Annotated in this window: 29 protein-coding genes, 1 tRNA gene and 1 pseudogene; 14 read left to right on the top strand and 17 right to left on the bottom strand. The window is 68.1% G+C overall.

What is annotated here, in order from left to right:
- The first annotated feature begins 162 nt into the window (after window positions 1-162).
- The 3 genes from zwf (at window position 163) to K2Z83_RS15000 (ending at window position 3,365) form a co-directional block, all read left to right on the top strand.
- Window positions 163-1,704: a glucose-6-phosphate dehydrogenase gene (zwf, locus tag K2Z83_RS15010; RefSeq protein WP_255604012.1), complete on the top strand. Its 1,542-nt coding sequence runs from the start codon at window positions 163-165 to the stop codon at window positions 1,702-1,704.
- A gap of 93 nt (window positions 1,705-1,797) precedes the next feature.
- Window positions 1,798-2,958: a glucose-6-phosphate dehydrogenase assembly protein OpcA gene (locus tag K2Z83_RS15005; RefSeq protein WP_220596002.1), complete on the top strand. Its 1,161-nt coding sequence runs from the start codon at window positions 1,798-1,800 to the stop codon at window positions 2,956-2,958.
- A gap of 38 nt (window positions 2,959-2,996) precedes the next feature.
- Window positions 2,997-3,365: a hypothetical protein gene (locus K2Z83_RS15000; protein ID WP_220596001.1), complete on the top strand. Its 369-nt coding sequence runs from the start codon at window positions 2,997-2,999 to the stop codon at window positions 3,363-3,365.
- 136 nt (window positions 3,366-3,501) lie between these two features.
- On the opposite strand, the gene K2Z83_RS14995 is transcribed toward K2Z83_RS15000, so the two are convergent.
- From K2Z83_RS14995 to K2Z83_RS14975, 5 genes are all read right to left on the bottom strand, one after another.
- A complete protein-coding gene (locus K2Z83_RS14995) occupies window positions 3,502-6,105 on the bottom strand; it encodes a TIM-barrel domain-containing protein (RefSeq protein WP_220596000.1) in 2,604 nt (867 codons plus the stop codon).
- Window positions 6,106-6,165: 60 nt separating this feature from the next.
- Complete coding sequence (gene secA / locus K2Z83_RS14990) at window positions 6,166-9,174, bottom strand: preprotein translocase subunit SecA (protein WP_220596047.1); 3,009 nt, start codon at window positions 9,172-9,174, stop codon at window positions 6,166-6,168.
- A 390-nt stretch (window positions 9,175-9,564) separates the two neighbouring features.
- Window positions 9,565-10,218, bottom strand: coding sequence for a response regulator transcription factor (locus K2Z83_RS14985; RefSeq protein WP_255604009.1), 654 nt, complete (start codon window positions 10,216-10,218; stop codon window positions 9,565-9,567).
- Window positions 10,187-13,006: a CheR family methyltransferase gene (locus tag K2Z83_RS14980; protein WP_220595999.1), complete on the bottom strand. Its 2,820-nt coding sequence runs from the start codon at window positions 13,004-13,006 to the stop codon at window positions 10,187-10,189. The genes K2Z83_RS14985 and K2Z83_RS14980 overlap by 32 nt, the downstream gene beginning before the upstream one ends.
- A gap of 466 nt (window positions 13,007-13,472) precedes the next feature.
- Window positions 13,473-14,183, bottom strand: coding sequence for a slipin family protein (locus K2Z83_RS14975; RefSeq protein ID WP_220596045.1), 711 nt, complete (start codon window positions 14,181-14,183; stop codon window positions 13,473-13,475).
- Window positions 14,184-14,466: 283 nt separating this feature from the next.
- Between K2Z83_RS14975 and K2Z83_RS14970 the strand changes: the two genes are divergently transcribed.
- Entirely contained in the window at window positions 14,467-15,300 is an 834-nt protein-coding gene (locus tag K2Z83_RS14970; RefSeq protein ID WP_220595998.1) for an alpha/beta fold hydrolase, read from the top strand.
- Window positions 15,301-15,324: 24 nt separating this feature from the next.
- Here K2Z83_RS14970 and K2Z83_RS14965 read toward each other — a convergent pair whose 3' ends face one another.
- Window positions 15,325-16,347: a GDP-mannose 4,6-dehydratase gene (locus tag K2Z83_RS14965; RefSeq protein ID WP_220595997.1), complete on the bottom strand. Its 1,023-nt coding sequence runs from the start codon at window positions 16,345-16,347 to the stop codon at window positions 15,325-15,327.
- Window positions 16,348-16,506: 159 nt separating this feature from the next.
- Here K2Z83_RS14965 and K2Z83_RS14960 point away from each other — a divergent pair, with 159 nt between their 5' ends.
- Window positions 16,507-17,787: a glycosyltransferase family 2 protein gene (locus K2Z83_RS14960; protein ID WP_220595996.1), complete on the top strand. Its 1,281-nt coding sequence runs from the start codon at window positions 16,507-16,509 to the stop codon at window positions 17,785-17,787.
- Between the two features lie 86 nt (window positions 17,788-17,873).
- Here K2Z83_RS14960 and K2Z83_RS14955 read toward each other — a convergent pair whose 3' ends face one another.
- Complete coding sequence (locus K2Z83_RS14955; RefSeq protein WP_220595995.1) at window positions 17,874-19,925, bottom strand: hypothetical protein; 2,052 nt, start codon at window positions 19,923-19,925, stop codon at window positions 17,874-17,876.
- 420 nt (window positions 19,926-20,345) lie between these two features.
- Complete coding sequence (locus tag K2Z83_RS14950; RefSeq protein WP_220595994.1) at window positions 20,346-23,531, bottom strand: ATP-binding protein; 3,186 nt, start codon at window positions 23,529-23,531, stop codon at window positions 20,346-20,348.
- Window positions 23,532-23,738: 207 nt separating this feature from the next.
- Between K2Z83_RS14950 and K2Z83_RS14945 the strand changes: the two genes are divergently transcribed.
- The 4 genes from K2Z83_RS14945 to K2Z83_RS14930 all read left to right on the top strand — a co-directional run bounded on the left by K2Z83_RS14945 (window position 23,739) and on the right by K2Z83_RS14930 (window position 26,583).
- Window positions 23,739-23,960: a hypothetical protein gene (locus K2Z83_RS14945; protein WP_220595993.1), complete on the top strand. Its 222-nt coding sequence runs from the start codon at window positions 23,739-23,741 to the stop codon at window positions 23,958-23,960.
- Between the two features lie 173 nt (window positions 23,961-24,133).
- Window positions 24,134-24,598, top strand: coding sequence for an inner membrane protein YiaA (gene yiaA / locus K2Z83_RS14940; protein ID WP_220595992.1), 465 nt, complete (start codon window positions 24,134-24,136; stop codon window positions 24,596-24,598).
- A gap of 165 nt (window positions 24,599-24,763) precedes the next feature.
- Window positions 24,764-25,663: a homogentisate phytyltransferase gene (locus tag K2Z83_RS14935; protein ID WP_220595991.1), complete on the top strand. Its 900-nt coding sequence runs from the start codon at window positions 24,764-24,766 to the stop codon at window positions 25,661-25,663.
- The gene (locus K2Z83_RS14930) at window positions 25,660-26,583 is read left to right on the top strand and encodes a prenyltransferase (RefSeq protein ID WP_220595990.1); all 924 of its coding nucleotides are present in this window, start codon (window positions 25,660-25,662) and stop codon (window positions 26,581-26,583) included. The genes K2Z83_RS14935 and K2Z83_RS14930 overlap by 4 nt, the downstream gene beginning before the upstream one ends.
- Before the next feature lie 39 nt (window positions 26,584-26,622).
- Here the strand turns inward: K2Z83_RS14930 and K2Z83_RS14925 are convergent, their stop codons facing one another.
- Together K2Z83_RS14925 and K2Z83_RS14920 are read right to left on the bottom strand one after the other, a co-directional pair.
- The gene (locus K2Z83_RS14925) at window positions 26,623-27,309 is read right to left on the bottom strand and encodes an ABC transporter ATP-binding protein (protein ID WP_220595989.1); all 687 of its coding nucleotides are present in this window, start codon (window positions 27,307-27,309) and stop codon (window positions 26,623-26,625) included.
- 12 nt (window positions 27,310-27,321) lie between these two features.
- Window positions 27,322-28,488, bottom strand: coding sequence for an FtsX-like permease family protein (locus tag K2Z83_RS14920; RefSeq protein ID WP_220595988.1), 1,167 nt, complete (start codon window positions 28,486-28,488; stop codon window positions 27,322-27,324).
- Window positions 28,489-28,760: 272 nt separating this feature from the next.
- Here K2Z83_RS14920 and K2Z83_RS14915 point away from each other — a divergent pair, with 272 nt between their 5' ends.
- Together K2Z83_RS14915 and K2Z83_RS14910 are read left to right on the top strand one after the other, a co-directional pair.
- On the top strand, window positions 28,761-29,177 hold the full coding sequence (locus K2Z83_RS14915) for a hypothetical protein (RefSeq protein ID WP_220595987.1): 417 nt from the start codon (window positions 28,761-28,763) through the stop codon (window positions 29,175-29,177).
- A gap of 20 nt (window positions 29,178-29,197) precedes the next feature.
- Window positions 29,198-30,004, top strand: a complete 807-nt coding sequence (locus K2Z83_RS14910) for a TMEM43 family protein (RefSeq protein WP_220595986.1) — start codon at window positions 29,198-29,200, stop codon at window positions 30,002-30,004.
- A 143-nt stretch (window positions 30,005-30,147) separates the two neighbouring features.
- On the opposite strand, the gene K2Z83_RS14905 is transcribed toward K2Z83_RS14910, so the two are convergent.
- The 3 genes and pseudogenes from K2Z83_RS14905 to K2Z83_RS14895 all read right to left on the bottom strand — a co-directional run.
- The gene (locus K2Z83_RS14905; protein ID WP_220595985.1) at window positions 30,148-31,941 is read right to left on the bottom strand and encodes a hypothetical protein; all 1,794 of its coding nucleotides are present in this window, start codon (window positions 31,939-31,941) and stop codon (window positions 30,148-30,150) included.
- Window positions 31,942-32,040: 99 nt separating this feature from the next.
- Window positions 32,041-33,258, bottom strand: a complete 1,218-nt coding sequence (locus K2Z83_RS14900) for an MFS transporter (protein WP_255604020.1) — start codon at window positions 33,256-33,258, stop codon at window positions 32,041-32,043.
- Window positions 33,259-33,428: 170 nt separating this feature from the next.
- Window positions 33,429-34,346 (bottom strand): annotated as a pseudogene (locus K2Z83_RS14895) (M24 family metallopeptidase); the annotation flags it as partial.
- A 92-nt stretch (window positions 34,347-34,438) separates the two neighbouring features.
- On the opposite strand from K2Z83_RS14895, the gene K2Z83_RS14890 reads away from it, so the two are divergent.
- Both K2Z83_RS14890 and K2Z83_RS14885 read left to right on the top strand, forming a co-directional pair.
- Window positions 34,439-34,858 carry a nitroreductase family deazaflavin-dependent oxidoreductase gene (locus tag K2Z83_RS14890; RefSeq protein WP_220595983.1) on the top strand — a complete coding sequence of 140 codons (420 nt, stop codon included), beginning with the start codon at window positions 34,439-34,441 and terminating at the stop codon, window positions 34,856-34,858.
- A gap of 113 nt (window positions 34,859-34,971) precedes the next feature.
- Window positions 34,972-35,385 (top strand): cupin domain-containing protein, encoded by a 414-nt coding sequence (locus K2Z83_RS14885; protein ID WP_220595982.1) that lies wholly within the window; start codon window positions 34,972-34,974, stop codon window positions 35,383-35,385.
- A 111-nt stretch (window positions 35,386-35,496) separates the two neighbouring features.
- On the opposite strand, the gene K2Z83_RS14880 is transcribed toward K2Z83_RS14885, so the two are convergent.
- The 4 genes from K2Z83_RS14880 to K2Z83_RS14865 form a co-directional block, all read right to left on the bottom strand.
- Window positions 35,497-36,504 (bottom strand): SPFH domain-containing protein, encoded by a 1,008-nt coding sequence (locus K2Z83_RS14880; protein ID WP_255604003.1) that lies wholly within the window; start codon window positions 36,502-36,504, stop codon window positions 35,497-35,499.
- A gap of 175 nt (window positions 36,505-36,679) precedes the next feature.
- The gene (locus tag K2Z83_RS14875) at window positions 36,680-37,672 is read right to left on the bottom strand and encodes a glycosyltransferase family 2 protein (RefSeq protein WP_220595980.1); all 993 of its coding nucleotides are present in this window, start codon (window positions 37,670-37,672) and stop codon (window positions 36,680-36,682) included.
- 60 nt (window positions 37,673-37,732) lie between these two features.
- Window positions 37,733-40,672, bottom strand: a complete 2,940-nt coding sequence (gene polA, locus K2Z83_RS14870) for a DNA polymerase I (protein WP_220595979.1) — start codon at window positions 40,670-40,672, stop codon at window positions 37,733-37,735.
- A 157-nt stretch (window positions 40,673-40,829) separates the two neighbouring features.
- A tRNA-Ser gene (locus K2Z83_RS14865) sits at window positions 40,830-40,920 on the bottom strand.
- 372 nt (window positions 40,921-41,292) lie between these two features.
- Here K2Z83_RS14865 and K2Z83_RS14860 point away from each other — a divergent pair.
- Window positions 41,293-41,679 (top strand): FAD:protein FMN transferase (locus tag K2Z83_RS14860; protein ID WP_220595978.1); only part of this gene is annotated, 387 nt, incomplete at its 3' end.

Genomic DNA, 41,679 nt, shown 5'->3' with positions numbered 1-41,679 from the left:
TCGGCGGGCGGTTGGCCGGAGGCCCCCGCGCTGCGACTTCAGTCGCGAGCGGGGCCACCGACGCTCCCAGGTTTACCCAGCGCTTATTCGCGCTAACAATTAATGTTGCATGTTGAATGTTGAATGCGCGCATTCAACATTCAACATGCAACATGCAACATTATGATTGACACCCCCACCCTTGAGAACCCTTTACGATCCGGCCTGCGCCTCGGCCGCACGCCCGAGCCCTGCACGATGGTGATCTTCGGGGCCACTGGCGACCTGACCAGCCGCAAGCTGGTGCCGGCCCTGTATAACCTGACCCGCGAGCGGCGCATCCCCGGCGGCTTCAGCGTCGTCGGCTTCGCCCGCCGCGACTGGAGCGACGACTTCTTCCGCCAGACGATGCTGGAGGGCGTGAACGACAACTCGCGCAGCGGCAAGGTCGACGGCCCGCTCTGGGAGAGCTTCGCCGCCGGGATGAGCTACCATCAGTCTAACTTCGACGACTCTGATGGCTACGCCAGCCTGAGGGAGCGCCTGGACGTGATCGACCAGGAGCGCGGCACCGGCGGCAACCGGGTCTTCTACCTGGCCACCCCGCCCGAGTCCTACCCGGTGATCATCCGCCAGCTCGGCGCCCACGGCCTCAACGTGTCGCCCAACGGCGGCTGGACGCGGATCATCATCGAGAAGCCCTTCGGCCACGACCTCGACAGCGCCCGCGACCTCAACGCCCAGGTGCTCTCGGTCTTCCACGAGGACCAGGTCTACCGCATCGACCACTACCTGGGCAAGGAGACGGTGCAGAACCTGATGGTCTTCCGCTTCGCCAACGGGATCTTCGAGCCGATATGGAACCGCAGCCAGATTGACCACGTGCAGATCACCGTGTCGGAGACGGTGGGCGTCGAGGACCGCGGCGGCTACTACGACCAGAGCGGCGCCATGCGCGACATGATCCAGAACCACATGATGCAGCTGCTCACGCTCACCGCGATGGAGGCGCCGGTGGCCTACGACGCCAACTCGGTGCGCGACGAGAAGGTGAAGGTGCTGCGGGCGGTGCGGCCGATCGCGCCCGCCGATGTGGCCAGGTATACGGTGCGCGGCCAGTACGGCCCCGGCAACATGGGCGGCTCCCCGGCGGTGGGCTACCGCACGGGCAGAGGGATCAACCCCGAGTCGCAGACCGAGACCTTCGTGGCCCTCAAGCTCTTCGTCGACAACTGGCGCTGGGCCGGCGTGCCCTTCTACCTGCGCACCGGCAAGCGCCTGCCGCGCCGGGCGAGCGAGATCTCCGTGCAGTTCAAGACGGCCCCGCACCTGCTCTTCGCCGACTCGCCCACCAACGACATCGAGCCGAACGTGCTCTCGATCAAGATCCAGCCCGACGAGGGCATCACCCTCAAGGTCAGCTCGAAGGTGCCGGGCCAGGGCCAGATCCGCCCGGTGACGATGGACTTCCGCTACGGGACGACCTTCGGCGTGGCCTCGCCCGAGGCCTACGAGCGCCTGCTGCTCGACTGTATGCTCGGCGACGGCACGCTCTTCACTCGCCGCGACGAGGTCGAGGCCAGCTGGTCGCTGATCACGCCGATCCACCAGGGCTGGGCCGCCGGCCCGCGCCAGGAGTTCCCCAACTACGAGGCCGGCGACTGGGGACCCGCCTCCGCCGACGAGTTCATGGCCCGCGACGGCCGCGCCTGGCGGCGAGTCTGATACGCCTCAGAAGCGCGTAAGGGCGCAGCAGGGCGGCGCAGAGGCGCGTCGCGACGCGCCTCTGCCGCCCTGCTGCGCCCCAACGGAGACACTATGACCACCGACATCGTCACCATCGAGCGCGACCTTCAGGAGCTCTGGAAGAACAACACCGCCGAGGCCGCCGCCGCCGGCCACTCTACCACCCGCGCCCTGACCCTGAACCTGCTCGCCCGCGCCAGCAGCGCCGATGAGGCCGACGCCATGGGCGCGGTCATCCAGGAGCTGACTGCCAGCCACCCCTGCCGGGCCGTGGTGCTGATCGACCAGCCCGCGACGGGCGAGCCGCAGCTGGAGGCCTGGGTCCAGGCGAACTGCCTGCTGCCCGCCCCCGGCGCGCCCCAGGTCTGCGGCGAGCAGATCACGATCAGCTCGCGCGGCGGGCGGGCCGGCCAGGTGGCCAGCCTGATGCTGCCGCTGCTCGTCCCCGACCTGCCGGTGGTGCTCTGGATGGCCGGCGACCAGCCCTTCGGCCACCGCCTGCTCGGCAAGCTGCGCGGCGTGCTCGACCGGCTGATCGTCGACTCGGCAGGCTTCGCCGACCCGATCCGCGACCTGGTGACGATGGCCGCCTTCGATGCCGGCGACACGCCCGGCCCCGGCGCCGGCCCCGACTCGCCGGCCCTCAGCGACCTGAACTGGGCCAGGTTGACCCCCTGGCGCGAGCTGACCGCCCAGTTCTTCGACACCCGGCCCTTTCTGCCGCACCTCCACCGCCTCGACCACGTGGAGATCGACTATGTGGCCGCGGGCGACGGCGGCCTGCTGCGCGCGCTGATGCTGGCCGGCTGGCTCGCCTCAAGCCTCGGCTGGGATCTGGTGGATGGCGGGGTCTCCCGCGCGGGCGAGGAGATCTCGTTGCGCATGGTCCGCCCCGGCGTGGGCGCGGCGAGCGGCGACACCCGCCCGGTGACGATCAGCCTGCGGCCGGCGCCGTTCGACAACAACGCCCTGGTCGGCCTGTCGGCCCTGCACATGCGGGCGGTGGACCACGTGCTGGCCGACTTCAGCGTCGAGCACACCGACAGCCCGACCTGCGCGCGCACGGTGGCGCAGGCGGACGGGCACCCGACGGTGAGCCGGCTGGCCCGCGTCGAGCGCGCCGGCGCCGCCGACCTGCTGGCCGCCGAGCTGCGCCTGCTCAGCCGCGACCGCACCTTTAGCGCCGCGCTCCAGGCCGCCGCCGGCTTCGCGCGGGGGATTATCGTGCCGTAGGGGCGGCCCGTGAGCCGCCCCTCCAGTGAGGGGTGCGTATGACAGGCATCGCGATCATTGTGGCCGGGCTCGTCTTTCTCGGGATCACCGCCGGGGTAGAGACGCTTGTGCTGATGCAGCTTCGCTGGGCGACGCCCGGCACGTCGTTCTACGACGCGCTGCTGTCCAACATGGCCTCGGCGCTGCTGCTGGCCATGCTGGCGCCCCGCTTTGGCGAGCTCGCCAACACGGTGTCGCTCTTCACCCTGGTGCTCGTATTCTGCCTGGCGGCGGCGCTGATCGAGGGCGCGGTGCTGCGGCTGCTGCGCGACCGCCCGCTGGCGCGCTGCCTCCTCGTGTCGCTGGCGGCCAACGCGGTGAGCTTCTTCTTTGTGCTGGCCGCGACGCTGAGCCTGCTGTTCGCGTGACGGCTCCCAGGGCTAAGTGAAGCTCACCGAATATAGCCCCCCCTAGCCCGCCGAGCAGATGCTGAGCGGGAGCCGCAGAGTAGGCGAGCGCCTCAGGCCGCGCGGTACAGGGTGCGGCCCGAGGCTGCTCAGGAAGTTAGGCTACTGTGATCTGCTGGGGCTGATTGGTGGGGGAGATGCTCGTCGTTCGCCCATCGGGGAGGGTGATGAGCGTGGGGATGGGCAGGGCGGGCAGGCTGACCCACGCGCCGGCGGGCAGCTCCTCGACGATGACGGTATGGGCTTGCCCCCGGATCACCAGGGCGGCCTCGTTGCGGCCATCCGGGTAGACCCGCAGGGTCAGGGCGGCGGGCTCGACGGCGTTGCCGACATCGTCGCCGAGGCGCTGGCCGGCGGCCAGGTGCAGCGGCAGGATCGCCCCGGCGCGCACGAAGACCGGGATCTGGTCGAGGGCTGCGGCCACCTCGATCCAGCGCCCGCCCTCCAGGGCCGCGCCGCCCCAGAGCTCGTGCCAGCTGCCCTGGGGCAGGTAGAGCCGGCGTCCTGAGGCACCCTCCTGGACGATCGGGGCCACCAGCAGGTCGCGGCCGAGCATGTACTGGTCGGCGATCCGCCAGCAGGCCGGGTCGGCGGGGTGATCGAGCAGCAGGGCGCGCAGCATCGGCTCGCCGCTGGCCGCACTGTGGGCGGCCTCGCGCACGAGGTAGGGCAGCAGGGCCATGCGCAGGCGCGCGAAGTGGCGGGCGAGCGGGACGACCCGCTCATCGCCGCTGTGCTCCTGGATGCGCCAGGGGGTGCGGTCCTTCGATGGTGCGCCGGGCGGGGTGTACTCGCTGTGGTACTGCATGATCGGGCAGAAGGCGGACATGGCCATCGCCCGCAGGTAGAGCTCGGCGCTGGGCAGGGCCTCGCTGAATCCGGCGATATCCCAGCCCCAGAAGGGCACGCCGCTCAGGCCGGCGCTCAGGCCGGCCACGATCGAGCGCTGGTAGGACTCCCATGTGCTGTTCTCGTCGCCGGCCCAGTGGGCGGGGAAGGCCCCCACGCCGGTGTGGCCGGCCCGGCTGAAGGTCAGGGCGTCGCCGCCGCGCCGGGCCAGGGTGAAGCGGTGGTAGGCGCCGATATACAGGTTTGGGTAGGCGTTCACCAGCTCGTCGCCCGCGCGGCCGTCGCTGGCTACGATCCCGCGGCCCTGCAGGTGCTCGCCGCCATCGGTCTTGAATCCGTCCACGCCCAGATCATCGAGCAGGTAGGCCCGCTTCTGCATCCACCAGTCGGCCGCGGCCGGGCTGGTGAAGTCGGGGATCATGGCCTGGTTGAACCAGAAGGCCGGGTTGCGGTAGGGCTCGCCGTCCTGCTGGCGCAGCACATAGCCCTGGCGCTCGGCGTGTTCGCTGTCGGCCTCGTGCTGCGGGTGCGGCTCCAGCACCTGCTTGAGGGCCGGGATCTGCCAGAGGATGAGCCGGATGCCGTCATCGTGCAGGCGGTCGGACATGGCCTTGGGGTCGGGCCAGGGGCCGTCGGCCGGGAAGCTGAAGTCGGTCAGGCGCGGCGCCCACGCCCCATCGCGCGGCTGGTACCGCGCGCCGTTCCAGATATAGAAGGTGCTCTCGTCGCTCCAGGCCTCGATCACCAGCACCGTGGCCGGGATGCCGTGCTCTTTCGTGAGGGCCACCTCGCGCTCGACGCGGGCCTGGGTGTTCCACTCGTTGCTGCTCATCCACAGGCCGAATGTCCAGGCTGGCGGGGGGGCCGCCGGTCGGCCGGTGCGCGCGGTGAAGGCGCTTAGGCAGGCGGCCGGGCTGCCGCTGAACAGGTCGATCGCCAGCGGCCTGCCGCCGCCGGCCTGGGCGGCGCAGACCCAGCGGTCGGGCGCGCTGCGGCCGAAGTCGTAGGCCACGTGGCCGCTGCCCTCGACCAGGCAGGCGTAGCCGCGCGACGAGGTGAAGAAGGGCACCGGCAGGTAGGTGCGGTTGCCGTGGTTCTTGTACTGCTCGTAGACCGCCACGTCGGGCGCGCGGCCGCGCTGGTCGAGCCCGTCGAAGCGCTCGCCCAGGCCTACGATGGCCTCGCCGGCGGCCAGGTCGCCGCTCAGCTCCACCGACCAGAGCGCGCCGTCGGCGGCCTCGACCCAGCGCAGGCGCAGGGAGAGCGTTTCGCCGCCCGCGCGCAGGGTCAGCCGGCCGTCGGCGTGGGCCATCAGCTCGGCGGCGGCGGAGCGCAGGCAGATCTCGGCGGGCGGCGCGCCCGCCGCAGGCGCGGGGCCGCCCAGCATCAGCTGGAGCCCGCCGGCATCGGGCAGACGGCGCAGGGTCAGGGCCGGGCCGGGCAGTCCGTCGTCGGCAAGTGTGGCGAGCGCCAGGCCCGCGGGCGTCTCGGCGGCGGCGAGAAAGCCGGCCAGGGCTCGGCGGCGCAGCGCGGCAAACTGGTAGCGCGGCGACTCGACCGTCAGGCCCGCGCCCTCGGCGACCATCCAGTACTCCACCGTATCGCCGGCATCTAGCGCGCCCAGCTCCACCAGCCAGCGGTCGTGGTCACGGCCCACGCTCAGCGGACGACCGTGGATGGGCGCCTGCGGACGGCCGTTGCGCGCCCAGTGCAGGCGCACCCCCTCGGCCGCGCCGCCGGGCGTGGTCAGAAAACCCACGCTCACCATATCGCCGCCCAGCGGGTCGCGCGGGGTGCGCTCCGCCGGCCCGGCGGGGCAGGGACTGCACATGCCCTGGCAGGGCCAAAGCATTCGGGCTGGTCGCTTTGCGACCAGCCCGAATGCTTCAGCCCTACACAGTACCCGTACGGGTTATTTCTTCTTGCCTCTGGGGGTGCCGCGGCCGCGCGGCGTCTGCGGCTGCGCGGCGGGCGTGGGCTGGCCCTGCCGGGCCTGGAGGATCTTGGCGGCCTCGGCGGCCACCGCCGGGTTCTCGCGGCGGGCGGGCGGCGGCGTGGCGGCGGCGTGGGCCGACTGGGCGGCCTTGCTATTCGCCTGGGCCTGGATGAGCGGCATGATCTCATCCTCGCGGCCGAGGTGACAGTTCTTGAACTTCTTGCCGCTCCCACAGGGGCAGGGGTCGTTGCGGCCGGGCATCGCCACCTGCTTGCGCGTCGGCTTGGCCTGCTGGATCTCCTCCTCGCTGCTGCCGCCGGCGCGCTGGGCCGTGGCCAGGCGCTGCTGCTGCTCGGCCTCGATCTGACGCAGGTAGGCCTCGTACTGGAACGAGGCGTTCATCAGGTTGTAGACAATATCGCGGGTGATGTTGGCCTTCAGCTCATCGAACATCGAGAAGGAGGCCCGCTTAAACTCGGTCAGCGGGTCCTTCTGGGCGTAGGCCTGCAGGTTGATCGACTGCCGCAGCTCGTCCATCGCCGTCAGGTAATCGATCCACTGGCGGTCGATCGCGTTGAGCATCAAGCGGCGCTCGACCACGCGCATCTTATCGGTCTCGATCGCCCGCTCGCGCTCGATGTAGGCCAGCTCAAGCTGCTCCACGAGCCAGTCCTCGATCTCCTCGCGCGCCTTGGCCTTCAGGTTATCTGCCGTGGCGGTGGCCGGCAGCATGGGGTTGATCTTGTGGTACTGGCGCAGCAGCTCGTCCAGATCCCAGTCGTCGGTGTCGTGGCTGTCGGCGGGCAGGTGCTCGTCGATCAGGGCGGCGATCTCCTCGCCCACCAGCTCCAGGACGCGCTCGCGCATATCGGCGCCGTCGAGGATGGCCCGCCGGTCGGCGTAGATGATCTGGCGCTGCTTGTTCATCACATCATCGAACTCGACGGTGTGCTTGCGGATGTCGAAGTTGAAGCCCTCAACGCGGGTCTGCGCGCCCTCGATCGTGCGGTCGAGGATGCCCGCCTCCAGGGGCAGGTCGTCCTCGACGAAGCGGCTCATGATGCTGCGGATGCGGTCGACCGGGCCGAAGCGGCGCATCAGCTCGTCCTCAAGCGAGAGGAAGAAGCGCGAGGAGCCGGGGTCGCCCTGGCGGCCGGCGCGGCCGCGCAGCTGGTTGTCGATCCGGCGGGCCTCGTGCCGCTCGGTGCCGATGATGTGCAGGCCGCCGAGATCGCGCACGTTGGCACCCTCGACGGCGGTGAGCCGCGCGGCCTCCGCGCGGGCCTCCTTGAGCTGCTCTGGGCTGGCCTCATCGAACTTGATGCCCTTTGCGGCCAGGATGTCGTCCACCAGGCCGTCAGGGTTGCCGCCGAGCAGGATGTCGGTGCCGCGGCCGGCCATGTTGGTCGCCACCGTCACCACGCCGTTGCGCCCGGCCTGGGACACGATCCCGGCCTCACGCTCGTGCTGCTTGGCGTTCAGCACGCTGTGGCGCACCCCCGAGCGGTTGAGCAGCTCGCTCACCCGCTCGGATGTCTCCACCGAGGTGGTGCCGATCAGCACCGGGCGGCCCAGCTCGACCATCTCCTGCACCTCGCGCACCACCGCCTCAAACTTGGCCTGCTCGGTGCGGTAGATCTGGTCGGGCATATCGTTGCGCACCATGGGCTTGTTGGTCGGGATGATCACCACATCGAGGTTGTAGATCTTGCCGAACTCCTCGCGCTCGGTGAAGGCCGTGCCGGTCATCCCGGCCAGCTTGCTGTACATGCGGAAGTAGTTCTGGAAGGTGATCGTGGCCAGGGTGACGTTCTCGTTCTTGATCGCGACGCCCTCCTTGGCCTCGACCGCCTGGTGCAGGCCGTCGCTCCAGCGCCGGCCGGGCATGGAGCGCCCGGTGAACTCATCGATGATCAGCACCTCGCCGTCGGGCGTGATCATGTAGTCCTTGTCGCGGTGGAAGATGAAGTTGGCCTTCAGGGCGTTCTCGACGTAGTGGGTCTTCTCATAGTGGGCCGGGTCGTAGAGGCTCTCGCCGTCGGGGATGCGCATCAGGCGCTCAAGCTTCTCGATGCCCTGGTCAGTCAGCGTGATGCTCTTGCTGCGCTCCTCGATCAGGAAGTCGCCGTCGGGCTGCAGGCCCTCCTCCTTGATCTGCTTGGCCGTCACCGAGCTGCGCTTGAGGTTGCGCACCAGCACCGCCATCTGGCGGTAGAGGTCGCTGCTCTTCTGGGCCGGGCCGGAGATGATCAGCGGGGTGCGGGCCTCGTCGATCAGGATGTTGTCGACCTCGTCGACGATCGCGTAGTGCGGCTCGCGCTGAACCATCTGCGCCGACTCGTAGGCCATGTTGTCGCGCAGGTAGTCGAAGCCAAACTCGTTGTTGGTGCCGTAGGTGATGTCGGCGTAGTAGGCCTCGCGGCGCAGGCAGGGCCGCCAGTGGACGAGGCGCTGGTCCTCGGGGTTGGCGTTCGGGTCGGTGAACTCCGGGTCGTAGAGGGCGCTGGTGTCGTGGGCGATAAAGCCGACCGACAGGCCGAGGAAGTGGTAGAGCGGGGCCATCCAGCCCGCGCCGACCTTCGCCAGGTAGTCGTTGACCGTCACCAGGTGGGCGCCGTGGCCCTCAAGGGCGTTCAGGTAGATCGGCAGGGTGGCCACCAGCGTCTTGCCCTCGCCGGTCTTCATCTCCGCGATCTTGCCCTGGTGCAGCACGGTGCCGCCGATCAGCTGCACATCGAAGTGGCGCATGCCCAGGACGCGGCGGGCGGCCTCGCGCACGGTGGCGAAGGCCTCGGGCAGCAGGTCGTCCAGGTCCTCGTCGCCCGCCAGCCGCGCCTTGAACTCGGCGGTCTTCCCGCGCAGCGCCTCGTCGGAGAGCGCCTTATACGAGTCCTCAAGGCCGTTAATCTCATCGACGATCGGCTGGATCTGGCGCACCGCCCGATCATTCCCGTCGCCGACCACCTTCTTGAGCCAGTTGAGCATCTGTATCTCCATCGTGATCAGCCGATCACGGATCATACACGTATCACATCGCACATACCATCAGCCATTATACCCGACGCCAACGCCCTGGGGCAAGGTCAGCTCATTGCCCCACAGGGCTTCTGCAACATCACCTCCCGGTGGGGGTGCGGGGGCGGCGAAGCCGCCCCCGCAGTGTTTTTGTATTGGGTTTGGGCGGCGAAGCCGCCCAAACCCAATACAAAACCGGGTCTGGGGCGAAGCCCCAGGACTTTAGCGAAGCTGGCCAGGTTGGCCAAACCAACGCCGGTTTTAGGGCGGCAGCCCTCAGGTTGATGCGCATCGCCACGCACGGTGAGGGGTGGGCGCGCGACGCGCGCCCACCCCTCACCGTGCGTCGCAGCATGCCACTTAGGCCGTGTGGAGCCAGCCGTGATCGATGGCGTAGCGCACCAGGGCCGCCCGGCTCGTGAGCCCGAGCTTCTCCATCGCGCGGGCCCGGTAGGTCTCCACCGTCTTCACGCTCAGGCTCAGCTGCGTGGCGATCTCTTTGTTGCTGTAGCCCTGCACGACCCCGGACACGACCTCGCGCTCGCGCTCGCTCAGCTCGGTGCCGAGCAGCGCGGTGGCGGCCGTGGGGCGGCGCACATAGCGATCCACCACATGCTCGGCGAGCGATGGCTCCAGGTAGAGCCCGCCCGCCGCGACGACGCGGATCGCCTGGATCAGCGCGTCGGCCGCCGTGTGCTTGAGGATGTAGCCGGCGGCGCCCACCGCCAGCATCTGCCGCAGGTAGCTGGTGTCGTCGTGGACGCTCATCACTAGCACCTTGACCTCTGGGCAGACCTGCTTGATCCGCTCAGTGGCCTGGATGCCGTTCATCACCGGCATCGAGATGTCCATGATCACCACGTTCGGGCAGCGGTCCTTGATCTCCCGCCAGGCAGACTCGCCATCCTCGGCCTCGCCGACCACCACCATGTCCGACTGGGCGGAGATCAGCATCTTCAGCCCCGCGCGCACCACCATATGATCATCGACCAGAAAGATTGTCATTGGCGACATGGCCATCTCCTTGCGCTCCCTCTGGGAGCGGGATGCGGGCAAAGATTGTGGTGCCGCTGCCCGGCGCCGACTCGACCGTCAGGGTGCCGCCGAGCAGGTCGACGCGCTCCCGCATCCCGATCAGGCCCAGGTGCTGCGCGCTCGCTCCCCCGCCGCTCGGCGCCGACACGACGAAGCCCGCCCCGTCATCCTCGATGATCACCCGCACCTCGCCGCTGTGCCGCTCGATGATCACGCTGACCTCGGACGCGTGGGCGTGCTTGAGCACGTTCGTCAGCGCCTCCTGGACCATCCGGTAGATCGTCGTCTCCATGGCCAGCGGCAGGCGCACGCCATCGAGCCCGCTGCTATGCAGATCCACCGCCACGTTCGCCTGCACCGACCACTGCTCCATGTAGTTGCTGAGCGCCAGCAGCAGGCCCAGGTCGTCGATCACCGACGGGCGCAGCTGCACGGCCAGCGCCCGGATCTTCTGGCTGATCCGCATCGCCATCACCTGCATCTGCACGATGCGATCGACGCTGCGCGGATCGACCTTGACAACGTCCTGGAGCGCCTTCAGGCCCAGGATCAGGGCCGTGAGATCCTGGCCCATCTCGTCGTGGAGCTCGCGGGCGATGTGGCGGCGCTCCTCCTCCTGGGCGGTGACGATCTGCTGGAGCAGCTTCTCGCGCGCGTGCTCGCTGCGGATCCGCTCCTCCACCTGCGCCTGGATCGCCGTGTTGGCGAGCGCGAGGTCGCGGGTGCGCGCCTCCACCCGCCGCTCAAGCTCGTCGTGGGCCTCCTGGAGCACGGCCTCGGTGCGCTTGAGCGTGCTGATGTCCGAGAAGGTGATCATCACCCCGTCGATGACGCCGGCGAGCGTGCGGTACGGGCTAATGTGAACGTTCCACCAGCGCTTATGATCGGGCTGGCGCACGACCATCTCCGCCGGGGCGAGGGTCTGGATCACCTGGGCGATCATCGCGTGCAGGTCGCCGTCGCTGAAGCGGGCGTTGAGGTCGGTGATCGGCCGGCCGACATCCGACTCGATCAGCGCGAAGAGCTCCGTCGCCTGGGGGGTGAAGCGGGCGATCCGCCCGTCGATATGGAGGAAGATCGCCGGGATCTGGGTGCTCGCGAAGAAGTTGGCGAGGTCGGCGTTGGCCCGGTCGAGCTCCTCGATCTTCCGGCTGAGCTCAACGTTGACGGTCTGGAGCTCCTCATTGATCGACTGGATCTCCTCCTTCGATGTCTGGAGCTCCTCGTTGGCGGCCTGGAGCTCCTCGTTGAGCGAGCGCAGCTCCTCGTTGACCATCTTCAGGTCGAGGTTTGCCTCCTGGAGCTCGCTGATCGTCGCCTCAAGGGTATCGCGGGTGCGCTGGAGCTCCTGCGCGACCGGGTCGGTCGGGTCGCCGGCCTCCCTCTCCCCCACGCGCCGCGGGCCGAGGGAGGCCGGCGGGCCGAGCACCTGGATCGCCACGAGCATCAGCCCGGCGTCGACGCCCGGCTCGACGAGCGGGCGGACCGTCAGGCTGAGCCGCTGAACCCCATCGTCGGTGACGATCTCCAGATCATCGCGCACAACCTGCACCTGCTCCTGCACGACCGTGCGGATGGCCACGCGCAGCGGCAGATGCAGGTCGGGGTGCGCCATCGCGAGGATATTGATCATCGGCTCGCCCGCCGGCACCTTCAGGAAGGGGTGGAGGTTCCCCGTCATGTAGGCGACGGTGCCCAGCGCATTGATGATCGCCGCCGCCGGCGTAAAGTCCCGCAGCAAGATCTGCTCCAGGGTCGCGCCGATGTCGAGGGCACCCGGCGCCATCGACCGCCCCCCCCCGCCGGCGAGGCCCGCAGGAGGCCGGCGCGTGACGGCCCAGGGCAGCGCGCTCGGCTGGCGCACCAGCCGCTCCTTACGCTGGTAGATGCGGTGCGGCGCATCGACGACCCAGAACAGCTCGCCGATACCGTCTGTGCTGTCCACACCCTCGGCGGTGCCGAGGAAGAGGTAGCCGCCGGGCGCCAGGGCGTAGTGCAGCATGGGCATGATCTGCCGCGTGATCTCGGCGTCGAAGGAGATCAGCAGGTCGCGGCAGACGATCAGATCCATGCGCCCGAAGGGCGGGTCGCTGACCAGGTTGTGCGCCGAGAAGAGGCACAGCTCGCGGATGGGCGCGCTCACCCGATAGCCCTCGTGCTCCTGCACAAAGTACCGGGCGAGCCGCTCCGGCGAGACGTGGGCGGCGATGCCCGCATCGTAGCGCCCCCGGCGCGCGGCGGCGAGGGCCGCCTCATCGATGTCGGTCACGAACAGCTGCACCGGCAGGGCCACGTCGAGCTGCGACAGCTGCTCGTGGATCATGATGGCGATCGAGTAGGCCTCCTCGCCCGATGCGCAGCCGGGAACCCAGATGCGCAGCGGCACGCCGCCGCCCTTGCTGCGCAGCAGGCTGGGGATGGCCGTGGCCGCCAGGGCATCGAAGGCCGCAGGGTCGCGGAAGAACTCGGCCGCGCCGACCAGCAGATCGCGAAGCAGCAGATCCGCCTCGGCGTGGTTCTCCTGGATCCGGGCGAGGTAGGCCTCCAGGCTGCGCAGGTGGGACAGGCGCATGCGGCGATCAACCCGCCGCCGCAGCGTCAGGGGCATGGCGTGGCTGAAGTCGTGGCCCGCGCGCTGCCCGAGGATGGCGATGATCGCGCCGAGGGCGTCGGACTCTGGGGCGCTCTGGTCATGCGGCGGCGCTGCGCCCATCATGGGCGGCGCCATCAGCGCTATATCCTGACTATCGCCAACATCGCCGCTCATCACAGGCCTCCGAGATGCGATCCGGCTGCTGATCAAGGGGCACTCTATTGTAGCATGGGGTGTATCGCGCGCACCCCCAGGGAACACCAGACACTTTAGGCCAGCAGCCCCGACGCTGTCAGGTATTTCCTTACGCGAGCGTGCGACCATCCCCGATAGCCGCTCTACGACCCTAGCTGCTACACTGGCTGCTATGCGCAGCCTTGTGGTAGGACACCGGCTCATCGCTGACTGAGACCTCAGCGTATGCGGCGGCATCAGGGGTGGCGGTCGGAGAACACTACAGGGGAACAGCCTCCTGTGCGCGAGCGTTGCAACGGGGCGGTGCCACGGGCACAGGGGGTCTGCGCTACACGATCTTTTGCGCAATGGCCACGATGGACAGCGACGCTGTCCATCGTGGCCATTGCGCGCCGGCCTTAGGCGAGCGCAGAGCGCATCAGAACGTGATCGGGCGCACCCATATTCATTCGGCCAGGCGCGCGGAGAAGGCTTTGACCATATCGATCGGCAGCGGGAAGATAATCGTGCTGTTCTTCTCGACCGCGATCTCGCTCAGAGTCTGCAGGTAGCGCAGCTGGAGGGCCACCGGCTCGCGGGCGATCACCGCCGCGGCCTCGGCCAGCGTCTTCGAGGCATCGAACTCGCCCTGGGCGTGGATGATCTTGGCCCGCTTCTCGCGCTCGGCCTCGGCCTGCCGGGCCATGGCCCGCTGCATGTTCGGCGGCAGCTCCACATCCTTGATCTCGACGATCGTCACCTTAATGCCCCAGGGCTCGGTCTGCTCATCGACGATCGACTGGAGCCGCGCGTTGACCTGGTCGCGCTTCGACAGCAGATCGTCGAGCACGACCTGGCCGACCGCGCTGCGCAGCGTGGTCTGGGCGATCTGCAGCGTCGCGCGCAGGTAGTCCATCACCTTGACGATCGCCCAGTCGGGGTTGACGACCATAAAGTAGAGCACCGCGTTGACCTTGATCGTCACGTTGTCGAGGGTGATCACCTCCTGGGAGGGCACGTCGAGGGTGATCACGCGCGTGTCGACGCGGACCATGCGCTCGACGATCGGGACGACCAGGAACAGCCCCGGCCCGCGCGCCCCGATCAGCCGGCCGAGCCGGAAGATCACGCCGCGCTCGTACTCGGGGATGATCTTGATCGCCGACAGCACGAGCATGAGCACGACGAACACGATCGTCGCCAGGCCCGCGAGAATGATATTGGTCACACGACGCTCCTTAGGGTTGGGGCAGAGATCGGCGGGCAGGGGGCGACGCCGAGCGCCCAGGACACCTCAGCATAGCGGCACGTGGGGGCGGGCGATAGCGGGCGTATCGGATACGGCGCGTCAGGATATACCTGACAGCGCGCGCGATCACCCATCGCCGCGACACAGCCCGACGGGGTGTACAATAGCGGGCGTCAGCACACCCATGAGGAACGCCGATGCGGAGGAACCTATGCCCGCCCTCTCACCCACAGATCACGAGCCGCTCGCGCAGGTGACGCTCGCCGGGAGCCCGATCTACTACCGCCGGCACGGCGACGGCCCGCCGCTGCTGCTGATCCACGGCTGGGGCGGGTCGTCGCGCTACTGGCGCGGCACCCTCGCCGCCCTCGGCCATAGCCACGATGTGATCGCGCCCGACCTGCCCGGCTTCGGCGAGTCGCCGCCGCTCGCGGGCCATATGGACAGCCACCGCATCGCCGACCTCGTGCTGGCCTTCGCCGACCAGCTCGGCCTGGAGCAGTTCGATCTCAACGGCCACTCCTTCTCGGCGGGGGTGGCGACCTACGTGGCCGCGCGCCACCCCGAGCGGGTGCGCCGCCTGGTGCTCACCAGCTACAGCACCTTCCGCAACGAGTTTGAGCGGCGGGTCGTCGACCAGATCCACCGCGTGCTGTCGCTGTGGATGTCGCTGCGCCGGCCCTGGATGGCCGACCAGCGCCTGTTCTACCGCGCGGTGTCGAGCCGCTTCTTCTACCGCCTGCCCAAAGACGACGCCGTGCTGCGCGAGAGCTTCGCCGACTTCCTGAAGATGGATAAGCGCACCGCCCTGGAGAGCGCCAGCAGCGCGGGCGACCCGGCGATTAACCCGGCCCTGACCCAGGTCCGCGCGCCGACGCTGATCATCGGGGCGCGCCAGGACAGCATCATGCCGCCGGCGGGCACGCCCCACGCGGCCAAGCTCGTCCCCGACAGCCGGCTGGTCTGGATCGAGCGCTGCGGGCACCTGCCCATGATCGAGCGGCCCGACATCTACCACCAGCTGCTGGCCGAGTTCCTCGACTGAGCAGCTGGGTGCGGGGCTGCCGGCCTACCGCTCGAACAGATCACGGTGCTGCTGAACCCAGCCCACCAGCCGGGCGATCCCCTCGGCCACGTCCACCTGCGGGCGCCAGCCCAGCTCCCGCTCGGCCTTGGCGATCGCGCTGATGTAGACCGACTGGTCGCCGGGGCGCCAGTCGCCCCGGCGCACATCGATCCGGTTTCCGGTGAGCCGCTCAAGCAGCGGGCCAAACTCGGCCCAGATCGAGAGCGCGTTGGCCGGGCCGCCGCCGATGTTGTAGATCCGCCCGGAGACCGTGCCAATACGCTCCAGGGCGGCCAGGTAGGCGGCCACCAGGTCATCGATATAGAGCATATCGCGCACCTGCTTGCCGTCGCCATAGATCGTGACGGGCCGGCCGGTCACGGCGGCGATCACGAAGTGCGCGGCCCAGCCCTGGTCCTCGACGCCCATCTGGCGCGGGCCGTAGATGCACCCCTGGCGGAACACCACCGTCTTCAGGCCGTAGATGCGGGCGTAGTCGCGCACGTACTGGTCGGCAGACCCTTTGCTGCAGCCGTATGGGCTGTGGAAGTCGAGCAGGTGGCTCTCGGGCACGCCCTCGGGCATGTCGCGGTAGGCGTAGCGGGTGGCCTGCTCCACCACGGCGACATCCTCCATGCCGCCGTAGACCTTGTTGGTCGAGGCGAAGAAGACGGCGGGCGGGCGGGCGGCCAGGCGGGCGGCCTCCAGGACGTTCAGGCTGCCGAGGGCGTTGATCTCGAAGTCCGTGCGCGGGTCCTTCACCGAGGTGGTGACGGCGACCTGGCTGGCCAGGTGGAAGATCGTCTGGTGGCCGGGGACGGCGGCCATCACCGCATCGGAGTCGCGGATATCGGCGTGGATAAAGCGCAGGCGGGCGCCGTGGCGCCCCTGGAGCCAGCTCAGGTTGAGGTCGCTGCGCGGGCGGCTCAGGTTATCAAAGATCGTCACCTGCTCGCCGCGGGCGAGCAGGGCGTCGGCCAGGTTACAGCCAATGAAGCCGGCGCCGCCGGTGATCAGGTGGTTCATGATCAGGTTTCCTCTGGGGCAGTTCACACAGGGCGGCATTATAGCAGAAAAGCCCTGCGGCCCACGGGTAGAGCCGGGAGATTGCACGCATCCGAGCTTCGTGCCATAATGCGCCGAGCGGCCCCGTGTCTGGATGTGGCCCGCTAGCGCCGGTCATGCATGAGCCCCAGCGTCTCGATCATCCTCGTCACCTATAACAGCGCCGCGCACCTAGAGGCCTGCTGCGCGTCCCTGCGGGCGCTGCGCTACGAGCCGGCCCCGCAGGTGGTCGTTGTGGACAACGCCTCCCAGGATGACAGCGTCGCCCTGGTGCGTCGGCTGCTGCCCGAGGCCCTGCTGCTGCCCCAGGCGGCCAACCTCGGCTTCGGCGGCGGCGTACACATCGGGGCCGCCGCCAGCAGCGGCGAGTGCCTTGTCCTGCTCAACCCCGACACCGCCGTCGATCCCGGCTGGCTTACGGCGCTGGTGGCGATGCTGGACAACCCTCGCTGCGGGATCGCCGGCAGCAAGATCCTTGATGTGCGGGGGGAGACGATCCTGCACGCCGGCGGCGCGGTCAGCCGGCCCGACCTGCTGGCCAGCCACCGGGGCTACGGCGAGCCGGATCGCGGGCAGTACGACTCGCCTGAGGCCGTGCCCTTTGTGACGGGAGCCTCGCTGGCGCTGCGCCGCGAGCTGTGGGATCGGCTCGGCGGGCTCGATGTCGGCTTCTTCCCCGGCTACTTCGAGGATGTCGATCTCTGCTGGCGCGCGCAGTCGCTCGGCCTCGAGTGCTGGTATGCGCCCCGGTCGCTGCTGAGCCACAGCGAGTCGGCCTCGACGGGGAAGGACAGCGGCGCGTTCTACTACTACCACCACCTCAGCCGGCTGCGCTTCGCCTGCAAGCACCTGCCATGGGCCGAGCTGTGGGGCGACTTCGCCCCGGCGGAGTCGCTCCGGCTGCTCCGGGTCTCGGCCCTCGACCGGGCGGTGTCCGGGCTGGTCTACCGGCAGGCGCTGCCGCATGGCCTGGCCGCGCCCGACGCCGCCGCCCAGGCCACGATCCTGCGCTGCGGCCAGACCCTCGGGGCAATAGGCGCACATCTGCAAGATCAGCCCGACGCCTGGCCGGCACCCGCCCAGGAGCTGCTCGGCGTCCCGGCGGGAGAGCTACCCGCGCTGCCCGCGCTGCTCGCCGAGGCCGAGGCCGAGGCGGTGCTGGCGGAGCATCAGTTCCGCTCGGCGATCCCGCTGGTCTCCGCGCTGCGCCGCGCCTGGAATAGCGTGGCCACGCGCTGGTACGTGCTGCCGCTGCTGCACCAGCAGACTCGCTTTAACCTCGCTGCCCAGCGCAGCATTGCGCGGGTGCAGCGGCGCGTCGATCTGCATACGCAGAGCGCCATCCTCGAGACACAGCTGCGCCAGGCGCTGCTCTGCTACCGCATAGCGTCGCTCCCCTAGGCCGCACACCACACGAGAGCGCGCCAGCTGAGCTGGCGCGCTCTCGTGTCTAGGATAGCCACAGGGCAGGGCGGCGGCCCTGAGGATCAGGGCAGCACAACCACGGGCGTATCGCTACAGTAGGTCGCCGTGTTCGTGCCGGTGTTGGCGACGCTACAGATGTAGTAGGTCCCCGGCGCGACGCCGGAGGTGTCCCAGTTATAGGCCAGCGGATTGCCGGCCACCGGGTTGAGCGTCGGGATCGTCACCATAGGCAGGTAGACCGTATTCGTGGCCGCCTGGGGCGCCGGCGCCGCCGCCGTCTGCGCGGCGCTCAGCGCCGGGGACTGGGTCGGCTGGCTGCGGCTGGTGGTGTAGTAGTAGGTGATGCTCTGGAGCGACGAGGGCGTCACATTCACGCCAGCCTCGATCCGGAAGATCTGACCCCGCTTGACCTCATCGTTGGCGGTGAGCGTCACCCAGTCGATCGAGAAGATGTCGGCCCCTGTGCCGACCGCCGCCTGCATCGTCTCCAGCGGGTCGAAGCGCAGGTAGCTCACGCTGCCGAGCTGCGTCCAGCCGCGCTGGGCTGGGAAGCTGTTCTGCTCACGCGGCGTCAGGATATTGTCGGCCTGGGCCAGGTTGGAGAGCGGCAGCGGCGGCACGGCCTGGGCCAGATCGACCGAGTAGTTGCGCCAGCCCTCATAGTAGGTGCCGTACTTACTCTCGGAGCCATCGGTCTGGATGCCGGTGTTCCACCAGATCACGCGCCCACCCCACCCGTTGCTGATCGCCCAGTTGATATCTCGGCCAGCTGGCATATCAACCTTCAGGCGCACCGTAAAGTAGCGGTAGCGGTTGGAGTTGATCGGGCGGCTCGGGTCGACGTGCAGCCAGATCTGCGAGTCGGACTCGGTCTGCGGAGCATTGATAATGGCCCTTGCGCTGAAGATACCGTTGCTATAGGTGGCGTTGGCGATCGTCTGCGGGTAGGGTGCCCCAGGCGTCACGATATCGTCGCTGCCCGACATGTCCCAGGGCTGATTAAGCACCTCGGTCGCATAGTCGGGGCCGCTGGTCATGCTCGGCTTGGCGAAGGTGATCACCGGCTCGTCTGCGATGGTGAGCGGGCCAACCCAGGCGCTGACACTCTTGCTGACGGTGCAGCCGTTCTCCACCTTATCCTTGAGCCGTAGCTGGAAGTAGTGCTGGCCAGGAGGCAGGATGCTGGTGGGCAGATCGTACTTGCCCGCGCTGGCCAGGATGCCGTAGGCGATCGGGGCGGCATCGGTGCCGGCGGCGTTATCGGCCACGTAGATGTCGACCCGGTCGTTGGCTTCAGCGCCGGTGATATTCCAGGGGATGGAGATGGTCGGCGCTGATCTGGGGTCGCTCAGCCGGATCCAGTCGATCTTGACCTGGGTGCCGGCCGCGTTCACGATCGACGGGTCGATCCGCAGGCCGCGCACTGTGCCCGCCCACGCGCCGGCATTGTTGCCGGCAGCGCCGTTCTGCTGAGTCATGTCGAAGTTATAGACGTGCCAGCCGCTCCAGGGGAAGAAGGCGGTCGTCCCCTGGCAGGCGTCGGTCCGCGCGAAATAGTTGTTATTTGTGGGCCAGGTCACCGGCTTGGCCGTCGTCCAGTAGACCGCCATCGGGCGGCTGTTGTCGCGCGGGCTGACCGACATGCGGTAGGAGAGCCGGGTGTACTTGGCGGCGTTGATCGCGTACCTGTCGCTGGCGCCGATCTTATTGACGATCAGCTCCTGGCTCAGCTGGCCGCCTATCGGCGTGCTGAATCCCTGGAAGAGCGGGAAGACGTAGCCGGTCGAGGCCGTGCCCGATGCCTGCTCGACGCCGCTATAGGTGCCCGACCAGATGCCGTTGCTGGCGCTGATGTTGTGGAATGCGATCTCGTAGCCGAGGTCGCGGGCCACGTTCATGTCCCAGGCGTCGCCCAGCACATTGGTCGCAAAGTCATCGCCGGCGGCCACTGTCACCGTGAGGGCGTTAGGGTTGCCGAAGCTGATTCCGGCGGCGGTCGGTGTCTGCGCGTTGGCGTCGCCGCGAGCGTAGGTGCTCTGGCCGGCGAAGCCCACAGCTGCACAGAGAAGCACTGCGAGGGTAATGAGGCGGGCGAGATGTCGCGGCGGCTGCATGTAAAGCTCCTTGAGCTAAGGCAGAGGTACAGGGTCCAGCGTGCCACATGGTGTTATCGGCCAGTAGTCTATCGCGATAGGGGGGCCGGGAGGTTGAACATCGCGCCTAGCGCGGCGGGGGGAAGGCGGTAGGTATTTCTTGTGTCATCTCTCACAGGCTACTAAACGGTTGTCACCTTTGATTCGGCCCTTCTGAAACCTTGTCTAACAATTTCTTATTGTTTTGTCCAAGATGGCCAGCGAAGCTGGCCATCTTGGACAAAACAACACCGGTTTTTAGGGCGGCAGCTCTACACTTGATGCGCATGGGGCGCAGCCCCAGACCTGATTTTTTGTGCCCAGCAGGCACATGCTGCACTGATGGTGCTGCGGCTACGCCGCGCCGCAGCACCATCAGTGTTTGTGTGGGAGCGCGGGTGATCAGGCCTCAATGGCGAGGGCCTCGTAGACTTTCTCCAGAAGATCGGAGGTGCTGAAGGGCTTCTGGAGAAAGTGGGTTTCGGGGGGGATGCTGCCCGCGCTTGCGAGGGCGTTGTCGGTGTAGCCCGACATCAGGATCGCCTTGATCATCGGGTGACTTGCGCGGATGCGGGCGGCGAGCTGGACTCCGTTGATCCCGCCGGGCATGACGATATCGCTGAGCAGCAGGTCGATCTGTCCCTGGTGCTGCGTGCAGATACGGAGGGCGCCCGCCCCATCGGCGGCCTCGATCACGGTGAGGCCGTGATCGGCCAGGATCTGCCGGGCGAGCCGGCGCACCCGGTCATCATCCTCGACGAGCAGCACCACGGCGACGTGGGCGATGGGCGGGCGGGCGCGGGAGAGGGGGCGCGCTGCCGCGCTCGGCCCGGCCACAGCTGGCAGGTACACATGGAAGCTGCTGCCCTGGCCGAGGGTGCTGCTGAAAAAGATCGCCCCGCCGCTCTGCTGGATGATCCCGTGGACGGTGGCCAGCCCGAGCCCAGTTCCTTTGCCCCGGGGCTTGGTGGTGAAGAAGGGCTCGAAGATATGCTCGCGGGCGGAATCCTCGATCCCAGAGCCAGTGTCGTGTACCGTCAGCAGCACGTAGTCGCCTGGCATCAGATCGTGGTCTCCCCCCTCCCCAACGGCCACATTGGCGGTGGTGAGCGAGAGCCTGCCGCCTTGGGGCATCGCATCGCGGCCATTGATGCAGAGGTTCAAGATCACCTGCTCGATCTGGCTGGGGTCGGCCCGCACTGTGGCCAGATCATCGGCCAGGTAGGTCTGGAGTATCACATCCTCGCCGATCAGACGGCGCAGCATCTGCTCGATGGGGGTGATGATCGTATTGAGGTTGATCGTCGTGGGCTGGAGCACCTGGCGGCGGCTGAAGGCGAGCAGCTGGCGGGTGAGGGCGGCGGCGCGGGTGCCGGCCTGGTGGATCTGATCGAGGCCCTCGCGTAGCTCGGGGCTCAGCCCCGGCCCGTGCAGCATCAGGTCGCACTCGCCCATGATCACCGTGAGGATATTGTTGAAGTCGTGGGAGACCCCGCCGGCCAGGCGGCCCACCGCCTCCATCTTCTGGGCCTGGCGCAGCTGCTCCTCGGCGCGCAGCCGCTCGCTGATGTCGCGCACAATGGTCGAGAAGTACTCGGGGTTGCCCTCTGCGTCGCGGTGGGCGATGATCACCTGGGATGTCGGGATCTCGCTCCCGTCCTCGCGCCGTAGGGTGAGCTCGCCCGACCAGATGCCGTCGCGTATTGCGGCAGGCGCGCCCACCGTGAGGATTTGCGCCAGCGACTCATCGGGCAGAAAGCTGCGGATCGGGAGCCCGACAATATCCGCATGCTCGTCGAGGCCGAGCATCCGCCGACCGGCGCTGTTGAGGAAGAGGAGGCGGCCCTGGGTGTCTGCGCTGCCGACCACGTCGGTGGTGGCCTCTAGGATGGCGAGCAGGCGCGTCTGGGCCTGCTCGCTGAGCCGCCGCTCGGCCAGCTCGTCGCGGATGGCCTCGTAGAGCCGGGCGTTCTCCAGGGCGATCGCCGCCTGGGCTGCGAACGCGCTGGCGATCCGGGCGTGCTCAGGGGTGTAGAAGCCCGGCTCGTACTTGTCGATGGTGATCATGCCGATCAGTCGCTCGCCGAAGATTAGGGGGATCCCCATCCAGCTGCGGATGGGGTCGGCCCGGTAGGGCTCCTCGTTAAAGTGCGCGTAGACATTCGGCGCGTCATCGAGGATCAGGGTGGTGCGCCGCTGCGCCACCTCGGCGTTCGGCCCCTCGCCGTGGATCGGGAAAGTGGTGCCGATCAGCCGCTCGGGCCGCGCCAGCCCGTAGGCCCCGATGATCTCCACCTGGTCGCCGCGCACCAACTGCACGGTCGAGCTGTCGTAGGGCACCACCGCCAGCAGCTCATTGAGGATGCGGCCGAGCAGCTGGTGCAGGTCGAGGGTGGAGCTAAGGGCGATGGCCGTGGTGTAGAGAGTCTCGGCCTCGCGCCGGCGGGAATCGGCGCTCTCAAGCGTGGCGCGCAGCCGGGCGACGGTGCGGTCGAGGGTGTGGGCCAGGGCGCCGATCTCGTCGTGGCTGTCGGTGGCGATGGGGAAGCTCAGATCGCCGGCGCCCACCCGCTCTGCGGCGGCGGCCAGTGCGCGCACCGGGCGCACAATGCTGCGGGTCAGCAGGTAGGTGATGAGCAGGCCGACAATGAGTAGGGCGGCGGTGAGCGCAATGTTCACCAGCCGCGCCTGATTGATCGGGGCCAGGATGGCGGCGAGCGGCCGCTCATAGATGATGACCCAGCCGTGCGCGCCCTGATCGGGGAGCCGCACCTCATAGTAGGTGGTGAAGGCGTCGGGGCTGTCATCCGCGCCCAGGATCGTCCCGCCAGGCCGGCTGAGGATCAGCGCGGCGCTGTCGGGGCGATCGCTGAGCAGGCTGCCGGTGGCGGGGCCGAGGATGTAGGTGCCGCGCTGGTCGATGATCGTGGTCTGGGTCAGGGGCGCAGGATCGATCAGCAGATCGAAGATCGGCTGGCTGGCGACATCAAGGATGATCTGGCCGCCGCCGGCGCCTGACTCGGTGCGCAGCGCGATGCGGTAGCGCAGCACGGGTGAGGGGATGTCGCCAACGCCCTGGGGCGATGCTTGCCGGATCAGATCAATATGCATCTGTGGCCGGTCGCGCGGCCCCCCGGCCGGAGCCTCGGGATACGTCTGGGGTTGGGGATCGGGCGGAGTCACAGTCGCGAGCGTGGGCTTGCCCGCGTCCATGCGGGCGCAGATCAGATCGTCCCCACCCTCGTCGGTCAGACAGAGCCTGATATAGCGCCGCCCCGAGCGGGCCAGGAAGCTGAGAAAGCGCTCGCCGATCTCGCTGTGTGCGGCCGCGTCGCCCTGGCTGACGCGAATGACCGCCGAATCTCTGGTGAGGAGCAGCAGATCGGTGCCGATATCGGCCAGCACGTCCTCGGCGGCTGATGCGCGCGTGGTGGCCAGCCGCATCTGCTCGTCATGCGTGCGCGAGATCAGGATATCGCGGGTGCTGATCTGGGTGTAGAGCGAGATCAGCGCCAGCGCAGGGAGCAGCACCATGCTGAATCCCAGCATCAGCTTATATTGGAGATGTGATCGAATCTGTTCGCGCATGACAGGGCTCCGGCGCAGGCGTGATGATCAGGCGGGATCACTCCCTTAGTATACGCTAGCCTCTTACAGAGTCTTGCCCTCACCGCCGGCAAGCCGGCAACGGCAACTTTATTGGCGGCACAGGCGTATAATAGACAGTGGTGCGGCCTCAGGCCGCGCCTATCGGTCATACTATGGAGGCTCCTATGTCCTGGGCGCGCCCGCGTGGTGAACGTCAATGATTCATCTCTGCGCGCGCGCGCCGCGCCTGGGCTGGCCGGCTCCATCCGCGTTGTGGCACGCTTCCCCGAGGGCAGCGAGGTGACCGTCATCGAGGGGCCAGCTCAGGTCGATGGCCTGACCTGGTGGCGCATAGGCGGAGATGCGGGAGAGGGCTGGAGCGCCGAGCGATCATCCGACGATGTGCTGTTTTTGGAGCCGCTCCCGTGATAGAGGGACAGCCGCCCCACACACCTGCGGGAGCACCTCGATCACGGTGAACTGCGTGCTGCCGTATCTCGTCACACCTCACGCTTCACCCTTCGATCCATAGGTTCTGCTGCTCGCCTCGTTATAGTGTGTCCAGGTACACATATAACTGTAACAGGAGAGGAGCACTACCAATGAGCACCATACCGCAGAAGCCGTCAAGTGCCTTCGTTTTAGCATCTTGGGCCGCACTCCTCGCAGGGATTACCGCCTACCTGGTGGGCCTATGGAACGCTGGCATGCCGCTGAGTGAGAAGGGCTACTACTTCACCGTCCTGATGTACGGGTTGTTCGCTGCGGTCTCCCTGCAGAAGAGTGTCCGCGATCACCTCGAAGGCGTCCCGGTGACGCCGATCTATTTCGGGCTGAGCTGGAGCTCGGTGGCCCTGACGATCACGCTCCTTGCCGTCGGGCTCTGGAACGCCTCGCTTCTGTTGAGCGAGAAGGGCTTCTACGCAATGGCCTTCGTGCTCGCGATGTTCGCCGCAGTGACGGTGCAGAAGAACACTCGTGACCTTGCGATCAGCGGCGGAGAGGCGAGCGAGCCAGGGGAGCGCTTTCGCTGGCCCACGCCGAGCAGCACTACCGCCACGGACTGACATCTAGCAAAAGGTGACGCACGACAGGGGGAGCGGCGCATGCGCCGCTCCCCCTGTCGTCGCGCGCTACGGCGCGCTCATGGCGATGCTGCTCGCATGATGGGGCATAGGACTTGCTAACGGGAAGAAGGTCGTATATAGTGTAGTATATACATAAGGATTGCTATGCGTATGCTCCGCACCCTGGTCGCATTTGGCCGACCCCATACCATCATCGCCACAACCGTTCAGGTGCTCACGATCTTTGTGATCGTGGCGGGCCGGCAGGCAGGCCCCGCCGCCGTGGCCCCGCTCACGCTGGCGCTGGTGGCCTGTCTGTCGCTGAACGTCTACGTCGTCGGGATCAACCAGATCACTGATGTAGACATCGACCGGGTGAATAAGCCATGGCTGCCGCTCGCCGGAGGGCGGCTGAGCATGGCCCAGGGCCGCGTGATCGTGGCGGCGGCGGGCGTGCTGGCACTGACGCTCGCCCTGATCGCCGGGCCCTACCTGCTGCTCACCGTGGCCCCGATCATGCTGATCGGCACGCTCTACTCGCTGCCGCCGGCGCGCCTCAAGCGCCGCCCGATCTCGGCGGCGATCAGCATCGCCTTCGCCCGCGGGGTGCTGTCGAACCTCGGCCTGGCCCTGCACTACAGCCAGGTCTTTGGGGTGCGCCCGCCCCTGATCACCCTGGCCATGATGGGCGTCTTCTTCTTCGGCTTCGGCCTGGTGATCGCGATCTATAAAGACCTCCCAGATGGCAAGGGCGATGCGCTATATAAGATCGAGACATTCACCACCAGCATGGGGCCGCAGCGGGTGCTCGGCCTGGGCCGGGCCATCCTGAGCATCTGCTACGGCATCCCGATCCTCCTGGCCCTGCTGCTCCTGCCGAGCGGCGGCGCGCTCTTTCTGCTGCTTAGCCACCTGGCGATCATCGGGCTGTTCTGGCTCGCCAGCCTGCGCGTTGATCTGCGATCTCAGACATCAATCAGCGGCTTCTATATGTTCCTCTGGGCGATCTTCTACGCCGAGTTTGGCGTGCTCAGCCTCTATGAGCTGACGCGGGCGATCGGATGAGCGGCGCGGGGGCGCTGCGTGCGCGCGCCGTCGATCTGCTGGCCCTGGGCCGGCCGCTGCACCTGCTCGGCGGCGCCCTCTTCTATGGGCTGGGGGTGGCCGCCGCGCGCTCGGCCGGCGCGCCCCCGCGCTGGCCCCTCGCCGCCGCCGGGCTGCTGGCGGTGCTCGCCGCCCAGCTGATGGCCCACTACAGCAACGACTACTTCGACCTGGAGGCCGACCGGCTCAACCGCACGCCGACCCGCTGGACCGGCGGCAGCCGGGTGCTGGTCGAAGACCGCCTCCCGCCGCGCGCGGGCCTGCTGGCCGCCATCACATGCGCCGTGCTGGCGCTGGTTGTCGCCGTCATTGCTGCCGCGATTAGCCCCGCGCCGGCTCTAAGCCTGGGGGTGCTGCTGGCGGCGATCGGCATGGCCTGGGCCTACAGCAGCCCGCCGCTGCGCCTGAACTGGCGCGGCCTGGGCGAGGTCGCTGGGGCGCTGCTCATCCCCGGCATGACCTGCATGGTCGGCTTTGTGCTCCAGGCGGGCGCTATCACGCCGCTGCCGCTGCTGCTGGCGGTGCCGCTCTGCCTCTTCGACTTTATGCAGCTGCTCGCGGCGAATGTGCCGGATGCGGAAGGGGACACGCTGGCGGGAAAGCACACCCTGGTGGTGCGACTAGGCCGGCGGCGGGCGGCCTGGGTCTACCTTGCCGCGCTGGCCGCCGGCTATGCCGCACTGCCGCTGTTGGTGGCCGGGGGGCTGCCCTGGCGGGTGGCGCTGGCCGGTCTGGGCGCGACGCCGATAGCGATCTGGCTGGCGGTCGAGGCGGCGCGCGGCTGGCCTGACCCGGCGCGCTGGGACGCCCTGGGATTCTGGAGCGTCGGCCTGATCGTCGGCACCGCCCTCTGCCAGCTGGCGGCGCTCGTCTGGGCGTAGAATAGCTTCCCGGAAGTTGCGAACTTCCGGGAAGCTATTCTACGCCGTCACGGCCTCCTCCACCAGCCGCCCGTCCTCCATGTGCAGCACCCGGTCGGCGTAGGCGCACATGCGCAGGTCGTGCGAGACCATCACCCCGGCCCGGCCCTGCTCGTGGATGAGGTTGGCCAGAGTGCTCACCACCTGGTGCGCGCGGCTGGTGTCCAGGCTCGCCGTCGGCTCGTCGGCCAGGACAATGCTCGGCTCGTGGACGAGCGCCCGGGCGATCGCCACGCGCTGCTGCTGGCCGCCGGAGAGCTGCGAGGGCAGGTTGTCCAGCCGCTTGCCGAGGTCCAGGCGGGTCAGCAGCTCGACGGCGCGGGCGCGGCCCTGCTGGTCGAGCGCCCCGTTGAGCCGCAGCATCAGCTCGACATTCTCGCGGACGGTGAGGTAGGGGACAAGGTTGTTGGACTGGAAGGTGAAGCCGATGTGAGTCAGCCGAAAGGCGGCCAGCTCGGCCTTACGCATCGTGCGCAGGCTGCGCCCGTTGATCAGCACCTCGCCATCGTCAGGGTGCAGCAGGCCGGCCAGCAGCGCCAGCATTGTCGTCTTGCCCGAGCCGCTCGGCCCGGCCAGGGCGACAAACTCGCCGGGCTGAATCTGGAGCGAGACCGCATCGACGGCGCGGATCTCGCTGCCCTGCATGTGGTAGATCTTGCTGACCGACTGGGTCTCAAGCGTGCTCATGGGCTGGCCTTCTCACCCGCTCAGGCCCAGCGCCCGCAGCGGCTCGATCTTCAGGATGGTGCGCGCCGCGACCATGGCGGCGGCCGGGCCGGCGGCGAAGAGCGACAGGATGGTGATCGTGATCTTCGTGCCGCTGAAGACGATCGGCACCGTCGCAGGGAGCACCTGGGCCATCGCCCACATCACCGCGCCGCCGATCGCCAGCCCGACCACCAAGGTGATCATGATCTGGATCAGTAGGGTGGTGATCACCATGCGGCTGGATGCGCCGATCGCCTCAAGCATGCCGATCTGCGCCACCTTCTGGAGCGTCTGGATCTGGAAGAAGCTGCCGACGATCAGCACGACGATCAGCAGCATGAAGCCCTGCTGCATGCTGATCGTCGACTGCATGTCGTTGTAGCCCTGGGTGGTGCGGTAGGCCGTCACCGGGTCGGTAACCTCAACCTGGCTGACGGTGCGCTCAATCGCGGCGGCCACGGCGTCCGGGGGCGCTGTCTGGTCGAGCTTCACGGCGGCGATGTTGAAGAGCAGGTCGGCCCCCTCATTGCCGCCGGGCGTCTCCTGGGGCCGGATGCGCTCCCAGCGGCGCAGGGGCACGAAGATGCTGGGGATGTAGTTGACCTTACGGCCCTCGGCGAAGCCCTGCACGCGCAGGTCGTAGAGCTGCTCCTCCATGCCCTGCACCACCTTGAGCGTGATCGTCGCCCCGAGCGGGATGCCCAGCCGCTCGACGACGTGGCGGTCGAGCACGGCGTGGGCGGCGCGGCTGTCGTTGAGCGCCTCGCCGGCGTAGGCCGCGGGCGCGCCGGGCTCCCCCGGCTCGACGCCGATCAGCGCCACGTCAAGGCCGTCGGTTGCCGCCCCGTTGACCGCGATGATCGCGGCCGTGCTGACCCCGACCGGGCCAACCGCCGCCACGCCGGGGACGCGCCGGATCTGGCTGAGCCGGCTGCGGCCGAGCCGGCTCGCCTGGAGCTGGTAGTCCACATCCTTCTGGAAGACGACCAGCTCCGAGCCCATGCGGTCGAAGTACTCGCTGGCCCCGAGCGAGAGGCCGTCGCCGAGGGCCGAGGTGAACAGCACCAGCAGCGTGATCAGCGCGACGATCAGGAAGACGGCGCTGAAGCGCCGCTTGTTGCGCGCCATCTCTTTGAGGGCGAGGTAGAGTGGGAGCATAGGGTCGTGATGCCTGTCACACATATAGTCAGAACTGACTATATGTGTGCGGATTATACGCACCCACGCCGGGCCTGTCAAGCAGGAGAGCTGCGCCCCAGACTCCGCTTTTTGTTGCGTTTTGGGCGGCTTCGCCGCAAAGGGAAAGGGGGCTGGGGGGTGAGGGATGGCCAGCGCTAAATTGTAAAGCTGCTACGAACCGTGTCTTAGCGCGAATACGCGCTGGGTCAAGCTCGGCTCGGTATGGTAGGATGAGGTGTGTACCCGGAAGGATGTTGCGCACGACACGGGTGACGGCCACCGTAGGCACCCGGTATGTCAGTGGCACCGGCGCGACCTTTTTGAGCGAGTGGGCCAGCATATTCTGTCGCGGGCGTCGGGCGAAGAAGACGCTGCTGCGGACGATCTATCGCCACCTCTGGCGCGGCGAGGTGGATGCCGCCATCAACTGCCTGGAGTCCTACCGCCCCGAGGCCCGCACAACCGAGTGGCTGGACAAGCTGATCGGCTATCTGGATGCGCGCCACCCCCTCATCTCCGACTATGGCCAACGGCGGCGAACAAGCCAGTATATCGGGAGCGGTCAGGCGGAGAAGGACAACGACCAGATCGTGGGAGTGACGGAACGTCTTGCATGCGGGCGGGCGGCTGAAGCCGCGCCGGAAGGGCCTGCGGCCGCGCCTACCTGACTCTGGAGCGCGTCGCCGAGATGTACGCCTGGGTTGAGCACGAGGAGTCGAAGACCCGCGACGAGCCCGGCGGCGGCACGCGCACCGAGACGACCTACACCTACCGCAAGGAGTGGACCGCGTCGCCGCAGAGCGGGGCGAGCTTCGAGTACCCCAACGGCCACCGCAACCCGGCGATGGAGTTCACCTCGGACACAATGACCGCCGCCAATGGGAGCATCGGCGCCTACGAGCTGGATATGGCGAGCCTGGATCTGCCCTCGGCGGAAGATCTCCAACTCAATTCGTCAATCGTGGCCCCGACGAGCAACGTCCGCCAGGAGGATAACTACCTGCTGATCGGTCGCAGCTCGCTGAGCGACCCGCAGATCGGCCACGTGCGCATCTCCTACAAGGCCCTGCCAGCCGGCCAGTCGTTCACCACCTTCGGCATGCAGCGCGGCGGCCAGATCATTGCCTACAGCAACGAGAAGGGCGACCGGCTCTACCGCGCGCTTGAGGGCGACCGGGCGGCGGCGATCAATCAGCTCCAGGTGGAGGACACGATCATGGATTGGGTCATCCGCATCGGCACGCTGCTGATGATGTGGGCCGGGCTCTCGATGGCGCTCGGCCCACTCAACGCGGCCGTCGGGATCCTCCCGGTGATCCGCCAGGCCGGCGGCTGCCTGATCGGCCTCGTCACCCTGGCGGTGGCCTTCCCGATCTGGGGCGCGACGGTGCTGATCGCGATCGTGGCCCACAACATCTGGCTGATGATCGGCGTCGCGCTGCTGATCATGGGCGGCGCGTTTGTCTTCCTGCGGCGGCGGCAGGCGCTCGCCTAGCGCTGGGGGTGAGGGTGTGGGAGAGCTTTGCTCTCCCACAAAAAACTGGTTCTGCTGGGGAGTGGCGTAGCCGCTCCCCAGCAGAACCAGTGCCGCATGTGCCGGACTGGCACACGCATCAAGGCATAGGCCTAGCCCTGCGCCTACTGGGCGAACTCGTCGGTCACATCGTCCACCTGCAGGGTCTCATCGACCGTGCCGTCGCCGCCGTAGTCCACGTCGAGCGCCATGGGCTCGCCGTTGCCCGGCCAGAGCAGGTAGTCGACGTAGACCACATCGTCGGGCTGTAGCTCGATCCCCGTGGCCCCGAAGACCTGCTCGCCCGTGTCGTCGTAGCGGGCCACCACCAGGCTGTAGCTGCCGGCCTCGCTGTTATCGATCGAGTCGACGCTCAGCCAGCCCTCCTTGGTGTCGAGCGAGAGGTTCAGCGCCTCGCCGGGGGCCATCGCCTCGCCGTAGACGCCGAACTGGTAGTCGGCGGCGTCGGTCTCCACGGCCACCAGCAGGAAGGGCGTCTCGCCGCTCTCGGTGCGATAGGAGAGCAGGCTGCCGTCGGGCGATACGTCGAGCGTGTCGACCTGGCCCGGGTCGAGGATGATGTCGCTGACCTCCAGGGCGTAGCCGGGGCCGATCATCGTCACCGTCGAGTTGGACGGCTCGGTCAGCCGGCTGCCGTCGATGCTGATCGTGAAGTCGATACTGGTCGGGATGTAGTAGACCGGCTCGGCGTTCTCGTCCCAGACGCTGACCCCGAACTTGTTGGAGTTCGAGAGCGAGCCGTCGATCTCGTTGACGAAGACGCCGTCCCTGAATCCGACGCTGCGGCCCTCGGCGTCGGTGATCAGCAGGTCGGCGTCGCCCTCCAGCCAGATCTCGTTGTACTGGGTCTGCCCGGCCTGGAGCATCATACCGCCGGCGCGGGCCGAGGCCTGGCCCTGGCAGAAGGGGCACTCCTGCTGGCCGAGGCGCGGCCCGATTGGGGCCAGCTCCAGCGTGGTGGTCGAGGCGTCGCCCTCGTAGTTGCCCTCGGCCTCGGCCGGGTTGGTCGAGCCCGAGTAGCTCCATGTGTCGTTGTTGGTGTCCACCTCAACCGCCCTGGCCTGGCCGGGGTAGTTGTTGTCGTAGACCAGGATCCAGTAGATGCCGTTGCCGCGGTCCTCGACGGCGTAGGGCGTGATCGCGTGGCCGCCGGTGAAGTCGCGCTTGTAGATGCCCAGGGCGTACTGGTCGCTGCCCGAGGGGCCGGCGGCGAAGGATGTGAGCAGGGTGTTCACCACGCCGCTGGGAGTCTGCTGGACGATGCCCGAGCGGGCGGGCTGGGTGGCCTGGGTGGCCCACCAGTAGGCGATCTCGCGCTGGAGCGGCTCGTTGCCGGCGATCTGGAGCTCGGGCGTGCTGGCAGCCCCGAAGCTGTTGGCATCGACCTGGCCGGTGTAGAGCAGGTTGCTGAGGACGGCCATGCCCTCGCAGTGGCCGCCGTTCATGGCCTGGTTGATCTGCTGGAGCCACTGCTCGCCGGGCGGCGTGAGGATGCACTGGCCGTCCTGGATCGTGGCGCAGGCCTGGTCGCCGAACAGGCGCTGGACGTCGCTGGGGGTGAGGTTCGTCTCGCCCTGGCCGCCGTAGTTCTCAAACGAGAAGCCGTTGGCGTCGGGGCGGAAGCCGAGGTCGGATGCGTAGGTGCCGCTGGTGTCGGCGCTGCCATCGGCGCCGCTTGACGCGCCTGACCCGTCGCCCCGCTCCGGGGCGACCGTGGGCTCGTCGGCGGGGGCGGGCTCCTCGTCGGCGGGGGCGGGCTCCTCGTCGGCTGGGGCGACGGCGACGGCGGTGTCCTCTGGGATGGGCGCATCGGCGGCGGGCTCGTCGCCGCAGGCGGCGATCACAAGCAGCAGGGCCAGGGCGAGCAGCAGGCGGGTGAGACGCAGGTGTTTGCGCATCGGTGGGCACGCTCTTTCTACTACAGTGCATTGCGGATAGCGCAGGGCGAGTGATATGGGTAAGCTATTATTGTACTGTATCGCACAAGTATTACAGCACTACTGCGGCGCCTCCACGGGCTCGCGCAGCGCCCGCCCCTGCGATAGCAGCAGCCCGAGCTGCACAAACCAGCCGATCGCCGTCCAGACCCTGACGGTTAGCGCCACATCGCCGACCACCTGGGCGATGCTGCCCAGCAGCAGCCCGGCGATCTGGGCCACGCCGCCGATCAGCAGCAGGTAGACCGCCATCACCCGGCCGCGCAGCCCATCCGGCACGATCAGCTGGAGCAGCGTGTTCGAGAGGGTCAGCGTGGTGATGCCGCACCAGCCGACCATGGCCAGCAGGAGCATGGAGAGCGGCACATATCGCGAGAGGGTGAAGGCGGCCAGCACGGGCGCGTAGGCCAGCAGGGCCACGCTGCGCAGCCGCACCCTGGGCAGGCGGTCGCCGAGGGCGGCGATCATGATCGCGGCCACCAGCGCCCCGGCCGCGTTGCTGGACGCGAGCCCGCCGAAGGTCATCGCGTCGCCGCCGAGCACGGCGCTGGCGAAGGAGGGCAGCAGCGGGATGTAGGCCAGGCAGAAGACGCACAGCACCGCCAGCTGGGCGATGATCAGCCGGGCCTGCGGGTTGTGCGCGATGTAGCCGAGCCCGTCGCGCAGCCGCCGTCGCTGCGCCGCGCCGCCGCTCGCGGATGTGTTTGGCGGCAGACGCATCAGCAGCAGGCCGGCGATGACCGCGCCGTAGCTCAGGCCGTTGTAGAGGAAGGCCGGACCCTCGCCGAAGCTGGCGATCACGACGCCGGCCAGGGCCGGGCCGATCACCCGCGCCCCGTTGAACATGGTCGAGTCCAGCCCGATCGCGTTCAGCAGATCCTCGCGGCCCACCAGGTCGATCGTGAAGGCCTGTCGCGCCGGCCCCTCGAAGGTTGTCGCGAGCCCCAGCACCAGCGCGAGCACGAGCACCATCCAGACCTGCACGACCCCCGTCAGCGTCAGCGCCGCCAGGGTCAGCGCCGAGGCCATGGCCGCGCCCTGCGTGATCAGCAGCAGCGTCCGCTTGGGCACCCGGTCGGCCATGGCCCCGGCCGACAGCGACAGCAGGAGCACCGGCAGCGACTGGGCTGCGGCGACCATGCCGAGCCAGAAGGTGGACTCGGTGAGGCGGTTGACCAGCCAGCCCTGGGCGGTCGACTGCATCCAGACGCCGGCGATCGAGACAAGCTGGCCGAAGAACAGCAGCCGGTAGTTGCGGTGGCGTAGCGCCCGCAGCATGGCGGGCAGGTGGAGGGACGGCATCGGCGGGCTCCTGCGGGTGTGGCGAGCTGAGCGCCTATGGTACCACAGCAGTGGATTGGGGGACATATGGCCCACGGCACTGCATCTCTGTGACATGTGGAAACGGCTGCCTCGCGGCAGCCGTTGGGGGTGGCGGCCCGCCGCAGCGACGGCCCCTCGTGGATGTCCAGGCCGACGCCGTGGCCCAGTCCGTGGCCGAACGCGTCGCCGTAGCCGGCGGCGGCGATGTGATCGCGGGCCAGGGCGTCGGCCGCGTTGCCGCGCAGCCCCGGCCGCAGCCCCGCCAGCACGCGGCGCTGGGCCTCCAGCACGATGGCGTAGATCTCGCGGAACGTCGCGTCGGGCTCGCCCAGGCAGACGGTGCGGGTCAGGTCGGCGTGGTAGCCGCCGACGAGGGCTCCCATGTCGATCACGATCGGCTGGCCCAGTCCGAGGGGGGCGTCGCCGGGGCGGGCGTGGGGCAGGGCGCTGTTCGGCCCCGCCGCGACGATGATCGGGAAGGAGAGCGCGTCGGCGCCCCGCTCGCGCATGGCGACCTCCAGCATCCAGGCCGCCTGGCGCTCGGTCATCTCGGGGCGCAGCTGCGGGATCACCGACGTGATCGCCTCGTCGGTGATCGCGATCGCCCGGCGCAGGGTGGCCAGCTCGCCGGCGTCCTTCACCTCGCGCAGCGCCTCGACAACGCCCATCGCCGGCTCCAGCTCCACCGGCGCGTTGGCCAGGGCCTTGTCAAGCGCCCGGTGCTCGGCTACGCTGACGTGGGCCGCCTCGAAGCCCACCCGGCGCAGGTCAAGCTCCGCAGCCGCCTCGGCCAGCAGATCGGCCAGGGGGCGGCCGGGGTTGACGATCTCGCGCAGGCTGAAGGCGGGGGCCTCGCGCCCGGCCTGGATGACGTAGCGCCCGTCGGTGAAGAGCAGGGCCACCTCGGCGGTGATCAGCAGGGCGCCGTTCGAGCCGCTGAACCCGCTGATGTAGCGCCGGTTGGCGGGCGCGCTCACCAGCAGCGCCGGCATCCCGCGCTCGCCCATGGCCGCCCGCAGGCGGCTGAGTCGGTCGTTCTGCATAAGGACATTCCTTTCTCGCGTATCGTACGCTAGCACATCATCTGCGCTACAATGATACTATCGCTAGGATACGATATCTATATCTAGGAGATATGATGACGAACCCCAACGACTTCAACCAGGCCATCATCGCAGAGTTCCGCGCCAACGGTGGCAACGTCGGCGGCCAGTTCGCCGGCGCGCCCATGCTGCTGCTGAACACCGTCGGCGCCCGCAGCGGCCAGCCGCGCACGAGCCCGCTCGTCTACAACACCGACGGTGAGCGCATCGTGATCATCGCATCTAAGGGCGGCGCTCCAAGCAACCCCGACTGGTACTACAACCTGCTGGCCAACCCTGAGGTCACGGTCGAGGTGGGCGCGGAGCAGTTTGTGGCCCGCGCCAGTTTCCCCGAGGGCGCAGAGCGCGATCGGCTCTTCGACCAGATGGCCGCGAAGATGCCGTTCTTCGCCGAGTACCAGCGCAACACCGAGCGCGTCATCCCAGTTGTCGTGATCGAGCGTGTGGGCTGATGCCGCGCGACCGGCAATGATCTCGGATTGCACTCTCAGCCTTGGTAGGCTATCCTGCCAGACATAGCACAGCGCCAGGCGCAATGGTGCGCCCAAGCATGAGGAGGATCGCGATGGCTACCGAGCGGGACGCCCAGACGCCAACGTGCCAGGTTGTCAGCTCGCAGGATGTGTACGCTGGGAAGCAGGGCCTCACCTATTTCGCCGGCATCTCCGCCGAGAGCGTGGGCTCTCGGGCGATCTGCATGCATATGCTCCGTATGCCGCCAGGCGTGCGGGCGCTGCCCCACCTGCACGAGCAGCACGAGACGGCGATCTATATGATCAGCGGGACGGCCGAGATGTACTACGGCGAGCGGCTTGAGCAGCATATGGCAGTCCACGCCGGCGAGTACCTCTACATCCCGGCCGGCGTGCCCCACCAGCCCTTCAACCCCTACCCCGCTGAGGCCGTGGCCATGATCGCCCGCACCGACCCCAACGAGCAGGAGAGCGTGGTGCTCCGGCCCGACCTCGATCGGGGATAGTGAGGGTGTGGGAGAGCGGAGATCTCCCATAAAAAAAACTGGTTCTGCTGCGGCGCGGCGTAGCCGCGCCGCAGCAGAACCAGTGCGGCATGTGCCCGCCTGGCACACATGCTACGGGGTTGTCGGCTCCACCGGGGTGGCCGGCTCGACCGGGGTGACCGGCGCGAGCGGCTGGGAGGGCACCGGGATGACCGACGACGCCGAGCTGTCATTGCTCATCTGGTTGAGCAGCAGGGTCACGTTGGTGTTCGGGTCGAGGAACCACATGTTGCCGTTGTCGAGCATCTGCACCATCAGCTCGCGCTTGCGCAGCTCGTAGAGCTCGGGGTTCTCGCGCCAGTACTTGCCCTCGATCGCCCGCACCTGTGCGTCGCGGTTGGCCGCCTCCAGCGACGCCGCCGTCTGGCCCTTCTCGCGGGTCAGGGCCACGGTCGCCTCCTGCTCGGCCTGGAACAGGTTGTTATTCTGCTGGGCCTCGATCTGCTGGCGGCGCTTCTCCTCCGTCTCGATCTGCACCTCCAGGTTGGCCTTCTCGGCCAGCAGCTGGGCGTAGGCGTCGCCCACCTTGATGTCGAGCACCTTGACCGCCTCCAGCCGCACGTAGAGCTGGTCCACCGGGGGCCGCTGACCATCGCCGGCGGGGGTGGTCAGGAACTGGCGGATGCGGTCGGCGAAGCTGCCGCGGTCCGAGAGGGCCTGGTCGAGCGTAAACTGGGTGCTGGCGCTCTTGAGCGCGTCGTTGATGAAGCCGTCTAGGAAGGCGTTCAGCTGGTCGTCGCTGACGCCGATCTCGCCGTAGGCCGCCTGGAGGGCCTCGGGCGAGGTGAGCCGGCTGTAGTCCACCTGGATATCAATGTCGTAGAGCTGCTTGTCGCTGCTGGCCACATTCTGGGCGGCCGTGCGCGTCTGCCGGCGCACGTTCACCACTGAGATGCTGGTGAAGGGGGCGAAGGGCCGGAAGAACAGGCCCGGCTCCTGGACGCCCTCGACGCGGCCCTGGGTGATGATGATCCCGCGCTCGCCCTCATCGATCTGCTCAAACTTCATCGTGCTCAGGCCGACGCCGACCAGCGCAAAGATGACGACAAGCCCGGCGATAAGACCAGCTCTGGAGCCCATACTTCCTCCTCTTGATGGCGTGGCACGTTGTGACATCTTTCCCTCATCTATCGCTATCTATGCTCGGAAGCCCACACATCTCATCGTATGATACGCGCGCTACACGCTAAAGGTTTCATAGAATCCTCATGCCCGTGGATGTGGCGGCAGCGCCGCCACATCCACGGGCATGAGTCTACTGTCGCTCGCGCAGGCTGTAGGGCCGGCCCGCATCCTCGAATCCGAGTGCGTCGGCCACGATGTAGAGCGGCCTGCCCTTCACCTCGTCGTAGATCCGGCCCACGTACTCGCCGATGATGCCGATCGAGACCAGCTGCACCGCGCCGATGAAGAGCACCATCGCCAGGGTGCTGGCCTGCCCGTAGAAGGCCGAGTCGACCGGGTCGCCCACATAGAACAGGCGCATCCCCACGACGGCGATCAGGAAGATCAGGCTGAGCGTGGCGGTGATGAACCCCATGTAGGTGGCCAGCTGGAGCGGCAGGTAGCTGAAGCTCGTGATCCCATCGAGCGCAAACTTGAGCATCTTACGCAGCGGGTACTTGGTGTCGCCGGCCTTGCGGGCGTGGCGTCGGTAGGGCACGCCGGCCTGCTTGAAGCCGACCCAGACCGAGAGCCCGCGCATGAAGCGGTGGTGCTCGCGCATGCGTGCCAGGGTGTCCACCACCTTGCGATCCATCAGCCGGAAGTCGCCCGTGTCCACCGGGATATTCACGCTCGTGATCTTGACGATCAGGCGGTAGAACAGGGCGGCGGTGAAGGTCTTGAACCAGGTCTCGCCCTCGCGCTCGGCGCGCACCGCGTAGACCACCTCGTAGCCCTCGCGCCACTTGGCGACCAGCTCGGGGATGACCTCGGGCGGGTCCTGCAGGTCCGAGTCGATCACCACCACGGCCTGGCCCTGGGCGTAGTCGGTGCCGGCGGTGATCGCCAGCTGGTGGCCGAAGTTCTTCGAGAAGGAGACCGCCTTCACCCGCGGGTCGCGCGCGTGGATGGCGCGCATCAGCTCGGGCGAGCGGTCGCGGCTGCCGTCGTTCACCAGCACGATCTCGAAGGGCTCGCCCAGCGGCTCCAGGGCCGCCGCCACCCGCTGGCAGAACTCCTCGAGCAGCTGCTCCTCGTTATAGACCGGCGCCACCACCGAGACGGTGGGTCGTTCGTGGGTCATAGATCCTCGCGGTATGCTATAGGGCGACGCCACCGGCGTCGCCCTATAGCATACCAGACTTTACGCCATCTCCTCCCAGTTCGGCCCGACCTCCACATCCACCCCCAGCGGCACCTGTTGCTCCTGGCCGTCATCGTCGGTCCACTTCAGCTCGTAGGCGTGCTCCATCACCTCGCGGACCAGCTGCTTGACAGTCTCCACCTCGTCGTCGGGCGCCTCCAGGATCAGCTCGTCGTGGACCTGGAGCAGCAGGCGGGCGCGCAGGCCGTGATTGTCGAGGGCGTGTGACAGCTCTACCATAGCGATCTTCATGATGTCGGCGGCGCTGCCCTGGATGGGCGCGTTGATCGCCTCGCGCTCGGCCGCCGCCCGACGCGGCCCCTTCGTCTGCAGGTCGCGCATCTCGCGCCGCCGCCCGAACAGCGTGCTGACATAGCCATTGGCCTGGCCCGACTCGAGGGTCTCGCTAATGTACTGGCGGATGCCGGGGAAGCGGGCGAAGATCCCGTCGATCATCGACTGGGCCTCCGTGCGGCTCAGCTCGGTGCGCTGGGCCAGGCCGAAGGCGCTGATGCCATACACGATCCCGAATATGGTCGTCTTCGCGATCCGCCGCTGGTCCTTATTTACCTCCTTGATCGGCACGCCGAACAGCTGCGCCGCCGTGGCGGCGTGGATGTCCTGGCCCTCCTGGAAGGCCTTCACCAGGCTCGCGTCTTTGGTGATGTAGGCCAGCACGCGCAGCTCGATCTGCGAGTAGTCGGCGGCGATGAACTGGTGCCCAGGTGCCGCCACGAAGCCGCGCCGGATCTCGCGGCCCTCCTGGGTTCGCACTGGTATGTTCTGTAAGTTTGGATCCAAACTCGATAGCCTCCCCGTCGCCGCACCTACCTGGTTATACGAAGTGTGTACCCGCCCGGTGGCTGGGTTGACCATGTCGGGCAGCGCGTCCACATAGGTGGACTTGAGCTTGGAGAGCTGGCGGTACTCCAGGATACGCTCGCAGATCCCGCTGGTGTCCTCGGCGCGCAGCTGCTCCAGCACATCGGCGGTGATCGAGTACTTCTTGGTCTTCGCGGTCAGCGGGACGCCCTTGGTGGGCAGGCCGATCTTGCCGAAGAGCACGTCGCTGAGCTGGTCGCTGGAGTTGATGTTGAATGGCCGCTCGGCGATGCCGTAGATCTCCTGCTCGATCTCGCCGATCCGCTCGCCCAGCCGCAGTCCCAGCGCCTCCATGTAGGGCTTGTCGAGGCCGATCCCGGCCTGCTCCATCTTCACCAGCACGTCCACCAGGGGCAGCTCCAGCCGGCGGAAGAGGTCGGCCAGCCGCTCGTGCTCGGCCAGCTGTGGCTCCAGGGCCCGCACGAGGCGCAGGGTCATGTCGGCGTCGGCGGCGGCGTAGGGCGTGGCCAGGGCCACCGGCACCTTGTCGAAGCTGATCTGCTTGCTGCCCCGGCCGATCAGCTCCTCGATCGGCGTCATCGTGTCCGGCAGGCCCAGCTCGTAGAAGGCCAGATCCTTCAGGCCGGCTCGCTTGCCGAGCAGGGCGGCCGCGATCATGGTGTCGAAGGCCAGCCCGCGCACGGCGACCCCAGCGCCCAGCAGCATCTCAATGTCGAACTTGGCGTTGTGGGCATACTTGGCCTTTGCCGAGTCCTCGAAGAAGGGCCTGAGGGCGGCGACGACCTGCGCGGCGGGCAGCTGCGGCCCCTCGGCGTGGCCGCAGGGCACATACACCGCGCTGCCGGGGCTCACGGCGATCGAGATCCCGCAGAGGGCGCTCTGGAAGGGCCGCAGGCCGGTCGACTCGGTGTCGAAGGCGAATCCGGGCGCGGCCTCAAGGGCGCGAGCTAGGGCATCGAGCTCGGCCTCCGTGGTGACGGCCCGGTAGTCGCCGAGGGCGGGCCGGCTGGGCGCGGCGGGGGCCGGCGCGGGCGCGGCCACGTCGCCGAAGAGCGAGAGCTGGGCCGGCCCGGCGGGCGCGGCGGGGGCCGGCGCGCTCAGGCTGTCCGGCAGCGCCTCGCCGAACATATCCTGCTGGACGACGCCGCCGGCGGGGGGCGCGGGCGCAGATGTGGGGGCCGGCGCCTCGGGCGAGGCGCCGATGCCGCCGCCGGGCAGCTTCTTCAGCAGGCCCGAGCTCGCGCCAAACTCTAGCTCCTGGAACAGCCGCACCACCGCCGCCCGGTCGTAGTCGTGGACTGCGGAGTCCTCAAGGCTCAGCTGCACCGTCGGCACCTCGCAGACGATGGTGGCCAGCTTCTTGCTGAATACCGCCGCCTCGCGCTGGCCGTCGAGCGGCTTCTGGTAGCGCTTGGGCGCCTCGGCCAGGTGCTCGTAGAGGTTCTCGACGCTGCCGAACTGGTTGAGCAGGGCGATCGCCCCGGCCTCGCCGATGCCCTTCACGCCGGGGATATTGTCCGAGGTGTCGCCCTTGAGGCCGCGCAGGTCGGCCAGCTGGCTGGGGGCGAGGCCCTTGTAGCGCTCGCGCACCTTCTCCTCGTCGTAGATCGTCGTCGTCGTCTTCTGGCCGTAGGGGTTGGCCAGGATCACCCGCACGTGGCCGTCGACCAGCTGGAGCGAGTCGGTGTCGCCGGTGAGGATGAGCGTCTCCACATCGAGGGCGGTGGCCTGGCGGGCCAGCGTGCCGATCACATCGTCGGCCTCGAAGCCGTCGGCGGTGTAGATCGGCAGGTTCAGGGCCCTGCACAGCTCCTGGATGCGCTCCATCTGCGGGTGGAACTCCTCGGGCGTCTCGGCCCGGCCGGCCTTGTACTCCGCGTACATGTCGTCGCGGAAGGTGCGGCCCACGTCGAAGGAGATCGCCACGTACTCAGGGCGCTGCTCCTGGATCATCGAGAGCAGGATCTGGGCAAACCCGTAGACCGCGTAGGTCGGCTCGCCGCGCGAGGAGCGCAGGCCGGAGTCCTTCAGGGCGAAGAAGGCGCGGAAGGCCAGCGCGTGGCCGTCGATCAGCGCGAGTCGCTTGCGTTGGGCCATGGGTTGTCCTCCCGGCAGCAAAGGCGTGCTAGAGGGGTATTATACCATCGCCATGCCGCGCTCGGCGCGGCAGCCGGCGAGCGCGCCGGCATCGCGACGCACAAGACGAGGCGGCAAGGCCACCAGTGGCCTTGCCGCCTCGTCTTGTGCGCAATGCTGGCGGGGAGAGGGAGATTCGAACTCCCGAGGGCTTTTTAGACCCTACTCGTTTTCGAGACGAGCACGTTCAACCGCTCCGTCATCTCCCCGAGCAACGCTGCGCATTATACGATGTCCATTCTATCTGCGCAAGTCAGACGAGCGCCTGCGCCAGGGCATGTGCAACGTCCCTAGCCCCCCGGCTGGCGACTGGAAGTCGCGCCAATGAGGCGCTGCGCGCCGGGCGTCGGCCTGCGTCGACGCCGGATCCGCCCACGAAGGTGGGCGGTCGTCCGCAGGTCCTGCGGGCGCGAGTTTACTCGCCCGCTGACGTTGCTTATACTCTGGCGCCTGCGCGAAACTACACAAAGAATATACCTCGTTCCAACCATTCCTTTATCTCGGCGTGGTACAACCAGAGCAGGTATGATATGGGCGCAGCAGGCATCGTGCCTGGCGTAGACCGAACGGGAGCAGCGATCATGGAGCGGCTTGAGTTTCGCGCGATGGGGTGTCAGATGCTGGCGGTGATCGATGCGGACGGCGAGGAGGCCGCCGCCGCGCTGCGGCAGGTGCCGGGTTGGTTCGAGGAGTGGGAGCAGTGCCTCAGCCGCTTCCGGCCAAGCAGCGAGCTCTCCCGGCTGAACGCGGACGCCGGCTACTGGCTGCCCCTGAGCGACACGCTCTGGTCGGTGCTCTCCGCCGCGCTTGCTGCGGCCCGCGAGAGCGGGGGCGTCATCTCCCCCACCCTGCTCGACGCGGTGAAGGCGGCTGGCTACACCCAGGATTTCGCCGCCGGCCCCGGCGAGTCCGCCCTGCCCGCCCCCGTCCCCAGCCTCATCGACTGGCAGATGATCGAGCTCGACCCG

Origin of the sequence: Oscillochloris sp. ZM17-4 (assembly GCF_019599295.1) — a bacterium.
Taxonomy (GTDB): Bacteria; Chloroflexota; Chloroflexia; order Chloroflexales; family Chloroflexaceae; genus Oscillochloris.
Note: the sequence above shows the minus strand (reverse complement) of the source record. Positions and strands in the feature narration are given on the sequence as shown.

What these genes read in the sequence shown, in the direction of transcription:
- zwf (WP_255604012.1), top strand. Translation starts at nt 163, where the DNA reads ATGATTGACACCCCCACCCTTGAGAACCCTTTACGATCCGGCCTGCGC.
- K2Z83_RS14880 (WP_255604003.1), bottom strand. Translation starts at nt 36,504, where the DNA reads ATGGGCTCCAGAGCTGGTCTTATCGCCGGGCTTGTCGTCATCTTTGCG.
- K2Z83_RS14985 (WP_255604009.1), bottom strand. Translation starts at nt 10,218, where the DNA reads ATGTCGCCAATGACAATCTTTCTGGTCGATGATCATATGGTGGTGCGC.
- K2Z83_RS14920 (WP_220595988.1), bottom strand. Translation starts at nt 28,488, where the DNA reads ATGCTCCCACTCTACCTCGCCCTCAAAGAGATGGCGCGCAACAAGCGG.
- K2Z83_RS14965 (WP_220595997.1), bottom strand. Translation starts at nt 16,347, where the DNA reads ATGAACCACCTGATCACCGGCGGCGCCGGCTTCATTGGCTGTAACCTG.
- polA (WP_220595979.1), bottom strand. Translation starts at nt 40,672, where the DNA reads ATGGCCCAACGCAAGCGACTCGCGCTGATCGACGGCCACGCGCTGGCC.
- K2Z83_RS14975 (WP_220596045.1), bottom strand. Translation starts at nt 14,183, where the DNA reads ATGCTCGTGCTGTCGGCGATCAAGATCATCCCCGAGTACGAGCGCGGC.
- K2Z83_RS14980 (WP_220595999.1), bottom strand. Translation starts at nt 13,006, where the DNA reads ATGAGCGGCGATGTTGGCGATAGTCAGGATATAGCGCTGATGGCGCCG.
- K2Z83_RS14910 (WP_220595986.1), top strand. Translation starts at nt 29,198, where the DNA reads ATGTACGCCTGGGTTGAGCACGAGGAGTCGAAGACCCGCGACGAGCCC.
- K2Z83_RS14995 (WP_220596000.1), bottom strand. Translation starts at nt 6,105, where the DNA reads ATGCTTTGGCCCTGCCAGGGCATGTGCAGTCCCTGCCCCGCCGGGCCG.
- K2Z83_RS14890 (WP_220595983.1), top strand. Translation starts at nt 34,439, where the DNA reads ATGATGACGAACCCCAACGACTTCAACCAGGCCATCATCGCAGAGTTC.
- K2Z83_RS14905 (WP_220595985.1), bottom strand. Translation starts at nt 31,941, where the DNA reads ATGCGCAAACACCTGCGTCTCACCCGCCTGCTGCTCGCCCTGGCCCTG.
- K2Z83_RS14875 (WP_220595980.1), bottom strand. Translation starts at nt 37,672, where the DNA reads ATGACCCACGAACGACCCACCGTCTCGGTGGTGGCGCCGGTCTATAAC.
- secA (WP_220596047.1), bottom strand. Translation starts at nt 9,174, where the DNA reads ATGCTCAACTGGCTCAAGAAGGTGGTCGGCGACGGGAATGATCGGGCG.
- K2Z83_RS14900 (WP_255604020.1), bottom strand. Translation starts at nt 33,258, where the DNA reads ATGCTGCGGGCGCTACGCCACCGCAACTACCGGCTGCTGTTCTTCGGC.
- K2Z83_RS14930 (WP_220595990.1), top strand. Translation starts at nt 25,660, where the DNA reads ATGAGCGGCGCGGGGGCGCTGCGTGCGCGCGCCGTCGATCTGCTGGCC.
- K2Z83_RS14955 (WP_220595995.1), bottom strand. Translation starts at nt 19,925, where the DNA reads ATGCAGCCGCCGCGACATCTCGCCCGCCTCATTACCCTCGCAGTGCTT.
- K2Z83_RS15000 (WP_220596001.1), top strand. Translation starts at nt 2,997, where the DNA reads ATGACAGGCATCGCGATCATTGTGGCCGGGCTCGTCTTTCTCGGGATC.
- K2Z83_RS14885 (WP_220595982.1), top strand. Translation starts at nt 34,972, where the DNA reads ATGGCTACCGAGCGGGACGCCCAGACGCCAACGTGCCAGGTTGTCAGC.
- K2Z83_RS14935 (WP_220595991.1), top strand. Translation starts at nt 24,764, where the DNA reads ATGCGTATGCTCCGCACCCTGGTCGCATTTGGCCGACCCCATACCATC.
- K2Z83_RS14925 (WP_220595989.1), bottom strand. Translation starts at nt 27,309, where the DNA reads ATGAGCACGCTTGAGACCCAGTCGGTCAGCAAGATCTACCACATGCAG.
- K2Z83_RS14915 (WP_220595987.1), top strand. Translation starts at nt 28,761, where the DNA reads ATGTTGCGCACGACACGGGTGACGGCCACCGTAGGCACCCGGTATGTC.
- K2Z83_RS14950 (WP_220595994.1), bottom strand. Translation starts at nt 23,531, where the DNA reads ATGCGCGAACAGATTCGATCACATCTCCAATATAAGCTGATGCTGGGA.
- K2Z83_RS15005 (WP_220596002.1), top strand. Translation starts at nt 1,798, where the DNA reads ATGACCACCGACATCGTCACCATCGAGCGCGACCTTCAGGAGCTCTGG.
- yiaA (WP_220595992.1), top strand. Translation starts at nt 24,134, where the DNA reads ATGAGCACCATACCGCAGAAGCCGTCAAGTGCCTTCGTTTTAGCATCT.
- K2Z83_RS14970 (WP_220595998.1), top strand. Translation starts at nt 14,467, where the DNA reads ATGCCCGCCCTCTCACCCACAGATCACGAGCCGCTCGCGCAGGTGACG.
- K2Z83_RS14960 (WP_220595996.1), top strand. Translation starts at nt 16,507, where the DNA reads ATGAGCCCCAGCGTCTCGATCATCCTCGTCACCTATAACAGCGCCGCG.